This is a genomic window from Paraburkholderia megapolitana (assembly GCF_007556815.1).
Lineage (GTDB): Bacteria > Pseudomonadota > Gammaproteobacteria > Burkholderiales > Burkholderiaceae > Paraburkholderia > Paraburkholderia megapolitana.
This window is the reverse complement of record NZ_CP041743.1, coordinates 1548477-1605539: the sequence shown is the minus strand read 5'-3', so window position 1 is coordinate 1605539 and position 57063 is coordinate 1548477. Positions and strand designations below refer to the sequence as shown.

54 protein-coding genes, 1 tRNA gene and 1 riboswitch (2 of these 56 running past the window's edge) are annotated in these 57063 nt (G+C 61.0%); of the genes, 30 read left to right on the top strand and 25 right to left on the bottom strand.

Annotation, left to right across the window (positions count from 1 at the left end; all coding sequences use genetic code 11):
- Together FNZ07_RS06795 and FNZ07_RS06790 are read right to left on the bottom strand one after the other, a co-directional pair.
- Positions 1-17: the 5' end (the start) of a hypothetical protein gene (locus FNZ07_RS06795; RefSeq protein WP_170275677.1), read on the bottom strand. The gene continues 457 nt to the left of window position 1, outside the view; the window shows 17 of its 474 coding nt (coding positions 1-17); it begins with the start codon at positions 15-17; its stop codon lies off the left edge, out of view.
- 179 nt (positions 18-196) lie between these two features.
- Positions 197-1105, bottom strand: a complete 909-nt coding sequence (locus FNZ07_RS06790; RefSeq protein WP_091020639.1) for a LysR family transcriptional regulator — start codon at positions 1103-1105, stop codon at positions 197-199.
- 109 nt (positions 1106-1214) lie between these two features.
- On the opposite strand from FNZ07_RS06790, the gene FNZ07_RS06785 reads away from it, so the two are divergent.
- The gene (locus tag FNZ07_RS06785; RefSeq protein WP_091020641.1) at positions 1215-2780 is read left to right on the top strand and encodes an MFS transporter; all 1566 of its coding nucleotides are present in this window, start codon (positions 1215-1217) and stop codon (positions 2778-2780) included.
- A gap of 27 nt (positions 2781-2807) precedes the next feature.
- Here the strand turns inward: FNZ07_RS06785 and FNZ07_RS06780 are convergent, their stop codons facing one another.
- Positions 2808-3731, bottom strand: coding sequence for a LysR family transcriptional regulator (locus FNZ07_RS06780; protein WP_091020643.1), 924 nt, complete (start codon positions 3729-3731; stop codon positions 2808-2810).
- Between the two features lie 164 nt (positions 3732-3895).
- On the opposite strand from FNZ07_RS06780, the gene FNZ07_RS06775 reads away from it, so the two are divergent.
- Positions 3896-4633 carry a class I SAM-dependent methyltransferase gene (locus FNZ07_RS06775; protein WP_091020661.1) on the top strand — a complete coding sequence of 246 codons (738 nt, stop codon included), beginning with the start codon at positions 3896-3898 and terminating at the stop codon, positions 4631-4633.
- A 69-nt stretch (positions 4634-4702) separates the two neighbouring features.
- Here FNZ07_RS06775 and FNZ07_RS06770 read toward each other — a convergent pair whose 3' ends face one another.
- Both FNZ07_RS06770 and FNZ07_RS06765 read right to left on the bottom strand, forming a co-directional pair.
- Complete coding sequence (locus tag FNZ07_RS06770; RefSeq protein WP_091020645.1) at positions 4703-5557, bottom strand: SDR family oxidoreductase; 855 nt, start codon at positions 5555-5557, stop codon at positions 4703-4705.
- A gap of 130 nt (positions 5558-5687) precedes the next feature.
- A complete protein-coding gene (locus FNZ07_RS06765; protein WP_245811762.1) occupies positions 5688-6221 on the bottom strand; it encodes a hypothetical protein in 534 nt (177 codons plus the stop codon).
- 280 nt (positions 6222-6501) lie between these two features.
- Here FNZ07_RS06765 and FNZ07_RS06760 point away from each other — a divergent pair, with 280 nt between their 5' ends.
- Positions 6502-7422: a LysR family transcriptional regulator gene (locus FNZ07_RS06760; RefSeq protein ID WP_091020647.1), complete on the top strand. Its 921-nt coding sequence runs from the start codon at positions 6502-6504 to the stop codon at positions 7420-7422.
- Between the two features lie 146 nt (positions 7423-7568).
- Here the strand turns inward: FNZ07_RS06760 and mctP are convergent, their stop codons facing one another.
- The 3 genes from mctP to FNZ07_RS06745 all read right to left on the bottom strand — a co-directional run bounded on the left by mctP (position 7569) and on the right by FNZ07_RS06745 (position 10342).
- Positions 7569-9044, bottom strand: coding sequence for a monocarboxylate uptake permease MctP (gene mctP / locus FNZ07_RS06755; protein WP_144269460.1), 1476 nt, complete (start codon positions 9042-9044; stop codon positions 7569-7571).
- Positions 9041-9238, bottom strand: a complete 198-nt coding sequence (locus FNZ07_RS06750) for a DUF3311 domain-containing protein (RefSeq protein ID WP_091012776.1) — start codon at positions 9236-9238, stop codon at positions 9041-9043. Before FNZ07_RS06750 ends, mctP begins: the two co-directional genes overlap by 4 nt.
- 177 nt (positions 9239-9415) lie before the next feature.
- Complete coding sequence (locus tag FNZ07_RS06745; RefSeq protein ID WP_211367799.1) at positions 9416-10342, bottom strand: LysR family transcriptional regulator; 927 nt, start codon at positions 10340-10342, stop codon at positions 9416-9418.
- 152 nt (positions 10343-10494) lie between these two features.
- On the opposite strand from FNZ07_RS06745, the gene FNZ07_RS06740 reads away from it, so the two are divergent.
- The 12 genes from FNZ07_RS06740 to FNZ07_RS06685 all read left to right on the top strand — a co-directional run bounded on the left by FNZ07_RS06740 (position 10495) and on the right by FNZ07_RS06685 (position 18737).
- Complete coding sequence (locus FNZ07_RS06740; RefSeq protein ID WP_091012913.1) at positions 10495-10887, top strand: tautomerase family protein; 393 nt, start codon at positions 10495-10497, stop codon at positions 10885-10887.
- Between the two features lie 188 nt (positions 10888-11075).
- Entirely contained in the window at positions 11076-12518 is a 1443-nt protein-coding gene (locus FNZ07_RS06735; protein ID WP_091012774.1) for an NAD-dependent succinate-semialdehyde dehydrogenase, read from the top strand.
- A gap of 151 nt (positions 12519-12669) precedes the next feature.
- A complete protein-coding gene (locus FNZ07_RS06730) occupies positions 12670-13410 on the top strand; it encodes an SDR family NAD(P)-dependent oxidoreductase (protein WP_091012773.1) in 741 nt (246 codons plus the stop codon).
- Positions 13411-13702: 292 nt separating this feature from the next.
- Positions 13703-13936 (top strand): hypothetical protein, encoded by a 234-nt coding sequence (locus tag FNZ07_RS06725; RefSeq protein WP_091012772.1) that lies wholly within the window; start codon positions 13703-13705, stop codon positions 13934-13936.
- 257 nt (positions 13937-14193) lie between these two features.
- On the top strand, positions 14194-14649 hold the full coding sequence (locus FNZ07_RS06720) for a MarR family transcriptional regulator (protein WP_091012771.1): 456 nt from the start codon (positions 14194-14196) through the stop codon (positions 14647-14649).
- A gap of 129 nt (positions 14650-14778) precedes the next feature.
- Complete coding sequence (locus FNZ07_RS06715) at positions 14779-15477, top strand: alpha/beta hydrolase (RefSeq protein ID WP_091012770.1); 699 nt, start codon at positions 14779-14781, stop codon at positions 15475-15477.
- 88 nt (positions 15478-15565) lie between these two features.
- Positions 15566-16210, top strand: coding sequence for an adenylyl-sulfate kinase (locus FNZ07_RS06710; RefSeq protein ID WP_170275676.1), 645 nt, complete (start codon positions 15566-15568; stop codon positions 16208-16210).
- A 203-nt stretch (positions 16211-16413) separates the two neighbouring features.
- A complete protein-coding gene (locus FNZ07_RS06705) occupies positions 16414-16716 on the top strand; it encodes a YXWGXW repeat-containing protein (RefSeq protein WP_091012768.1) in 303 nt (100 codons plus the stop codon).
- Positions 16717-16943: 227 nt separating this feature from the next.
- Positions 16944-17513: an RNA polymerase sigma factor gene (locus FNZ07_RS06700; RefSeq protein WP_322789489.1), complete on the top strand. Its 570-nt coding sequence runs from the start codon at positions 16944-16946 to the stop codon at positions 17511-17513.
- A complete protein-coding gene (locus FNZ07_RS06695; RefSeq protein WP_091012763.1) occupies positions 17510-17935 on the top strand; it encodes a hypothetical protein in 426 nt (141 codons plus the stop codon). The genes FNZ07_RS06700 and FNZ07_RS06695 overlap by 4 nt, the downstream gene beginning before the upstream one ends.
- Entirely contained in the window at positions 17932-18432 is a 501-nt protein-coding gene (locus FNZ07_RS06690; protein WP_091012761.1) for a periplasmic heavy metal sensor, read from the top strand. Before FNZ07_RS06695 ends, FNZ07_RS06690 begins: the two co-directional genes overlap by 4 nt.
- Before the next feature lie 83 nt (positions 18433-18515).
- Entirely contained in the window at positions 18516-18737 is a 222-nt protein-coding gene (locus FNZ07_RS06685; protein WP_091012759.1) for a hypothetical protein, read from the top strand.
- A 57-nt stretch (positions 18738-18794) separates the two neighbouring features.
- Here FNZ07_RS06685 and FNZ07_RS06680 read toward each other — a convergent pair whose 3' ends face one another.
- A complete protein-coding gene (locus tag FNZ07_RS06680) occupies positions 18795-19388 on the bottom strand; it encodes a TetR/AcrR family transcriptional regulator (RefSeq protein ID WP_091012756.1) in 594 nt (197 codons plus the stop codon).
- A 112-nt stretch (positions 19389-19500) separates the two neighbouring features.
- Here FNZ07_RS06680 and FNZ07_RS06675 point away from each other — a divergent pair, with 112 nt between their 5' ends.
- From FNZ07_RS06675 to FNZ07_RS06655, 5 genes are all read left to right on the top strand, one after another.
- On the top strand, positions 19501-19986 hold the full coding sequence (locus tag FNZ07_RS06675; protein WP_245811496.1) for a cupin domain-containing protein: 486 nt from the start codon (positions 19501-19503) through the stop codon (positions 19984-19986).
- A 111-nt stretch (positions 19987-20097) separates the two neighbouring features.
- Complete coding sequence (locus FNZ07_RS06670) at positions 20098-21264, top strand: lactonase family protein (protein WP_143098086.1); 1167 nt, start codon at positions 20098-20100, stop codon at positions 21262-21264.
- A gap of 38 nt (positions 21265-21302) precedes the next feature.
- The gene (locus FNZ07_RS06665; RefSeq protein ID WP_091012750.1) at positions 21303-22535 is read left to right on the top strand and encodes an NAD(P)/FAD-dependent oxidoreductase; all 1233 of its coding nucleotides are present in this window, start codon (positions 21303-21305) and stop codon (positions 22533-22535) included.
- A 109-nt stretch (positions 22536-22644) separates the two neighbouring features.
- Entirely contained in the window at positions 22645-23559 is a 915-nt protein-coding gene (locus tag FNZ07_RS06660; RefSeq protein WP_091012747.1) for a hypothetical protein, read from the top strand.
- A gap of 108 nt (positions 23560-23667) precedes the next feature.
- A complete protein-coding gene (locus FNZ07_RS06655; RefSeq protein ID WP_245811495.1) occupies positions 23668-24417 on the top strand; it encodes a GH12 family glycosyl hydrolase domain-containing protein in 750 nt (249 codons plus the stop codon).
- 39 nt (positions 24418-24456) lie between these two features.
- Here the strand turns inward: FNZ07_RS06655 and FNZ07_RS06650 are convergent, their stop codons facing one another.
- Complete coding sequence (locus tag FNZ07_RS06650; RefSeq protein WP_091012742.1) at positions 24457-25668, bottom strand: alpha/beta hydrolase family protein; 1212 nt, start codon at positions 25666-25668, stop codon at positions 24457-24459.
- 259 nt (positions 25669-25927) lie between these two features.
- Between FNZ07_RS06650 and FNZ07_RS06645 the strand changes: the two genes are divergently transcribed.
- On the top strand, positions 25928-26578 hold the full coding sequence (locus tag FNZ07_RS06645; RefSeq protein ID WP_091012740.1) for a helix-turn-helix domain-containing protein: 651 nt from the start codon (positions 25928-25930) through the stop codon (positions 26576-26578).
- Positions 26579-26623: 45 nt separating this feature from the next.
- Here the strand turns inward: FNZ07_RS06645 and FNZ07_RS06640 are convergent, their stop codons facing one another.
- On the bottom strand, positions 26624-27136 hold the full coding sequence (locus FNZ07_RS06640; protein ID WP_091012738.1) for a DUF1097 domain-containing protein: 513 nt from the start codon (positions 27134-27136) through the stop codon (positions 26624-26626).
- A 326-nt stretch (positions 27137-27462) separates the two neighbouring features.
- Positions 27463-27582, top strand: a riboswitch (guanidine-I (ykkC/yxkD leader).
- A 57-nt stretch (positions 27583-27639) separates the two neighbouring features.
- Here FNZ07_RS06640 and FNZ07_RS06635 point away from each other — a divergent pair.
- The 6 genes from FNZ07_RS06635 to uca all read left to right on the top strand — a co-directional run bounded on the left by FNZ07_RS06635 (position 27640) and on the right by uca (position 35597).
- Entirely contained in the window at positions 27640-28713 is a 1074-nt protein-coding gene (locus tag FNZ07_RS06635; protein WP_170275675.1) for a putative urea ABC transporter substrate-binding protein, read from the top strand.
- A 47-nt stretch (positions 28714-28760) separates the two neighbouring features.
- Entirely contained in the window at positions 28761-29573 is an 813-nt protein-coding gene (locus FNZ07_RS06630; RefSeq protein ID WP_091012732.1) for an ABC transporter permease, read from the top strand.
- Entirely contained in the window at positions 29573-30340 is a 768-nt protein-coding gene (locus FNZ07_RS06625; RefSeq protein WP_091012731.1) for an ABC transporter ATP-binding protein, read from the top strand. Before FNZ07_RS06630 ends, FNZ07_RS06625 begins: the two co-directional genes overlap by 1 nt.
- Before the next feature lie 31 nt (positions 30341-30371).
- Entirely contained in the window at positions 30372-31085 is a 714-nt protein-coding gene (locus FNZ07_RS06620) for an urea amidolyase associated protein UAAP1 (RefSeq protein WP_091012729.1), read from the top strand.
- A gap of 12 nt (positions 31086-31097) precedes the next feature.
- Positions 31098-31745 carry an urea amidolyase associated protein UAAP2 gene (locus FNZ07_RS06615; protein ID WP_091012728.1) on the top strand — a complete coding sequence of 216 codons (648 nt, stop codon included), beginning with the start codon at positions 31098-31100 and terminating at the stop codon, positions 31743-31745.
- A gap of 198 nt (positions 31746-31943) precedes the next feature.
- Positions 31944-35597, top strand: coding sequence for an urea carboxylase (gene uca / locus FNZ07_RS06610; RefSeq protein ID WP_091012726.1), 3654 nt, complete (start codon positions 31944-31946; stop codon positions 35595-35597).
- 59 nt (positions 35598-35656) lie between these two features.
- Here the strand turns inward: uca and araH are convergent, their stop codons facing one another.
- The 5 genes from araH to FNZ07_RS06585 all read right to left on the bottom strand — a co-directional run bounded on the left by araH (position 35657) and on the right by FNZ07_RS06585 (position 42137).
- A complete protein-coding gene (araH, locus tag FNZ07_RS06605; protein WP_245811494.1) occupies positions 35657-36607 on the bottom strand; it encodes an L-arabinose ABC transporter permease AraH in 951 nt (316 codons plus the stop codon).
- Positions 36608-36710: 103 nt separating this feature from the next.
- Complete coding sequence (gene araG / locus FNZ07_RS06600; RefSeq protein ID WP_091012722.1) at positions 36711-38225, bottom strand: L-arabinose ABC transporter ATP-binding protein AraG; 1515 nt, start codon at positions 38223-38225, stop codon at positions 36711-36713.
- 94 nt (positions 38226-38319) lie between these two features.
- Positions 38320-39333 (bottom strand): arabinose ABC transporter substrate-binding protein, encoded by a 1014-nt coding sequence (locus FNZ07_RS06595; protein ID WP_091012720.1) that lies wholly within the window; start codon positions 39331-39333, stop codon positions 38320-38322.
- A gap of 127 nt (positions 39334-39460) precedes the next feature.
- Complete coding sequence (locus FNZ07_RS06590; protein WP_091012718.1) at positions 39461-40390, bottom strand: dihydrodipicolinate synthase family protein; 930 nt, start codon at positions 40388-40390, stop codon at positions 39461-39463.
- A 13-nt stretch (positions 40391-40403) separates the two neighbouring features.
- Positions 40404-42137 carry an IlvD/Edd family dehydratase gene (locus FNZ07_RS06585; protein ID WP_091012715.1) on the bottom strand — a complete coding sequence of 578 codons (1734 nt, stop codon included), beginning with the start codon at positions 42135-42137 and terminating at the stop codon, positions 40404-40406.
- A gap of 123 nt (positions 42138-42260) precedes the next feature.
- On the opposite strand from FNZ07_RS06585, the gene FNZ07_RS06580 reads away from it, so the two are divergent.
- Positions 42261-43217, top strand: coding sequence for a LysR family transcriptional regulator (locus FNZ07_RS06580; protein WP_091012713.1), 957 nt, complete (start codon positions 42261-42263; stop codon positions 43215-43217).
- 15 nt (positions 43218-43232) lie between these two features.
- Here the strand turns inward: FNZ07_RS06580 and ald are convergent, their stop codons facing one another.
- From ald to FNZ07_RS06565, 3 genes are all read right to left on the bottom strand, one after another.
- Complete coding sequence (ald, locus tag FNZ07_RS06575; protein ID WP_091012710.1) at positions 43233-44351, bottom strand: alanine dehydrogenase; 1119 nt, start codon at positions 44349-44351, stop codon at positions 43233-43235.
- Between the two features lie 330 nt (positions 44352-44681).
- Positions 44682-45338 (bottom strand): hypothetical protein, encoded by a 657-nt coding sequence (locus FNZ07_RS06570; protein WP_091012707.1) that lies wholly within the window; start codon positions 45336-45338, stop codon positions 44682-44684.
- A 161-nt stretch (positions 45339-45499) separates the two neighbouring features.
- On the bottom strand, positions 45500-46213 hold the full coding sequence (locus tag FNZ07_RS06565; protein ID WP_211367797.1) for a TetR/AcrR family transcriptional regulator: 714 nt from the start codon (positions 46211-46213) through the stop codon (positions 45500-45502).
- A gap of 148 nt (positions 46214-46361) precedes the next feature.
- Between FNZ07_RS06565 and FNZ07_RS06560 the strand changes: the two genes are divergently transcribed.
- Both FNZ07_RS06560 and FNZ07_RS06555 read left to right on the top strand, forming a co-directional pair.
- A complete protein-coding gene (locus FNZ07_RS06560; RefSeq protein WP_091012704.1) occupies positions 46362-46931 on the top strand; it encodes a hydrolase in 570 nt (189 codons plus the stop codon).
- A gap of 139 nt (positions 46932-47070) precedes the next feature.
- Positions 47071-48390, top strand: coding sequence for a DHA2 family efflux MFS transporter permease subunit (locus tag FNZ07_RS06555; RefSeq protein WP_091012902.1), 1320 nt, complete (start codon positions 47071-47073; stop codon positions 48388-48390).
- 63 nt (positions 48391-48453) lie between these two features.
- On the opposite strand, the gene FNZ07_RS06550 is transcribed toward FNZ07_RS06555, so the two are convergent.
- The 6 genes from FNZ07_RS06550 to rpoD all read right to left on the bottom strand — a co-directional run.
- Positions 48454-49527, bottom strand: a complete 1074-nt coding sequence (locus FNZ07_RS06550) for a Leu/Phe/Val dehydrogenase (RefSeq protein WP_091012702.1) — start codon at positions 49525-49527, stop codon at positions 48454-48456.
- Positions 49528-49797: 270 nt separating this feature from the next.
- Complete coding sequence (locus tag FNZ07_RS06545; protein ID WP_245811493.1) at positions 49798-50475, bottom strand: hypothetical protein; 678 nt, start codon at positions 50473-50475, stop codon at positions 49798-49800.
- Between the two features lie 14 nt (positions 50476-50489).
- Positions 50490-51254, bottom strand: a complete 765-nt coding sequence (locus FNZ07_RS06540; protein ID WP_249040649.1) for a hypothetical protein — start codon at positions 51252-51254, stop codon at positions 50490-50492.
- A 961-nt stretch (positions 51255-52215) separates the two neighbouring features.
- The gene (locus FNZ07_RS06535; protein WP_091012698.1) at positions 52216-54420 is read right to left on the bottom strand and encodes an OsmC domain/YcaO domain-containing protein; all 2205 of its coding nucleotides are present in this window, start codon (positions 54418-54420) and stop codon (positions 52216-52218) included.
- 173 nt (positions 54421-54593) lie between these two features.
- Positions 54594-54681, bottom strand: a tRNA-Ile gene (locus FNZ07_RS06530).
- Between the two features lie 152 nt (positions 54682-54833).
- Positions 54834-57063 carry the 3' portion of an RNA polymerase sigma factor RpoD gene (gene rpoD / locus FNZ07_RS06525; RefSeq protein WP_091012696.1) on the bottom strand. Its footprint extends 179 nt past the window's final position, so the window shows 2230 of its 2409 coding nt (coding positions 180-2409); the start codon falls outside the window, past its right edge — the gene reads right to left on this strand; its stop codon occupies positions 54834-54836.

Below are 57063 nucleotides of genomic sequence, written 5' to 3'. Positions count from 1 at the left end.
ATCAGCGATTTCGACATCGATTGTCTCCGGGGATACCGACACGTCGCGCCGTGTCGCAACGATGCCGGCCGGGCAAACGCGCGAGCTTTCGCAGCGTGTGATTCCGGCGGCACGCGGTCATTCTGCCGCGTTCGTCGGCAGCGTGTCGTGACACGCGCAAACAGAGAGTTTCCGTGCGGCTCAGGTTCGAGCGTAGTTACACGAACGGACGGTAAGTTCTGGTCTGGGCTGGAGGCTTAGGTACCTGTGTCGGCACCGGTGCCGGTGCGGGCATATCGAGCACCATCTGCCCGAACTCGCGCACCGCGGGCGTGTCACTGCCGTTGGACAACAGCACGAAATCAGCGGTGGAGAGCGACGGCAAGCCATATTGCCCATCGACGATCCGCATGCCCGGTTCGAGGTCGTCGGTGGTCAGCACGGTAATCGCAAGCCCCGACAACACCGCCGCACGCAAACCCTGCTGGCTCGGCGACGTGAAGACGACATGCCATTTGATCTGGGTACTATCCAGCGCGTCCACACCGACCCGCCGGTTGATGCACGGCGCGGGAAAGAACGCGAGCGGCAGTGACGCGCCTTGCGGGACATCGAATGTATCGGCGGCAATCCATGCGAACTGCGCGGGCCGCAACACCGTTCCCGCCGTGCTACCCGGTGCCGTCATGACGACGGCTAGATCGAGTTCGTCAGCCTCGATCATCGCGCGCAGATCGAGGTTCATGCTGACGCTCACATCGAGCCGGACCTCGGGATACACGCGCGCGAACTGACATAGCAGCGACGGCAACCGGTCGCCCATGAAATTCTCCGGCACACCAAAACGCACGACTCCACATACCGGCGAAGACTGGAAGCGCCTCGCCAACGCATCGAGCGAATCGAGAATCTGCTGGGCGTGGCGCAGAAAATCCTGACCGTCTTCGGTCAAGGTCATGCTGCGCGTCGTGCGATGCAGGAGCGGCCGGCCCACCTGCTCTTCGAGGCGCCGGATCTGATGGCTGATCGCCGATTGCGTGAGGTGCAGCCGCTCGGCGGCGCGCGTGAAGCCGCCGGTTTCCTTGACGGCGACGAAAGCGCGCAACAGGGTGGGATCGAAGTCCATGGCGGCCGATAGATGATGAACGTTAATGGATTCTACAAAATTAAATCATTTCTATCATGAAGCCTGCGCGCCGAGAATGGTTTCTATCGCAGCTTTCGAAAGACGCCCTATGACGCTCTCTCACACCGGTAAAAACCATATCGCGCTCGCCGCCGTTTGCCTCGCGGCACTGATGTTCGGCCTGGAAATCTCCAGTGTTCCTGTGATCCTGCCCACGCTAGAGAAGGTGCTGCACAGCGATTTCAAGGACGCGCAATGGATCATGAACGCCTACACGATTGCCTGCACGACCGTGCTGATGGCCGTCGGCACGCTCGCCGACCGTTATGGACGCAAACGCGTACTGCTAGTCAGCCTGGTCGGCTTCAGCGTCACGTCGCTGATCTGCGGCCTCGCGCAAAGCGCGTCGGTGCTGATCGTCAGCCGGTTTTTGCAGGGCATGGGCGGCGGCGCAATGCTGATCTGCCTGATCGCCGTGCTGTCGCACCAGTTCCAGGAAGGTAAGGAGCGCTGCAATGCGTTCGCGATCTGGGGCATCGTGTTCGGTGTCGGCCTCGGTTTCGGTCCTATCATCGGCGGCGCGATCGTCGCGCTGTCGAACTGGCACTGGGTGTTCCTCGTCCATGTTCCGCTCGGCCTGCTGACGCTGGTACTCGCTTTGAGCAGCGTCGAAGAGTCGAGCGATCCGCATGCGAAGCGCCTCGATAGCGCGGGCATCGTCACGCTGTCGCTTGCCGTGTTCGGTTTCACCTACTTCATCACGCAGGGCCCGGACCTGGGCTTTACGAGCACGACGGCGCTATGCATCGTGGCGGCGGCAGCGGTCAGCTTCGTGGCCTTCATCGTCGTCGAACGCATGAATGCGCATCCGATGTTCGATTTCTCGGTGTTCAGGATCCGCAATTTTTCGGGAGCGATCTTCGGTTCGATCGGCATGAATTTCAGCTTCTGGCCGTTCATGATCTATCTGCCGATCTACTTCCAGAGCGGTCTCGGCTACGACACGGTCACCGCGGGGCTGTCGCTACTTGCCTACACGCTGCCTACTCTCGTCATTCCGCCGCTCGGCGAGCGGCTCGCATTGCGCTATCGGCCAGGCGCCGTGATTCCTGCCGGACTCTTCACGATCGGTCTCGGCTTCATCCTGATGCGCTACGGCAGCAGTGTCGCTCATGCAAGCTGGCTGACGATGCTGCCGGGCGCATTGATCGCTGGCACGGGACTCGGGCTCACCAACACGCCGGTGACCAACACCACCACCGGCTCGGTGCCGACCGCCCGTGCAGGGATGGCATCCGGCATCGACATGAGCGCCCGGTTGATTACGCTCGCCATCAATATCGCGCTGATGGGGTTCATCCTGGTGGAAGGCATCCTGTCGCATCTGCAGCGCGCGTTGCCTGGCGTCTCCGATGCGGCGCAGTTGCGCCTGCTGTCGGAAAAGATCGCGGCCGGCAATTTCGCGGGGCTCGCGCAAGTGGCTCCCGAATTTGCCACTGCGGATGCGTCGGGTACCGTCGTGCATGCCGCACTCGTACATGGCTTCGGCGCGGTGATGCTGTACGGTGGAATCGGCGTGTGGGTGCTGGCCGCGCTCAGCTTCACGACGTTCGGTGCGGCCAACCGCGTGGCGCGCGAAGCGAACGTGAAGGCCGGCGAATCTGTCTGCCCGTAACGTCAGCGCTATACACGGATGTAGCGCTCACGCTTCGCCGGCCAGCAGCTCGATCCCATCGAGCTGCGCCGCACACGTGTCGCGCACGATCGTCACGAAGTCCCGGAAGTAAGGCCGCGCCGCCTGCGGCTTGCCGGCTACCGCATAGAGTTCGCTCCATAGTCCGTGCGGGCCGACCCGCTTTGCCAGCACGTAGTCGTGATCGACGTAGTTTTTCACACCCCAGTTCGGCAGCGCGGCGATACCGCGGCGACTCGCCACGAGTTGCATGATCGCGATGGTCAGCTCGGCCGTGCGTCGTTCGAGCCGGATACCCGCCGGCTCGAGCACCTCGCGAATCAGATCGATGCGCACTTCGGGCACGGGGTAGGTGATCAGCGTTTCTTCGCGCAGGTCGTCGGCCACGACACGACGCTTGCTTCTCAGACGATGCTCGTTCGCCAGCACGACCAGAATCTCGAAGCGGAACAGCGGCGACACATGCAGGTTGCGTTTGCTGGGCGGTTTCGAACCGATCACGACATCGGCCTTGCCGTCGCTCAGCAGCCTGAGCGGGTCCGCATGAAACCCCGCGACGAGATCGACTTCCACCTCCGGCCAGCGACGCCGGAATTCGTCCATCACCGGCATCAACCAGTCGAAACACGTATGGCATTCGAGCACGATGCGCAGCTCGCCCTGGGCATCGCCCTTGAGTCGCGCGAGATCGCGCTCTGCTGCGCTCACCGCCGCGAGCGTCTCGCGTGCGAGCACGAGCAGCCGCTCGCCGGCAGCGGTGAAGCGCAGGCCCTGCTTGGTGCGCTCGAACAGCGACACGTCGTAGTGGCTTTCCATGTCCCTGATCTGATGGGACAGCGCGGACTGGCTTAGATGGACGCGCTCGGCGGCTGCGACGAGCTTGCCCGAATCGGCGATCGCGATCAGTGAGCGCAAATGGCGGATTTCAAGCACGGTGGGCTCCTGGCGCAGTTGCGGGACGCGATAACGGGATATGAGTCTGGTTCATGGAATGGTGAAAACATGTCGCGTGATGAATAATAGCGCGACTTCACCGAATCCGAGCCACTGGTATGCTTTCGGCACATCTTGCGCAAGCAACCCGGACACGCATCGACATGACCCAGAATATCTACGACCACCCGGCATTCTTCGAAAGCCATAGCCATCTCGAGCGTTCGGTCGGCGGGTTGAACGCGGCACCGGAATGGCCCGCGCTTCAGGCGATGCTGCCGGATCTCGGCGATCGCGATGTGGTGGATCTCGGTTGCGGTTACGGATGGTTCTGCCGCTGGGCGCGCGAACACGGTGCGCGCACCGCCCTCGGGCTCGACGTTTCGCAAAAGATGCTCGCGCGCGCCGCGGAGATGACCACCGATCCCGCGATTCGCTACGAGCACGCCGACCTCGAAACGCTCGAACTTCCCGAAGCGACATTCGCGCTTGCGTATAGCTCGCTTGCGTTGCACTACGTCGAGAATCTGGCCGGTTTGTTTCGCTCGATTCATCGTGCGTTGTTGCCCGACGGTCGTCTGGTGTTCTCGGTGGAGCATCCGATTTACATGGCGTCGCAGCGCCCCGGCTGGATTGTCGACGCGCACGGACACAAGACCTGGCCAGTCGACAGCTATCAGATGGAAGGCCGGCGTGTTACGCACTGGCTGACCGACAGCGTGATCAAGCAGCACCGCACGATCGGGACGCTGCTGAATCTGCTGATCGATACCGGCTTCGCGATTGCGCGTGTCGACGAATGGGGGCCCACCGCCGCGCAGATCGCCGCGCATCCCGCGCTTGCGGAAGAGCGCGAACGTCCGATGATGTTGCTCGTTTCCGCGCGACGCGAACGCGGTTAGCGCTCCACCAGGTCGATTCAATGTGCCGGATGTCGATAGCGTGCTCTATCGAGCAATCAGGCTGTCAGATCACGATTGCAGTGCGACCCTGATCGCTTCGGAAAAAGGCGTTGTGCTTCTGCCAAGAAGCTGGGACAGATCTCGCGAGGAACTATCCAGCTCCCCGTTCGAAGACTTTATATCCGCGTCGACGATGACATCGACAATCATCCTGGGTAACCCCAAGCCAAGCAACGTAGCCTCGTACTCGGCGGGCGGCAGATTCTTATAGACGATGGGCCGGCCAGCCTGCCTTGAGAGTTCCTCAGCAAATTCAACCATCGAGAAGGCGTGGTTTCCCGCAAGTTCATAGGTCTTGTTTGCATGGCCTGGCTGGGTAAGCACCGTCACAGCCGCACCTGCGTAATCGGCACGCGTAGCCGAGGCAAATCGCCCTTGTCCCGCACTGCCGATAATCGTGCCCTGGGCAAGCGCCGCAGCGATGACCGCCGTGGAATTTTCCAGGTACCAGCCGTTGCGCAGCAGCACGTAGTCGATGCCGGCGCTCTTCAGATACGCTTCGGTTGCCTGATGCTCACCCGCGAGATTCAGGCTGGAGGTGTCGGCGCGCAACATGCTCGTGTAGGCAATAAATTTCACACCGGCTTGCTTCGCGGCATCGATCACGGCCTGGTGTTGCCTGAGTCGTTCGCCCGGTACGACCGCCGAGATAAGCAGCAGCTTCTCAGCGCCTTTAAAAGCCTCGACTAGCGTTTCCGGTCGATCATAGTCAGCCTCGCGCACCTCGACGCCCAGGGCGCGCAAGTTGTCGGATTTTTCCGGATTGCGAACTGCCGCAACGATCTGATTTGCAGGGATCACCTGCAGTAGATTCTTGACAACCAGTTGACCGAGGTTTCCATTTGCTCCAGTAATGACGATCATTGTGTGTTTCCTTTTTGCGTAGAAAAGATTTTCGTTCGGCGTTCAGCGCGGACGGTAGTTGATGCCAGTGCAATGGTGTCTAGCGGTATCGGGAATACATTTCGGTGCTGATTTACCCGCGTGCTCGCAATCAGCGGCGGATATCATCCGATTTGGCCCATCCGCGCTGAATCAACAGTGCGATTGGCAGGCCGAGGCCGAACATGTGGATCAGGAGCGCAGGCAGATAGGGCATCGCCGTTACCGATGCGGGCGTGGTGAAAGCGCTGAGCGGCAACACGACAAGGCCCATGAAGAAGAACACGGCAATGCCGAGCACAGGACCGCCGATCCATGCCCAGCGGTTCACCGCTGGCAGACGCCACGCAATGAGCCCGTACGCGAGCGCCGGGAGGATCGATACGAAGAAGTGCAGCAGGATTCCCACGATCAATCCAGCAATGCCGTCATAGGCGGACATGCCCATCACGCTGCTGGCCGCCAGCTGCATCTCGGGAACGACGCCGACGCCACGCGCCAGCTGCAGGATTAAAACCGGAACGAGAACGATGAAACCGGCCGCGACGCCGGCGATCGTTCCAATGGTCACGGCGCGGGACAACCTGCTCCGCGAACTCGCCGGCCGCGTCGTCTTGTTGCCCGGAACTTCAAACGTGGTTTGCATAGTGTGACCCTCGTGGTCTTGATGAACTGTGGACGTCGGAACATCTTCTCCGTCGTTGAAAACAGTCTAGGGACCTGGGTCATCACGAGAAACTCGGAATCTATTAACAGATTGTTGTCGAATTCCCCTCGAATCGATAGTTATTCACATCAGACAGGCTGATCATGCCGGACAGCTCAGGCTCCGGTCATACGCCCGCGCGATTCGCCCGTCTTTATTCTGATTTTGTATGGCAGTATCCTGGTGAACGACGGCGCCCAACCATTGAGCAAAGGGATACATGGATAAGTTCGACGCGATGCGCGCATTTGTACGTGTGGTGGAATCGGGAAACTTCACCAAGGCCGCCGAAACCCTCAACGTTCAAAAGCCGACTGTGACGCGACTGGTTCAGTTGCTGGAAGACGATCTGGCAACGAAGCTGCTCAATCGCACAACCAGGCGCGTCACTGTCACGCCCGATGGCGCGGCCTATTACGATCGAGCCGTACGCTTGCTGACTGAACTGGAGGAACTGGAGAATGCCATGATCGGCGCCAGGTCCAATCCGAAAGGCAGGCTGCGCATCGATCTTCCGCGCCCGCTTGCCCATTCGGTTGTCGTTCCAGCTCTCCCGGATTTTCTCGAAAAATATCCAGACATCGATCTGGAGATTGGTGCCAGTGATAATCCAGTCGACCTGTTTGGAGACAACGTGGACTGCGCAATCCGTATCGGGAAATTGACCGATCAATCACTGGTGGCCCGACGAGTCGGCTTCAGCCATTTCGGGCTATGCGCATCGCCGGAATACTGGAAGAAATACGGTAAGCCGAAGCACCCGCGCGAGATCGATCTTCACCATACGGTGATTCGCATGATTTCAGCGAGCACGGCAAGACCATTTCCAATCGTCGCCAGTTACGGCGACGATACGGTCGACATTCAAGGCAAGAAAACTGTCCTTTGCAACGACGTGTCAACCTGTACCGATCTCGCCAGAGCGGGACTCGGAATTATCAGTGGCGGCACATTCATGACTGCACCACTGATCGCATCCGGTGAACTGGAGCCTTGCCTCGAACAATGGCATCTTCCGCCAATGCCTGTGTCGGTCGTGTATCCACCGAACCGGCACCTGAGTAATAAATTACGTGTGTTCGTGGACTGGGTCGTCGAGCTGTTTGCCAATCATCCGTCGCAGAAGAAATCGGGCGGCTAATCCATTTCAAAGAGACGTTGTCCGGATGCGGGGGGTTGAAAAGGTACTGCTGCTGGAGCGGTCCAATGATTCTGGACACCTCTACAGGGGATACCCCCCAGATGAACCGCTCCAGGTTTCTTTGTAACTGCAGCAACAACCACTCGCTATACGCTAGACCGCTTCGGCGTCACCATCGACACCACAAACGTCACAACGATATTCAGCACGAGCGCGATCAACCCGATATACAGCGGGTAAGTGGCTCCGCCCACATGCAGCGCGAACACCGGCTTGAGCCCCTGCACGATCGCGAGCCCCGTGCCGGTCACAATTCCCACCAGCCAGCCGAGGAACAGCCCCGGCGTATTCAGCCGCCGCGTGTACAGCGAGAACACGATCGCCGGGAAGATCTGCAGGATCCACACACCGCCCAGCAACTGCAGGTCGATCGCATACTGCGTCGGCAGCACGACGATAAACACCAGCGCACCGAACTTCACCGCGAGCGAAACGATCTTCGCCGTCGACGCTTCCGCCTGCGACGTCATATTTGGCGACACGAGCGGGCGCCACAGGTTACGCGTGAACAGATTAGCCGCGCCGATCGACATGATCGCCGCGGGCACCAGCGCGCTGATGGCAATCGCCGCCGCCGCGAAGCCGACGAACCACGACGGAAACAGCGTAGTGAACAGCGCCGGCACGACATCCGAGGCCGACTTCACGTGCACGCCCGCTGCAATCGCCATATAGCCGAGCAACGCAATGAGACCAAGCAGCAGCGTATAGGCCGGCAGGAAGATCGCGTTCTTGCGCACCGTCGCCGCGGATGATGACGACAACACCGCTGTCATCGTATGCGGATACATGAACGCTGCGAGCGCTGAACCGAGCGCCAGCGACGCATACGCCGTGAACTGCGTCGGCTTGAGCAGGATGCCGGTCGCACCGCCCTTCGCCTGGAAGTACTGGTCGGCGGCATCGAACACATGACCATAACCACCGAGCTTCACCGGAATCAGCCAGATCGCCGCGATCACGACGATATAGATCATGATGTCCTTGACGAACGCGATCATCGCCGGCGCGCGCAGGCCGCTCGTGTACGTGTAGAGCGCGAGGATCACGAAGGCGACGATCAGCGGCAGTTCACCGGTCACGCCAAGCCCCTTGATCACGACCTGCATGCCCACCAGCTGCAGCGCGATGTACGGCATCGTTGCGATGATGCCGGTCAGTGCAACGGCGGCGGGGAACCACTTGCCGCCGTATTCGCCCTGCACGTAGTCGGCCGCGGTGATGTGATCCTTCGCCTTCGAGATCTTCCACAGTCTCGGCATCACGGCAAACACGAACGGGTACACGATGATCGTGTACGGCAGCGCGAAGAAACCATAAGCGCCCACCGAATACACGAGTGCCGGCACGGCAATCACGGTGTACGCCGTATAGAAATCGCCACCGACGAGAAACCACGAGATGACGGTGCCGAACTGTCGTCCGCCGAGCCCCCATTCGTGCAATTGCGTCAGGTCGCCGCGTTTCCAGCGCGCGGCGAAGAAGCCGACCACGGTGACCAGCAGGAAGAACGCGATGAAAACGCTCATCGCCACCGGATTGATGGGATTCAGATCGCTCATTTGATCCTCCGGTAGACGACGTAGATCAGGAGCGACGTCAACGGCACCCAGAGGAACTGATACCAGTAGAAGAACGGAAAGCCCGCAAACGAAGGACGCGCGTCGTTATAGAACGGCAGCCACAACAGCGCGATGTACGGGATGAGCAAGATGAGCCATAGCCATGAACGGCCGGCCTGATCGGTGGGCTCCATGAATCCTCCTGATAGATCTGCGACGGAAAGTGCAATCTCCGGTACAGAACAGCGTGGTGGTAAGGGTCCTAATGGTTCGAACGGTCCGAACGATTCGAACTGAGCCGCTTCTGCGGCGGCTGCGCGCATTATCGTAGAAATCGTGGCGGCTTGTCTTCTGGCCAGACGCAGCCGGCATTAGACGCCTGGCCGCTTTCTCTTCACCGCGTCATGCTTGCGGAGGGTTTCCGTTGCGACATCGGCGAGCAGGTCCACCGCACGCCGAAGATTGCCCAGTTGCTGCGGATGCACGAGCCACACATCGAGCTGCAGCGCGAAATCATTGACGTTGACCACCACAAGATCCCGATACGGGCTACTGCGCTGCAGGACACTGCGTGGCACGAGCCCCAGGCCCAGCCCTGCGGCGACCAGACGCAACTGCATGTCGGTGCCGTGCGTATCGACGCCGACGCGCAGGCTGTGCCCCGCATCGTCCATGGCGCGTTCGAGTGCCGCGCGATAGCCACATCCGTGTGGATTCAGCACCCACGTATGCGCGGCAAGCGAGCGGATCGCAGTGCGCCCCTTGACGAGCGGCTTCTTGCGGCTTTGCACCACCACCACATCGAGCGTCGTGATCAGACGCCCGGCCGTGCCGGCAGCGGGCGGGCGTCCATGCGGCAACAGCAGTACCGCGGCATCGAGGCTGCCGGGCGCCAGTTGTTGCTGCAAGCCGCTGCTCCAGTCGGTATGCAGCCGGACGTCGAGCGCGGGGAAAGCGGACTTCAGTGCGATCACCGCATCGAACAGCACGATATCGGCCACTGCTTGCGTCATGCCGAGACGGAATGTTCCTGCGGGCGCTGCATGCTCGGCAGGGATGTCGAGCAAACGATCGAGGTCGCGCAGCAGCGGGACTGCGTATTCGTAGATGCGCTGGGCAAGCGCAGTCGCCTTCGGCGGCTTGCTGTTTCTGTCGAACAGCTCCGCGCCCAGCGATTCCTCGAGCCGCTGGATGCGGCGCGACACCGCCGACTGCGTGACACACAGCGTATTGGCTGCACGCGTGAGCGATGCTTCGTCGATGACAGTCACGAACGATCTGAGGTCTTCTGCAATCATGCTTATCTCTCATTATCTTGATGATAATTATGCGCTTGCCGCACTACATGATTGAAGTCTAATCTGATGGCTCAATGGTTGCCAGTGCAGATCAGACGCAGCGTACCGTCGCGTCCGCTGGCTACCGCTTCGACATCTTGCAGGAGTTCGCCATGCCACTCGTACGCATCAATCTTTCCAGCAGCGCCTCGGCGGAAGTCGTGCGCGGCGTCAGCGACGCGGTCTATGAAGCGATGATCCAGGTCGCCAGCGTGCCGCAGCACGACCGCTTCCAGATCGTTACCCGCCACGCCGCGGACGAATTGATCTATCCCGCCGAAGGCTATCTCGGCATTTCGTACACGCCAGGAATCGTCTTTATCCAGGTTACGTGGAACGCCGGGCGAACCGTCGACGTGAAGAAAGCGTTTTATCGCGCGGTCGCCGACGGCATTCATGCGAAGACCGGCCTGAGGAAAGCGGACGTCTGGATCAGCCTCGTCGACGTGAAACGCGAAGACTGGTCGTTTGGCAACGGCGAGATGCAGTACGCGCCGAAAGACTGATCGCAGGCTCGGTGCTCCTTACAGCCGCTTGCGGCCGTGGCAAACCGCCTTTCCGCTTTTGGAGGAAAATAGCGGCTTGTCGGCTCTTCCGGCCCTGTCCGCCGGGGGCCGGGCGCCCGACCCGCAGCCAGGCCGTTTTCACGCAGCAGCGGTAACATGCAGCGAACTATCCAAGGAGCGAAGCACCGATGAGCACCTCACAACCCTCTTATCCCGACACGCAGCTGTATATCGACGGCGCCTGGCATGCCGGCGCACGGCAGACCGACGTCATCAATCCGGCCAGCGAAGTCGCGATCGGCCGCCTCGCGCTAGCCAGCGAAGCGGAACTCGAACAGGCTGCCCAGGCCGCGCAACGCGGCTTCGCCGAATGGCGCAAAGTTTCAGCTTACGAGCGCAGCAAGCTGATGCGCCGCGCCGCCGACAATCTGCGTGCGCGCTTCGAAACCGTCGCCGCGATCATGACGATGGAACAGGGCAAGCCGCTCGCGGAAGCGCGGGTCGAAACGCTATCCGCCGCGGATACGATCGACTGGTTTGCCGAAGAAGCACGCCGCACGTATGGCCGCGTCATCCCGTCGCGCAGCGGCGCCGTGCAACAAGTCGTCACGCGCGAACCGGTCGGCCCTGTTGCTGCGTTCACGCCGTGGAACTTCCCGCTCAACCAGGCAGTGCGCAAAGTATCGGCGGCATTGGCCGCGGGTTGCTCGATCGTTCTGAAGGGACCGGAAGAAACGCCGGCCAGTTGCGCCGCGCTCGTCGCCGCGTTCCATGATGCAGGCCTGCCGGCCGGCGTGTTGAATCTCGTGTTCGGCGTTCCGGCGGATGTATCGCGGTTCTTCATCGAGCATCCGGTCATCCGCAAGATTTCGTTCACCGGTTCGACCGCTGTGGGCAAGCAGCTCGCGGCAATGGCCGGCCTGCACATGAAGCGCGCGACGATGGAACTGGGCGGTCATGCGCCGGCTATCGTGTTTGCCGACGCCGACATTCCGCGTGCAGCGAAATTGCTGGCCACCGCCAAGATCAGAAACGCGGGCCAGGTGTGCATTTCGCCGACACGCTTCCTCGTCGAAGACGCGGCCTACGATCAGTTCGTCGAGCATTTCGTCGCCACGATCAAGTCGATCAAGGTCGGCAACGGGCTGCAAGATGGCGTACAGATGGGGCCGCTCGCAAATGTCCGCCGCGTCGAAGCGATGGAACGGCTCGTCGCCGATGCACGCGAACACGGTGCGAAGGTGCTCGCCGGCGGTGAGCGGATTGGACGCGAAGGCTATTTCTTCCAGCCGACCGTACTCGTCGACACGCCGCTCTCAGCCCGCATCCTGACCGAAGAACCGTTCGGCCCGGTTGCGCCGGTCAATCGTTTCAGCAGCTACGATGAAGTGATCGCCGAAGCCAACCGTCTGCCGTATGGGCTTGCTGCTTACGCGTACACCCGTTCGACGTCGACGGCGGCCGCGCTTTCGGAAGACATCGAAAGCGGCATGATCTCGGTCAACCACCACGGTCTCGGCCTCGCCGAAACGCCGTTCGGCGGCGTCAAGGATTCGGGCTACGGCTCGGAAGGCGGTACCGAAGCCATGGAAGCGTATCTGGTTACCAAGTTCGTCAGCCAGCATCGCTAGACCTTCTGTGACATAACCGGTGCGGTGGTTTGCGCAGTGAACGCTGCGCGAGCCGCCGCACCGGCTCCCCTGGATATACCGCTGCAATGCTGACTAGCGCCTCACAGCGCAGGCCAGCAGGTAGCCCGCTCGCATGCGTGGAGCATTGAACATGAGTCGATCGAGTGCAATCGTCGTTGGTGTGGGTGCGGAAGTGGGCCTGGGTGCAGCGCTGTGCAAGCGCATCGCGCGCGAGGGATATCACGTGTATGTCGCAGGTCGAACGCTCGCGAAACTGACGCAGGTGGTTGAAGCGATCGTTGACGCGGGCGGCACCGCGGAAGCCGTCGTTGCCGACACGACCCAGGAAGCGGACGTGCTCGCGCTGTTCGACAAGGCGATGACGCCACGCGATGACATCGCGCCGCCCGATCTCGTCGTCTACAACGCCGGCAACAACCGATACGTCCCGTTCACCGAACTCAGCGCCGCCGATTTCGAAAGCTTCTGGCGCGTCGGACCGCTCGGTGCGTTTCTGGTTGGACGCGAAGTGGCGCGGCGTATCGCGCCGTCGGGCGGCGGCACGTTGATCTTCACCGGTGCGTCAGCAAGCCTGCGCGGCAAACCGGGCTTCGCGCACTTTGCATCGTCGAAAGCAGGCGTGCGCATGATCGCGCAAAGCATGGCGCGCGAGTTCGGTCCGCAGGGACTGCATGTGGCGCATGTCGTGGTGGACGGCGGCATCGACGGCGAGCGGCTCAGGCAGGCACGTCCCGGTGTGATCGCGGAGCGCGGCGAGAATGGTCTGCTGAACATCGATGCCATCGCCGACATGTACTGGACCCTGCATCGTCAGCATCCTTCTGCATGGACGCAGGAAGTCGATTTGCGGCCGTTCAAGGAAACGTTTTAGGTCTTGGTTCCTGCGTTCGCCTCAGCATGCGTGCACGGTTAACGTGACGATTTCGCGAAGGCGGATAAAGTTAACACAACGGCATTAAAGTTAACAGTGCCGTGTGAGAATTCGCAACATACTCCTGGCGGTTCCGCCAAGTTCCTGGCAAGCTACCGAAATACGACGCCCAACCCGATGTATGCTCGCGATTTGCAGGCATACGGGTGCGTCCCAGCGAGAGTGCAGGCAGACACGAGTTCCCGCCGCTGTCATCGACACTCTTCAGTATTCGAGCATTGGAGGTTCAGTCATGTCGGTCACTGCACGCTCACTTGAAGCCAGCGCTGCGGAGCGATTCGTCCGCGCGTCGAGAAAGGTCGACATGGCGTTTCGCATCGTTCGCGGCGAACCGGCACCGGAAAGCAGGGAGATCGAGCATTCGCTCGCAGTGCTGCAACTCGAGCAGGCACTCGATGAACTGGCCGAAGCCGAGGCGCAGTTCGATATGTCCGTGAACACGGGGACGCCGCGACGGACGAATTGATGCGAACCGTGCGGTTCATATAGGGCAGCGCCAGAACAAAAAAATCGGCACGGCTGCCCGTTCAGGTAGTTTTTCTATTCCCCTCCGAACGACCTCGAAGCACAACCCTCCGCGATGCCACACAGCGCGGCGGATTGTTCGCATTCGGGAAGCACTCTTTTCGCGTTCAGCCTCTTTATCCGTCGGTCCATCTTGACTACCGTGTGACGATGCGCCGATTGCGTTCGGCACGATGCACTCGAAATGGAATCCCACGTATGACACGCGCCCTATCGGCAGACAAAGCTGCGTTGCTTGCTCATGCCAGTCAGTCGAGCCTCGACTATCTGCTCGCCCAGCGCAGCATGCGCGAAATCGCGCGCAGGCGTAACGACGCGCTGCGTTCGCTACAGATCAGTGCCGCGCAATTCTGCCTGCTCGCGCTGCTGTATCGCGCCGAGCCGCCAACAGTCAGCGAACTCGCGCAAGAGATGCAGATGGAAACCGCACACGTATCCGCACAACTGAGCATTCTGATGCGCAGGGCACTGGTCGCGGCGCATGTAGGGCAAGGCGAGCGTCGACGCAGACGCCTCACGCTCACGCCATACGGTCAGTCCGTGCTGCTCGACGCGCTGCCGTTGTGGATCGCAGCCGCGGACGATGCTCAACCGTCGCCCTTGCGCCCGCAGCTTGCCGCTGCCGGCCGCAATGGCCTTGTTCTCGACAGTTGAGGTCCGCGAGCCAGGTCTCTCGCGCCGCGAAGTGAGGCGTACGGTACGCAGCATTTAACAAACGCCGCGAAGCGACACGGATCGTAGGTATGATCTGACAGGCAGTTCCCAACCTCAAAGGAGCATGCCATGAGTAACACACCCACCATCGTTCTGGTTCACGGTTTCTGGGGCGGCGCCGCGCACTGGAGCAAGGTCATCGTCGAATTGACACGCAAGGGGTATACGTCGATTCGCGCTGTCGAACTTCCGCTAACCTCGCTCGCCGAAGACGCCGGGCGCACCCGCAAGATGGTCGCGCAGCAGCAAGGCCCAGTGTTGCTGGTCGGTCATTCGTATGGCGGCGCGGTTATCACCGAAGCCGGCGATCTGCCGAACGTAGTTGGGCTCGTCTATATCGCCGCCTTCGCACCGGACGCGGGAGAAAGCCCCGGCGGCATTACCCAGCAGAACCTTCCGGCCGCGGCCGCCAATCTCGAACCCGACAGCGACGGCTACCTGTGGGTTAAAGCAGACAAATTCCATGAGAGCTTCTGCCAGGATCTGACGCCGGACGAAGGCCTCGTGATGGGCGTCACGCAGAAGGCGCCGCTCGCGAGCACCTTCGGCGACACCATCACTGCACCTGCGTGGAAGCAGAAATCATCGTGGTATCAGATCTCGAGCAAGGACCGCATGATCGCGCCGGAAAACCAGCAGATGATGTCGGCACGACTCCATGCTCGCAAGGTGATTACGCTCGATTCGAGCCACGCTTCGCTTGCGTCGCGGCCGGTCGAAGTCAGTGCGTTAATCGATGAGGCTGCGCGCGCAACAGCCAATGCGTAGTCGCGAAAGCATCAGCGACGGTTTTTTCGTCCCCACGCGTTAAATGCAATTCGCCATCGTGTCCGGCGGATCATCAGGGGCTCAAAACATGTCGCGTAGCGCACCTTACTGTCATACCCCTTCGGCGATTGCTCCCGTACTCTGGCTCACAGGCGTACGGGGCGCCGGCAAATCGCGCATTGCATCCGGTGTGCAGGTCCGGCTCGTCGCTTTCGGCGCGCAGGCCGTGGTTCTCGACGGGGATACGATCCGCTCGGGTTTGAGCGAAGACCTCGGATACGATCCAGACGCGCAGACCGAGAACATCCGCCGCATCGCGCATTGCGCCGATCTGCTGAGCAGACAGGCGGTCATTCCGATCGTGGTCGCGATCGCACCGCTTGCGTCGCACCGCAGGCTGGCGCGGGAAATCATCGGCGACGCGTACTTCGAGATCTTCGTCGACACGCCGCCGCCAGTCGATCCGACCAGCGCAAGAAGTCCGCACACGCAGGACGATCCCGGCCGCGTCGCGCAGCTTGCCGACGGCTTCGATCGCTACGAACGCCCGGGCCGTCCGGATCTCGTCGTCAGCCGGTTCGACCTGTCGACCATCGACGCAATCGAAACGATCATGCGCCGTGTGCCTCCGGTGCTCTGGATCAGCGAACCCGATGAAGCAGCCAGTACCGGCAAGGCGGCCGGTCTCGATCTCGGGCGCGATCCGATGCGCAAGCTGCCCCTGAGCAACTGAGCGCACGCCCTGCTCAAGCCTGCGGCCCCAGCGGCGCAACGTTTTCGCGCGCTCTCTCCGGGCTGCTGCGCAATGCGAATTCTTACGAAAACCTGTCGCCCACTCGCGCTTCCATACTTTTTTGCAATTGCGCGACGGATTCCCGCTAAGTCTCCGTTTAAGACTCGACGCCCCAATTTCTGGCGCCCGTACTTGGAACCCACATGAGACCAGTCAACCTCGCAAAATATCTCGTCGCCCCGCTAGCCGCGCTTGCCGCGTCCGCCACCTTCGCTCAGGCGATCATCGTTACCCCCACGGCGCCGCCCCCGCCGGTGCGCGTGGAAGTCGTTCCGACGCCGCGCGCGGGCTACGTCTGGGATCGCGGACACTGGCGCTGGATCAATGGCGCCTATGCGTGGGTGCCCGGACACTGGCAACTCGTGCGAGTCGGCTATCACTGGGTGCCCGGTCACTGGGCGCAGTTCGGACCGCGCTGGCGCTGGATCGAAGGTCACTGGGCTTGACGCGCGTGTTCTGGCCGGTCGTGTCGTCGTGCCACCACGACCAGCCTGCTATCGCGCTGTAGCCGTCATATATTGATCAGGTATGCCGCGGAGAAATGCTCCGGGCGCATCGAGCAGCAAGCGGACAACATCGATCTGAGCGGGGATGAACGGCACGTGAAGCAAGTCCGGATGAAGTGTCGGCGAGACCGGCGGACTGCGCACTCGACGCGCGAAGGCTGCGCGCGTTGAGTGAACAGGACCCCGACGCCGAATTGATTGAACGGGTGGGCCGACGCGATTCGGCGGCCGTCCGTACGCTGATGGAGCGCAAGCTGCCGCGGCTGCTTGCGCTCGCCACGCGTATGCTGGGAGATCGCATGGAAGCCGAGGATGTCACGCAGGAAGCCTTTATCCGCATCTGGAAACAGGCGCCGCACTGGCGCACCGGCGAGGCGCGCTTCGATACCTGGCTGCATCGCGTCGCGATGAATCTGTGTTACGACCGCCTGCGGGCCAACCGCGAGAAACCCACCGATGACGAAGACGGCCTGCCCGATCTCGTCGACCCCGCCATCGCGCCCGACGAAAGGCTCGAGCATCGCTCGCGCGACGAACAGATTCGCGCGGCGCTGGCGACACTGCCCGCGCGCCAACGGGAAGCACTGGTACTCAATTATTATCAGGAGCTATCCAACATCGAAGCGGCGGGCGTGATGGGCATTACGGTCGACGCGCTCGAAAGCCTGCTCTCGCGCGCACGCCGCAACCTGCGCGCGCAACTGACGAATAGCAGCCACAGCAAGGACACACGATGACCCCCGAACGATTCCGTGTACTTGTCGACGCCTACGGAAGCGACCCGCACCGCTGGCCCGAAGACGAACGCGCCGCATCGATGGCATGGGCGCAACAGCATCGCGACGAAGCCGATGCGATGCTCGCGAGCGCCAGCGAGCTCGACGACTGGCTGGAAAGCTATGTGGTCGCCGCGCCCGATCGCGAGCTGCGGCGGCGTATCGTCGGCGGAGCGCCGCGGGCACCTGAGGCACGCTCGGTGCCCGGACGGCGCACGTGGTGGCCAGGTCTGGCGCTTGCTGGCGCAGGGCTGACGGGCGGACTCGTCGGCGCATTGGCGGTATCGCTTTTCGTGCTGGCGGGTTCGTCCCATATCGGCACAGAAGCGGCTTATCAGAACACGACTTTCAGTAGTTCTGCTTTCGACTGGAGTAGTGAATGAGCGACGAAATACGGGCGCGGAACCCGAAGTGGCTGCTGATCGCGTCGCTGGGACTGAATATCTTCATGCTCGGCGCGCTCGCAGGCGGGGCCGGGCAATACCTTTACTCGCACTGGCACGAAACGGCAAAGCAGCCTGGCGCACCGCGTTTCGCCGCGGAGCAGTTGTCGGCCGCACAGCAACAGGAATTCGTCGAGACCTTGCGGGATGCGCGCCGTGAAGCGCGGCAGTACGGACAGGCAGCCGTGAACGGACGCAAGAATGTGCTCCGTCTGCTGGCAGCATCGCCCCTCGATCAGGCGGCGCTCGATGCGGCGATCACCAGTACTCGCGAAGCCGATGTCGCCTTCAGAACGCATGTGGAGCAACGTGTCGTCGAGTATGCGGCAGCGCTGACGCCGGAGGAGCGCGTCAAGTTCGCCGAAGGTCTGCAGAAATACGGGTCGTGGCACTTGCCGCCGGCGCAGCGGCCACTGCCCGACAACGAAGAAAAATAGCGTTCTTGCGACGGATTTTCGGGTTGCCACCGTTTAATGGAGCGGGGAATTCTCCCGCCTATGTCAAACGGTACTCACTCATCATGAAATCAAGAATCCTGCTCGCTCTATGTCCTGCGCTGCTCGTCGGTGCACTCTCGGGATGCGTGGTCGCCCCGGTCGAACCTGCTGGGCCGCCACCGGGCGTAGCGTACGTCGCACCGGTCGAGGTGGCGCCGGCGCCGGGTTATGTGTGGCGTTATCACGCGCGGTATGGCTGGGGGTGGTGGCATCCGCATCATGGGTGGTATAGGGGGTGGCGTTAAGCCAGGCGGCGGTTGCTGAGCGGGTACTGGTGCGTTTCGCTGCGACCCGGCGTCCAGTCACCCGCCAGGCTTCCCTTCCGCGAGCCCGAGAACAGCACGCTGGACTGCCTCCGCAATCTCTTCACTGGTCTCCTCGCCCGGGACCGCGCGCGCTAAAGTCGCGCCGCCCACCAGCACGGACAGCATGACCCATGCACGGGCCCGACGTTCAGCCTCGGTGCCGTTAACAAGCCCCGCGGCGACGGCCTCCATGACACGCCGCAGTTCGACTTCGTAAGCAGCGCGAGTGGTCGGATCGGTGCGCTCGATCTCTGCAGACAGACTCTGCAAGGTGCACGCGTCGCCGAGTTCGCACGTCCTTTTGAATCCCATGTAGCGCGCGGCAAACGCAGCAACCCAGCCCGCGCCATGCTCTTCGCGCGACCGCTCAACCCCTTGCCTGAGCCCGCTCAACCCAGCCGTCACCGCAGCGCCAAACGCTTCCGCCTTGGAGCGAAAGTGGCCATAGAACGCACCGTGCGTCACACCCGCCTCGCGAGCCAGTCCGTCGACACCGCTGCCACCATAACCCTGCCTGCGAAACCCACGGCCGATCGCGGCCACAATGCGGGCCCGGCTTTCTTCCTTATGCCCCTGCGCGTAGCGTCCCATGCTGCTCTCTCAAATAAGATGACGTCCGTCACATAATAAACATTGACAGCATTACGCTCGTAACTTAATGTCGCAACGCGGTACCGGTGGTCATTACTCCAGGGAGATGTACATGCCGATCGTCCGTATCCCCCGCCCGACTCCGACTCCCGATGGCGAAGCACTCGCCGGCTGGTCGCGGCGACACTTCACCCGTTCGGCGCTCGGCGTTGCCGCAGCCTCATTGCTTCTCACGCGCGGCACCAGCATCGCGCAGACCATTCCAGTTCAGATGAAGGGTATTACGCGTACCACGCTGGAACGCCATGCAATTCCCGATACAGACCAGGAACTGCGTATGGATCTGGTCACGCTCCTGCCCGGTGTTTCGGCGCCGCTCCACCATCATCCCGTCGCGGGTCTGAACTACATCATCGAGGGTACGGCCGAGTCGGCGTATGGCAACGATCCGCCTCGGCTCTACCACGCGGGCGAGAGCCTGCAGGACCAGGCGATGGTGCCGCATACCTTGTTCCGCAACGTGGACGACCACGCAGTGCTGCGCTTTCTGATTTTTTCCACCATCACGGTTGGGCAACCGTACACCGTCGTTCCGTAGGCACGACCAGGCACACTGGCCTTTCATACGCGAGCCGGACCATGAAGGTGGCCATCGGATCGAACTCGTCCAGGATGCGCCCTGCGCTTCCCTTGCCTCGGGAACTTGATCATGAAAACAAGAAGCCTTGTCGCAGCGATAATTCTTGCGGTCGGATTTTCGGGTGTTGCCGGTGCGCAAGTTATGGTGGTCGGCATCGATACGAAGCTGGTTTTCAACGACCAGGGCCAGCGTGTGAACAGGCAACCCGGTGAAGACCTGGTTCAGTTCTACGATCTGAAGGACCCTGCCCACCCTGAGCTGATCGGCGCGCTGCCACTCACCAATTCCGTGGTCGGACCGCCGACCAACCTCGCAGTGACACCCGATCAGAGTCTCGCGTTGATCGCCAACTCGCTCAACTGGCAACCGGTGGACGGCGGCACATGGAAGCCTGTGCCAGATGACAGGCTATTCGTAGTCGACCTGACAGCGCGGCCGCCGAAACTCATTTCGACGGTCAAGGTCGGATCGCAACCATCCGGTCTGGCAATCGATAGAACCGGGACATTGGCGCTGGTCGCCAACCGCGACGGCAAGTCGATATCCGTTCTGTCCATTCACGGCCAGGACGTGCAGGTCACCGACACAGTTCAGATGAACGACGAAGTAACTTCCGTCGCGATCACACCGGACGGCAAGCGCGCACTGGTTGCCAAATTCCTCGCGCACAAAGTAGCCGTGTTATCGATCGACGACGGCCATGTGCAACCGACTGGCTACGAGATGCCGGCCGGCCTCTTTCCCTATACGGTCACCATTACACCGGACGGATACACGGGCCTCGCTGGCAACACCGGCAAAGCCGATTCGAATGGCAACGTCGACCCCGTGACCGTGATGGACTTGCAGGCTTCGCCGCCCCGCGTGGTCGATTACGTGACGGCAGGAGATTCAGTTGAAGGGCTGGTCGTCAGTCCGCGCGGCGACTTCGCACTGGCGACCATCCTGAACGGAAGCTACGATGCGGCGATCGATTCATGGTTCCGCCACAAGACAGGTCTAGCCGTCTTACTGCGCATCAAGAACGGACGCATCAGCCGCGCCGACACGATCGAAGTTGGAGCGTTCCCCGAAGGGGCAGCGTTCTCGCCGGACGGACGCTATGCGTACACCGGCAACTACGCGAGCAACACGATCTCCGTGCTGCGGGTTCAGCGTGACGGTCATCTCGTCGATACGCACGCGGACATCGCACTGCCAGGTCCACCAGGATCGCTACGGGTCGGTTCGCAGTAAAGTAGCGTCTTCCAACAAAAAACTGGACCAGACACTCGATGAAATTCGACACCGTCGTGCTCGGCGCGGGCATTGTGGGCGTGTCCATCGCCGTGCATCTTCAGAAGCGCGGCCGCGCGGTTGCGCTCGTGGATCGCAAGCTCCCCGGCAACGAGACATCGTTTGGCAACGCCGGGCTGATCCAGCGCGAAGGCGTTTATCCCTATGCCTTTCCTCGCAACATTCTCAAGTTGCTGCAATACGCACGCAACGAATCGCTCGACGTTCGCTATCACGCTGACGCGATGTTGAAGGTTGCGCCTTTCCTGTGGCAGTACTGGCGCAATTCGCATCCAGTGAAACATGCGGCGATTGCGCGCTCCTATTCGACGTTGATCGAACATTGCGTCAACGAGCATCGCGCGCTTGCCGCCGAGGCCGGCGCCAGCGAATTAATACGTCCCACTGGATGGATCAAGGTCTTTCGCACCGCGGCAAAACAGGACGCGGAAACGAAGACCGTCGAGCAGTGGCAGCGGGAATTCGGCGTCACGTTCGAAGCGCTGGATCCGGCGCGCCTGCGACAGGTTGAACCCGACCTCGACACGTCGTTGTTAGGCGGACTGCGTTTCACCGCCTCCGATTCGGTCAGCGATCCCAATGCGCTCGTCACCGCGTATGCAAAATATTTCGAGCGCCTCGGCGGACGGTTTCTGATCGGCGACGCCGATACGCTTCGCGATGGCTGGCAGGTCGACACGGACGAAGGAACGATCGAGGCGGCGTCTACGGTGATTGCATTGGGACCATGGTCCGCACGCGCGACCGAGCGCCTCGGTTATCGCCTGCCGCTCGCTGTCAAACGCGGCTATCACATGCACTACGCACCTGAAGCGCAGGCACGTTTGAACCATCCGGTGCTCGACATCGAAAACGCTTATCTGCTCGCTCCGATGGCACGAGGCATCCGGTTGACGACAGGCGCGGAAATTGCGCGAGTCGATGCGCCGAAAACTCCGGCGCAATTAACCGCGGTCGAGCCGATCGCACGCAAGCTATTCCCGCTAGGCGCACGCCTCGACGATGAACCGTGGATGGGCCGACGCCCCTGCACCATCGACATGATGCCGATCATCGGACCCGCTCGACAGCACGAGAATTTGTGGTTTGCATTTGGCCATGCGCATCATGGCTTGACGCTTGGGCCCATCACCGGCCGGTTGGTCGCCGAGATGATGACCGGTGAACCCGTGACGGTGGATATGCATCCGTTCAGGGTCGAGCGGTTCTAGATATGCATGGTGGATGCGATCGTCACGTTGACGATCGCGACGCTATGGCACGCCTTGTCATACGTGGTAGCCTCGATCCGAATCCAACGCCCGTCGTCAGGAGTCGCAGATGAATGGCACCACGCTCGACGCATATCGCCAGTTGCAAAAGCAGATTCAATCCGATATCGATGCCTGCAAGAGCGAGCATAAGCGTCAGATGCAAAGCGCACGTAACAACGTGGCGAAGGCATCGATACAAGCGCTTAACCTGCTGGCGGACGGCGACTCCTGGTTCGACTATCCGTTGCCATCGCAAGGACATCTTCCCACCGACGTGATCGTGTCGCTCACGGACCTGCTGCACCTCGATCCCAAACCACTGAAGCTCGCTCACTACGGCGACGCCACAACCGCGTTGCTTGGCACCTCGAAACGCGAGCGGCTAATCGCTACGTTAAAAGACCCGGCACATGCGCCATTCGACGCGATTCTTTTCTCGGGTGGCGGCAACGATCTGGTCGGCGATGCATTCAGGTTCTGGCTACACGACGCAGCATCGGTCAACAAAGACTTCAAGCTCGCCACCAACGACGCCGCACTGCAGGACATCATCGATATCGTGCGCCGCGCGTATCGCGATCTGATCGCCGTTCGCGATGAATATGCCGACGGCGCTTATCTGTTCTTTCATCAGTACGATTACGCCACGCCGACGAACGCGTCCATCTGCGACGGACTCATCGGGCCGTGGCTGCAACCCTCGTTCATCGATCGTGGCTGGGCGCCGCCCGTCGATGCGCAATTCCTCGTGAACGGTCGCGGCGTCGTATCGGAAATACTGATCGAATTTGCGAACATGCTCAATGAATTGAGCACACCGACGAATAAGATCGTAGTAGTGAAAACGCAGGGCATCCTGAACCCCGATACCGACTGGGCCAACGAACTGCATCCGACGCATGACGGATTCGGCAAGATTGCCGCGGCGTTTCAGCAAGCATTGCAGGCGGTATTTGGCGAGCGTGCAGCGGTGCACCGGTAGTCGATGCCGTCGCGCCACTCCGATCATTCAGCGGCCACGCAGGAGAGAAGCATGAGAGCACAGCATCTTCGCTTCACATCGTTCTGGAAGAGAGTCCGGTCAACCCTGGTGTCATTGTTCGTTCTCGTGGCTGGGGCCTTCTGCGCATCGGCAGCTCATGCGCAAACCTGTCTCGATGGGCAGTACAGCAGCCTGTCTCAAGGTGCCTACACGTTGCAAAACGACGAATGGGGGTTGAACGGCGATTCGGGCGGATGGCAGCAGATCTGCAGCGGTAGCGCGAGCTCGGGTAGCTTCAGTTCCACCTGGTACTGGTCCAGCGGGACCGGTTCGATCAAGGCCTATCCAGGCATCTATCGCGGCTGGCAGGACGGCGGCAGCTGGTCGCCCGACGCCGGCGGTTTCCCGCAGCAAATTTCGGTGCAGGGATCGATGCCGACGAGCGTTTCGTTCAGTATGAGCGGCAACAATCAGTACGATGCTGCTTACGATCTGTTCTTCAGTCCGAGTACCAATCCCGGCTCTCCTTCTGCGGAGATGATGGTGTGGCTCAGCTATTCGGGCAATCAACCGGCGGGCAGCAAGGTTGCATCCGGAGTGAGCCTGGGTGGAATGAGCGGGACGTGGGATGTGTGGTCGGGGAATGTGGGCTGGCCTGTCTACACCTTCGTCCGCGATACGCAGGTGACGAGCTTTAGCGGGAATCTGCAGCCGTTTGTCTACTACCTGAGCTATACGAATTCGTGGTTGAACAGGAGCTGGTATGAGATGGACATCCAGTTCGGTGCGGAGATCATTCAGAGCAACGGTGCGAATGGGTCGATCAACGTGTCGAATTTTTCTGCATCGGCGAATTGAGCATCGACACGCCGTGTGTCGATGCCCTGACGGATCTGCTCAAGCGAGTGCCGACATACGTGCGCGCACGGCGCCCTGATCGATACCAAGATGCCCAGCGAGCCAGTCGCAGATAAATTCCTGACCCAGCGTCGGATTGTCGATCTGACAATGCGCGGCGCCTGTTTCAGCAGGATCGAACAGCCTCAGTTCAGCATCGACGCCATTCGCTCTGGCGTAATCGTAGGTGTCGGTTGCTGTTTTCAGTCCGAGCCAGTCTTCCGTGCCCTGCAACACCAGATAAGGCATGTCGATCCGGTTGATCACCCCTTCTAACCGGAACGCTTTGGCCTTTTCGACGACCTCTTCAGCGGTCGCACAACCGAACACCCATTTCAGGTGTCGCCAGATCAACCGTTCCGGCGTCGCGAGCCAGCCCTCGAACAACGACGACATATCGAACATGACGGAATCGGACACCGTCGCGACGAGTCGCTTCTCAAACGACGCCGCACGCGCCGCGTACACACCGCCGACGCTCGCACCATACAGCGCGATTTTCGCGGGATCGACATCGGAGCGCGTCAGCAGATAGTCGATGCACGCGCCGACCGGCACGTGCGTATCCGGACGATTGACGATCTTCTGGCGTCGCAGCGTGCCACCCTGGCCCGGCATGTCCACGAGCAACAGCGACATGCCGCGCGTCAACGCATGCTTTGGCATCTCGTGCAGCAGTTCGTCCTTGTACTCGTCCAGCCCGCCAAACGCGATCACGACAGGCGAGCGAACGCTGCTGTCCGCGCATGGCAGAAAGTAGGCGTCGAGGTGCGCGCCGTTTTCGTACGGAATGGCCACGACCTCTCCGGCCGGATGCAGCCCGGCCAGATAGCGATGCGAGCAACGTTCGACGCTGTCGAACGTGTCGACGCGGCGCGGATCGTCGTGCGCCAGGTAGAACTCGGACGACCGGTAGTAGTTCGACGCGCGTAGCCAGTTGCTCGAAGCCGTCCGAAAGCGTCCACGCGCGAACGCCTCTTCGGCGCGCCACTCGCTTTTCTGCGCGAACACCTGCCACTCGCGATACCAGCTCTCGGTGTCGCCAGGCGTCATGCGCGACGCCGCTGCGAAGCACTCGCTGATCAGGCTCGCCCCCTCCTGCGCGCCGCCGAGCGTCCGCGCGAACTGGAAACTCAGTTCAGGCTCGCCGGGCCACTGGACCCAACCTTCCTTCTGATAACGACCGGATGAAGCTTGCGATGGTGTCGACATGAGACCCTTCCATTTACATATATGTAAAAATACGGACGTGCGAAGACCCAACCAGTGCGAAGGTTGTGGTCATGAACGGCGCCCGAGCTCGAGCAGTCAATCTGCTCCTGCCGGCCAGTCTAGCCAACTTCTCGCACCTTTGCATGTAATTCACAATTTCTCTTATATACACTTGTTTTAAAACGGAATTATTGTTACATATACGTAAATTAAAAGTGCCTTGGCAGCCTGATCGAGCCACCATGCAAGGAAGCCCCCGATGAACAGAAAGTCACGTGCCACATCGATTCTTGCGGCCCTTCCCGCCCAGGTGGTGAAAAAACCGTCGTCGCGCATTCCGCCGGAAGCCATCGGCCAACGCCTGCGGCATTTGCGCAAATCCAGAGATCTCTCGCTCTCCGATGCCTCTCGCCTGACGGGCGTGCCGGAAGCCACGCTGTCGCGCATCGAAACGAGCAAGATGTCGCCGACGTTTGGAATGCTCTACAAGATCGTCGAAGGGCTTGGCTTCGACTGGCAGGACATGCTCGCTGCACCGTCGAAAGCGCCGTCGGCGGTTAGTGTGTCGCGCCTCGACGAGATTGCGTTCACGCGTCTCGCCGATATTCCCTACAGCTACGCACTGCTGCATCGGGGGAATACCGGAGGGCTCACGCCGCTGCGAATGCGCGTCCACGCGACGAGCGTCGAGGAAGCCGGTGGACTTGCCGGACATACCGGCTTGGAATTCTGCTACGTGCTCTCGGGCACGCTGACGTTGAGCTTCGACGGCAAAGAACCGGCCACGCTGGTGGCCGGCGAAAGCGCGCTGTTCAGCAGCGCTACACCGCATGCGTACACGACGTCGCAGCCCGACGACACGGAGATTCTCATCGTGCTGACGAATCGGGATTCCACGGTTCGTTTCTGATTTCCTGTGTCGATCGCGAGGGCACGCACCCATCCGGAATCCCGATCATGTCGTTTGCCGGACGCTGCCGGTCGCACGAAGTATCCAGCGCGGCGCGAAATGCGACACCCAGCCCGCAGCCGATCCGATTGCGCCGGCGGCCGCCAGTTGCACCACGTTCTCGATCGACGGCGCGAGCTCCGACGCAAACCAGGTGACGAGACCGAGGAAGTAGGCGAGCAGGTTGTTCATCACCGGCATGCCGCGAATCCCGACGACAACGATCGCCACCGCGAACACGACGATCGGCAACGCCACACCGACACCCAGCGCCGGCGCCAGCATGCCGATGCCCGTGGCAGCCAGGGTACCGATCGATATGCCCAGCCAGACACAGCCCAGGTTTTCGACCGTGGACCGGGTGGTCAACCCGCGCGAGAAAAATGCGATCCAGCCCATGAACATGGCCCAGACGGGTAGCGACAGCGCGAGGGCCGTAGCGGAGGCGATAGCAGCCGAGACAGCAGCGACTACGGTAATCAGGACGTAGCCCTGACGGGAAGTACGAGGGTGGTTCATAAGAGGCTCCGGTGAATGATGGAAGGCCGACGTCCGCAATCGGCTAAACGACGGTGAAAGCATTTTGTACGATTCATTTTCTACAATCATCGGCCAAATATTGCTTTTACTATTCCATTTACATTAACAAACAGCTGCTATTTCGAAGCTCCGACACGCACCCGAGGCGTGCAGTCGCGCACCGATTGAACGCGATACAAGCTTCATCCGCGTGCAACGCACTCCATACGATGACCGATCGCTACGCCATATCGCGCATGGCACGCTTATCGCTTGAACGCAGCGCAGGAGCCGGTAGCAGCATCCGGTTTAGTAGTCACAATCTGGCAATGGACGACTAGGGTTCCGGTTCGCATCGAGGTCATCGACATGACCGCCTGCGAATGCTGGTCCGAGAGTTGTCGACCTCAGGCGAGGTTACACGGCGGGATAAAAGCCCGGGAGAGAACGCGATGCGTCGCGCCGCTCCTGCCGTCGATAACCGCCCCTGCGAGGTCAACCTCATGCGCAAGCTCCGCCTGTTTGCTGTCGCCGCCTTACTCTGCGTTCTCTCTCTTTCCGCCGCCACTCCGTCGTTCGCCGCTGGACGCAAGGACTTCAAGGTCTGCTGGACCATCTACGCCGGCTGGATGCCGTGGGGTTATGCCAAGACCCAGGGCATCGTGTCGAAGTGGGCGAAGAAGTACGGCATCACCGTCGATGTCGTTCAGCTGAACGACTACATCGAATCGATCAACCAGTACACCGCCGGCAAGTTCGACGGCTGCGCGATGACCAACATGGACGCGCTGACCATTCCGGCAACCGGTGGCGTCGACACGACGGCGCTGATCGTCAGCGACTATTCGAACGGCAACGACGGCGTGCTCATCAAGGGCAACGGCAAGAAACTCACTGACCTGAAAGGCCAGTCGATCAATCTCGTCGAGCTGTCGGTCTCGCACTACCTGCTCGCACGCGGCCTTGAAACCGTCGGCATGAGCGAGCGCGACATCAAGGTGGTCAACACGTCCGACGCCGATATCTCCGCGGCGTTCGCTACGCCATCCGTTCACAACGCGGTGACGTGGAACCCGATGCTCGCGCAATTGAAGGCGCAACCCAACGTCACTGAAGTGTTCGATTCGAGCCGCATTCCCGGCGAGATCATGGACATGATGGCCGTCAACACGAAGACGCTGCAGGACAACCCCGCGCTTGGCAAAGCGCTCACGGGTGCCTGGTTCGAGATGATGCAACTGATGCACAGCGACAGCGCCGACAGCCGCGCAGCGTTGACCTCGATGGCGAAAGCGTCGGGCACCGATCTCGCGGGCTACAAGGCGCAACTCTCGACCACCGCGCTCTTCTACACGCCGCAACAGGCACTCGATTTCGCGACCAGCCCGAACCTGCCGAAGATCATGACGCGCGTCGCGCAGTTCTCTTTCGATCATGGCCTGCTCGGCCAGGGCGCGGCGGATGCCGGCGCGGTCGGCATGGCGTTCGACAAGGGCGTCGTGATCGGCAGTAAGGGCAATGTGAAGCTGCGCTTCGATCCGGCCTATGTGCGCATGGCCGCGGAAGGCAAGCTCTAGCAGCCGCCCGACCTGACCCAACTGCAATCCGTTCCAAGGAAAGTCCCATGCGACTCATCAACCGACACCCCAGCCGCAGCGGCGCGCTGATGCTGCTGTTGTTGCCGTTCGTGCTGCTGATCGCGGTGTACTTCACCGGTTCGGCATTGCGGCTGCAGGCCAACCCCGACGACAAGCTGTTGCCGGGCGCCACGCAGATGGGCACGGCGATACACGAGTTCGCGTTCACCGAGGACAAGCGTACCGGTGAGTACCTGCTCTGGCAGGACACCGCGTCGAGCATGCGGCGACTCGCGATCGGTCTCGTCGCGAGCGCGGCACTCGCACTCGTGTTCGGCATCTTTACCGGCACGCTGCCGCTCGCTGGCGCGACGCTCACGCCGTTCATCACTGTGATCTCGATGATTCCGCCGCTCGCTGTACTACCGATCCTGTTCATCGTGTTCGGTCTCGACGAGCTGTCGAAGGTCGTGCTGATCGTGATCGGCATCACACCGATGATGATTCGCGATCTCCAGCAGCGCACGCGCGAAATCCCTGAAGAGTTATGGGTGAAAGCGCAGACACTCGGCGCAACTAGCTGGACGCTGATCCTGCGCGTGATCGTGCCGCAATTGCTGCCGCGGCTCCTGGTCGCGGTGCGGCTTGCGTTGTGCTCAGCGTGGCTCTTTCTGATCGCCGCCGAAGCGATTGCGTCGACCGATGGCCTCGGCTACCGCATCTTCCTCGTGCGTCGCTACCTCGCGATGGATGTGATCCTGCCGTACGTCATGTGGATCACGCTGCTCGCGTGGCTGATCGACGAAGCGTTGCGCCGCGTCACGCAATGGGCGTTCCCCTGGTACGGCGAGGCCCGCTGATGATCGAAATCCGCAACGTCTGGAAAGAGTACGGCGACCAGGTCGTGCTTGAACGTGTGAACCTGCGTATCGAGGACGGCGAGTTCTGCTCGATGGTCGGTGCGTCGGGCTGCGGCAAATCGACCTTCCTGCGACTGCTGCTCGGTCAGGAACGGCCTACGCGCGGCACCATCCTGCTAGATGGCGCACCGTTGCCGGCGGAGCCCGACGCGCATCGCGGCGTCGTGTTTCAGCGCTACTCGGTGTTTCCACACCTGAGCGTGCTGCGCAACGTGCTGCTCGGTCTCGAACTGCCGCACGCGCGTTTCACCGGGAGACTGTTCGGCTCACGCCGATTGATCGCGCGCGACGAGGCTGTCGCAATGCTCACGCGCGTCGGTCTCGTTGATGCACTCGACAAATATCCGCATCAGTTGTCGGGCGGTATGCAGCAGCGCCTCGCACTCGCCCAGGCACTCGTGATGAAACCACGTGTGCTGTTACTCGACGAACCGTTCGGCGCGCTCGATCCAGGCATCCGCCGCGACATGCACGAACTGTTGCTGAAGCTGTGGCACGAAACCGGTCTGACAATCTTCATGGTCACACACGACCTGAAGGAAGGCTTCACGCTCGGCAGCCGGATGCTCGTCTTCGACAAGGTGCGCGTCGATCCGCAGGCGCCCGGCGCCTATGGCGCGCGCATCACCTACAACATTCCGTTAGAGCGCAACCGCGACGCGCAGCACGGCTCTGCCGCAGCGATGCCGCACGCCCTTGCGCTCTGACAGATTCACTCAAGAACCCGACATGAATGACATGAACACCTCTCCCATATTGCTCGAAGAGACCTTGCCTGGCGGCGGTCACACTTCGCTGATCGTCAAACGCGGACAACTACTGCGTATCACCGATCTGCGTGGCGGCGCAAACGTCAGCCTGCTGCTCTTCAACGCAGTGGAAAAAAGCGAACGCCTGAACCTCCCCGACACGCTCAAATGTCAGCACACGGCCAAACTCACGCAAGGCCATTGCCTGTACTCAGACATGGGCCGTGTACTCGCGGCGATCGTCGCCGATACCTGCGGCTGGCACGACAGTCTGGGCGGTGTCTCGGATGCGCGCGAAGTACACGAGCGCTATGGCACGGGTCGCTATCAGGAGTTGCGCAACGCGTTCTTTCGCAACGGCACCGATAACCTGCTCGTCGAACTCGGCAAATGGGGACTCGGCCTCGCCGATCTGTTGATGACGCTAAACCTGTTCAGCCGCGTCGATGCAAGTGAAACCGGTACGCTTAACTTCGTGCCCGGCAATTCGCACGCGGGCGACCATGTCGATCTGTATGCGCCTATGAACACGCTGGTCGTACTTACCGCGATCCAGCATCCGCTCGATCCTCATCCCGAGTACGCACCCAGGCCAGTCAAGCTGACGCTCGTCGCAGCGGACCCACAGGTCGCGGACATCTGCCGGACCTCGTGCGACGAGAACGCACGCGGCTTTGCCAACACCGAGCGGTTCTTTCTTTAAGCGGAGCGCGCCATGACGACCACCACCCTGCTTACCGCCAGCCCGCGCAACCCCGCGGATGCCGTGTATCGCGAAGTCCTCGCCGCCGGCGAGCCGTGGCTGAAGGAACTGAAGGCCGGTCAGACGCTGCGCATTCATGACCTCGAAGGCAATCAGGCTGTCGATACGCTGTTCTACAGCGCCACCGATCCGCGTGAGCGCTACGATCCGCAGCGCACGTTGCGCCGCCAGCAGAGCCTCTATCTGACCACCGGCACCGTGCTGTATTCGAATCTCGGCAATCCGCTGCTGACCATCGTCGCGGATACCTGCGGGCGGCACGACACACTCGGTGGCGCATGTGCGCAGGAGAGCAACACCGTGCGCTATGCACTCGAGAAGCGCTACATGCACAGCTGCCGCGATAACTACCTGCGTGCGTGCGCACACGACGGCCGTCTGTCGAAGCGCGATCTCGGCGCGAACATCAATTTCTTCATGAACGTCCCCGTCACCGCGACCGGCGGCCTCACGTTCGAGGACGGCATCTCCGCGCCCGGCAAATACGTCGAGCTGCGCGCGGAGCAGGACGTGATCGTGCTGATCTCGAACTGCCCGCAATTGAACAACCCGTGCAACGCCTATAACCCCACGCCCGCGGAGCTGTTGATATGGAATTGAAGACCTTGCGCCTCTGGCTCTTCGAGATGCTGCGCGTGCGTGCGGAGCGTTATGGGCTTGTGCGGCGCGGACCGCGTGAGCCGCATGTGCCGCCGCGACGCTGAACTGCTGCACTAGCTTCCGGATACGTGCCGCGGACGACCGCGGCTCGCAACCCCACGTGGCGGGACGGCCCGCCCACGCATTGAACACTCTCTCATGTTCGATACCGTTCTCATCGCTAACCGCGGCGCGATTGCTTGCCGCATCCTGCGCACACTGCGCGAACTCGACGTTACAGGCGTCGCTGTCTATAGCGAAGCCGACCGCGCAAGCCGTCACGTGAGTCTCGCCGATTCGGCTCACAGCCTCGGAGACGGCGCGGCCAGCGTCACCTATCTCGACGTCGAACGCATCCTGCAAATTGCACGTGCCGAACGCGTGCAGGCCATTCATCCCGGCTACGGCTTCCTGTCGGAAAACGCGGCGTTCGCGCAAGCGTGCGAAGCGGCCGGTATCGCGTTCATCGGGCCGACGCCCGAACAGCTTCGCGCGTTCGGTCTGAAGCACACCGCGCGCGCGATCGCTGCCGCCGAGCAGATTCCGATGCTCGAAGGCACGGGTCTGCTCGACGATCTCGACGCAGCCCTGACCGCGGCAGCACGCATCGGTTTTCCGGTCATGCTGAAGAGCACGGCGGGCGGCGGCGGTATCGGTATGCGCGTATGCCGGTCGGCGGAAGAACTCGCCGCGCAGTTCGACGTCGTCAAGCGACTCGGGCAGAACAACTTCAGCGACGCAGGCGTGTTCATCGAGAAATACATCGAGAAGGCCCGGCACCTCGAAGTGCAGATCTTCGGCGACGGCAAAGGCGCCGCGCTCGCGCTTGGCGTGCGCGACTGCTCGGTGCAGCGGCGCAACCAGAAGGTGCTCGAAGAAACACCTGCGCCGAATCTCCCTGACGCTATTGCCGACGCGCTATGTGCCGCTGCAATCCGTCTGGCGCAGGCGGTCAACTATCGCTCGGCCGGTACCGTCGAGTTCGTCTACGACAGCGACGCCGCGCGCTTCTATTTTCTCGAAGTGAACACGCGTCTGCAGGTCGAGCACGGTGTAACCGAACAGGTGTGGGGCGTCGACCTCGTGCGCTGGATGATCGAACTCGCGGCGGGCACGCTTGCGCCGCTTGATGAACTCGCAAAGCATCTGCGCCCGTCGGGCCACGCAATCCAGGCCCGGCTTTACGCGGAAGATCCGGGCCGCGATTTCAAGCCGTGCCCGGGTTTGCTTACCGAGGTCTCGTTCCCTTCCGCCGATGGCCGCGCGTTGCGTATCGACACGTGGATCGAAGCGGGCTGCGAGGTGCCGCCGTGGTTCGATCCGATGCTCGCGAAGTTGATTGCGTGGTCGCCGACTCGCGACGATGCGCGTGCTGCGCTGGATGACGCACTTGACGCTACACGCATCTATGGTGTCGAGACGAATCGCGCCTACTTGCGGCAGATTCTCGCCGACACGCCATTCGCGAGCGGTGCACCGTGGACCCGTTGTCTCGAAGGCTTGCGCTATCGGGCCACAACTGTCGAGGTACTTACTGGCGGTACGCAGACGACGGTGCAGGACCACCCAGGCCGGCTCGGCTACTGGGCGGTCGGCATCCCACCGTCGGGTCCGATGGACGATCGTTCGCTGCGCCTCGGCAACCGGCTGCTCGACAACGACAGCGATGCGGCCGCGCTCGAAATCACGATGAGCGGACCGACGCTGCGCTTTAACACCGACGCAGTCATCGCCGTGACCGGCGCCGCGCTCGCCGTGACACTCGACGACGTCGCACAACCGATGCACACCGCGCTCTTCGTCGCCGCCGGTTCGACACTGGCGCTCGGCGCGATCCGCGGTGCGGGCGCGCGAGCTTACCTGTGCGTGCGCGGCGGTCTCGACGTCGCGCGCTATCTCGGCAGCCGCAGCACGTTCACGCTCGGTCAGTTTGGTGGTCACGGCGGTCGGGCACTGCGCGCGGGCGATGTGCTGCATCTTCAGTCGCTCGCGGACCGCAGCACGGGTGCGGCACTGCCTCACGCGCTTACACCGCGACTCGAAGAGGTGCGCACTGTACGCGTGATCTACGGACCACACGGCGCCCCCGAATACTTCAGCGCGCGATACATCGAGCAGTTCCTCGCCACCGAATGGGAAATCCATTTCAATTCGAGCCGCACCGGCGTGCGATTGATCGGCCCGAAACCCGAATGGACCCGCGCGGACGGTGGCGAAGCCGGACTGCATCCGTCGAACATTCACGACAATCCGTATGCGGTCGGCGCGATCGATTTCACCGGCGACATGCCCGTGATCCTCGGTCCGGACGGCCCGAGCCTGGGCGGCTTCGTGTGCCCGGTGACGATCATCGAAGCCGACCTGTGGCAGATCGGCCAGTTGAAGGCCGGCGACAAGGTGCGCTTCGTGCCTGTCGATATCGCCGCGGCACGCGAGGCAGCACTAGCCCGCGCGCGCGAAGTGGCACAGCTCGACGCACAGGCATACACGTACGTATCTGAGCCTCCGCTGCTAGCGATAGCTTCCGGCAACCGGGCGCAGTCGGTCTCATCTCTCGCATCGCCGATCGTGCTCGACATCGGCCACGCAGACGAACGCCTCGTCGCGCGGCTGTCGGGCGACACGCATCTGTTGCTTGAAATCGGGCCCGCGGAACTCGACATCGCACTACGTTTTCGCGGCCACGCGCTGATGCAGGCACTCGAAGCGCTCGCCTTGCCGGGCGTGATCGATCTCACACCCGGCATCCGTTCATTGCAGGTTCACTACCAGCCGGAACAGCTTCCACTCGCGACGTTGCTCGTGCAAATAGAAGCACATTGGCAAGCAGTGCTGCAGCAACGCGATCTGCGTGTGCCGTCGCGAATCGTGCATCTGCCGCTGTCGTGGGACGACCCGGCCTGCCGTCTCGCGATCGACAAATACATGACCACCGTGCGCCCCGATGCGCCGTGGTGTCCGAGCAATCTCGAGTTCATCCGCCGGATCAACGATCTCGAATCGCTCGAAGCGGTGAAGCAGATCGTCTTCGATGCGCATTACCTGGTGATGGGGCTCGGCGATGTCTATCTCGGGGCGCCGGTCGCCACGCCGCTCGATCCGCGGCATCGCCTCGTCACGACGAAGTACAACCCGGCGCGCACATGGACTGCGGAGAATTCGGTGGGCATCGGCGGTGCATATCTGTGTGTGTACGGTATGGAAGGGCCTGGCGGCTACCAGTTCGTCGGCCGCACGCTGCAGATGTGGAACCGCTATCGCGAGATCGCGGATTTCGCGGGACGTCCGTACCTGCTGCGCTTTTTCGATCAGATCCGTTTCTACGAAGTCTCCGCCGACGAGCTACTGCGCATTCGCGCGGATTTTCCGCTCGGTCGTTATCCATTGAAAATCGAAACGGCCGAATTATCGCTTGCCGACTATCAGGCGTTTCTCGCGCGCGAAGCCGAGGGCATTGCGCGGTTCCGCACGCGTCAGCAGGCCGCGTTCGAAGCTGAACGTCAGCGCTGGCATGAAGCGGATGTTAGCGGCGCTACAACGGAAGCGTCGGAAGCGATCACTGTGGAGGTCGGCGATGCGCCGTTGCGTGACGACCAGATTGCCGTCGACAGCGAGATCGCCGGCAACCTGTGGCAGGTGCACGTGGCACCCGGCGCGACGGTCGCAGTGGGCGATGTACTGCTCGTGATCGAATCGATGAAGATGGAGATTTCCGTGGTTGCGCCGTGCGCGGGCACGATAGGCGAAATCCACGTTGCGCCCGGTTCACCGGTGCGGGCTGGACAGCGTGTGGTTGTGATCGACACGGTGTGACCTGCTTTTGTTCGGCTGCGACAGCAGCCGAACACCCACGCCCTGCGAACCGCCGACGGCTATCCCCCGCGCCGGTTCCGCCGAATCTGATCGAACAACACAGCCAGCAACAGGATGCCACCACGAATCAGATACTGATAGAACGTCGGCACGTTCAGCAGACTCATCGCGTCCTGCACGGAGCCCATAATCAGCACACCGACGATCACACCGGAAATCGTCGCCACCCCGCCCGTCAACGACACGCCACCGAGTACGCACGCGGAGATCACACCGAGTTCGAGCCCGACCGATGTCTTCGGATCGCCGAGACTCATCCGCGACGCGAGCATCACACCCGCAAACCCGGTGACGAGACCCTGCAGCACGAACACCGTGATCTTGATTCGTCGCACCGGTAGCCCCGCCAGCAGCGCGGCTTCGCTGTTGCCGCCCACCGCCAGCACGTTCTTGCCGAACACCGTCCGGTTCAGGATAAAACCGAACACGACGAAACCAATCACATTGCTCCAGATCGGATACGACACGCCGAGAAACGAGCCGCCGCCCAGATCGAAGAAGCGCTCTTCCGAAATCATCACCGCGTCGCCGTTCGACGTGATGAACGCGAGACCGCGCACGACTTCCATCATCGCGAGTGTCACGATCAGCGAATTGATCCGGTAACCCGCCACGAGCACACCGTTGACGAGTCCAACCGCGCCGCCCACCAGCACACCCACGGTCACGCCGAGCAGCACACTATGCGTCGCGGTGATCAGCGTCGACGCGACCACACCGGAAAACGCGACGATCGACGCCACCGACAGATCCACCTCGCCCAGCGCGAGCACGAACATCATCGTGACGGAGATCGAGCCGATCAACGTGACCGACAGCAGCAGTCCCTGAATGTTGCGCGCGCTGATGAAGTCCGGCACGGTGAACGACAGCACCGCAAACAGGATGATGAACACCATCACGATGCCCGACCGGTTAAGCAGATTTCCTATTCGTGTGGTGCGTGTCATCGATGCGCTGCTGCTCGTTGTAGTGGGAACGTCGCTGTCCCGGCCTGTCGATTGTGTTTGCATGTTTCCGCTTCCTGTTGCTCGATTACGGTCGCGCGCACGGTCAGCGCGGCAGCGCGAGCTTGATCAATGCATCGGGCGTGGCCTGCGCACGCGTCAAATCACCGACGATGCGGCCTTCGCGCATCACCAGTACCCGGTCGGCTACGCCGATTACCTCCGCCATATCGCTCGATACCACGAGTACTGTGCGGCCTTCATCGGCGAGACCGTAGAGCAGGCCATAAATCTCGCTGCGCGCACCGACGTCGATACCGCGTGTGGGTTCGTCCATCAGAAACACGTCGATCTCTTCGGCGAGCCAGCGCGACAGGATCACCTTCTGCTGGTTGCCGCCGGACAACGTGCCGATCTGTGTATTGCCATCGCGCGTCTTGATGGCGAGGCGGTTTACGTACTGCGACGTGACGCGCGCTTCGCGGCGCTGGTTCAGGATATTGAAACGACTGAAGTGACGCCGGCAGCTCAGATTCAGATTGTCCGAAACCGAAGCGATCGCGACGATCCCCTCCTGCTTGCGGTCTTCGGGACAGAGCGCGATGCCGGCGCGCACCGCATCACGCGGCGAACGAAAGCGGCGGCGTTCGCCCTTCAGCACGATCTCGCCGGCTGTCGGTTTGACCGCGCCATAGATCAGCTTCATCAACTCCGAGCGCCCCGCGCCGACGAGCCCAAAGAAGCCGACAATCTCCCCCTTACGCGCAGCGAACGACACGGGCTCCGCGAGGCCGGGGCCAAGCAATCCTGTCACTTCGATCTGCACTTCGCCGCTCGGACGCGGCCGGTAGCCGTACACGTCGTTGATGGAGCGACCGACCATGCAGCTGATCAGCCGGTCGCGGTCGAGGCCGCCGCGCGCTTCGAGCGTATCGATGCGGCGGCCGTCGCGAAACACCGTCACGCGATCGCACAGTTCGTAGACTTCCTCCATACGGTGCGTGACGTAGATAATCGCGTGCCCTTCCGCCTTCAATGCGCGAATGATCCGGAACAGTTGCACGGTTTCGCGCGACGACAACGAACTGGTGGGTTCATCGAAAGCGATCACGCGTGCGTTGCGCATCAACGCCTTGCCGATCTCGATCATCTGCCGCTGACCGATCGGCAGCTCGCGCACCTTGCGAGCCGGATCGATCTTCTCGCCGAGCTGTTCGAGTACCTCGATGGCGCGCTGTAGCATCGCTTTCGCGTCGAGCACCCCGAGGCGATGCGGCAACGCGCCCAGCAGCAGGTTCTCTGCAACCGTCAGTTCCGGCACCAGATGCAGTTCCTGATAGATGATCGCGATACCGGCATCGATTGCCTCGCGCGGCGACGTAAAACGTTGCTCGACACCGTTCAACACCAGCGTGCCTTCGTCTGGATGATTCACACCGGACAACACCTTCAGCAAGGTTGATTTACCGGCGCCGTTTTCGCCCATCAAGCCGTGTACTTCGCCGCCGTGTACGTCGAGCGATACCTTGTCGAGCGCCAGCACGCCGGGAAAACGCACCGTGATTCCGTCGAGCCGAATCGATAGGCGCTCGGTCTGCTCCAAGCCTGGCTGGGCGTTCATCTCTCACCTGTGAAATGCACGACACCTCGCGGTGCCATTCTCGCGATCGGGTTGGCGGACCTGCACGTGTCCGCCTTCGTCGCTTTAACGAGGCTCAAATACCCAGTTCCTTGCGCACGTCCTGCCAATTGCCGCGAACCATGAGCTTGCCCGTGGTCTGCGTGTCGGCCGGCGGCTGCTTACCGTTCTTGATCCAGTCGACGAGGTTCTGCGTGCTCTCCTTCCCGTGGTTCGTCGAGCTGACCGCGATCGTGCCGTAGAAGCCCGTCGGCTCTTTCTTCTGGAACTCGGCGAACGCTTCGCCCGCACCGTTGATGCCGACACCGATCACGTCGGCGGACGGAATATGCAACTGCTCGGTTACGCGGACGGCGCCCAGCACGGTCTCTTCGTTCAGTGCGTAGATCACCCAGCGCTTGATGTTCGGATGCTGCGCGAGCACCGGCGATGCCGCGTTGAAACCACCCTCGTCGTCGGTTGTTTTTTGCGGCGCATCGAAGATGTTCTCTTTCTTGAAGCCGCTCGCGAGCAGGCTTTGCGTCGCGCCGTCGGTGCGTGCCTTCGCGGTCGGGAGTTCGTAGTCGGTAATGCGCAACGCGCCGACTTCCTCGGGCTTCCAGCCGCGTTGCTTCATCTCGTCGGCGATCGCCTGGCCAACCTGATTGCCGATCTTGGATGCCGACATACCGAGGTGCGGCACGTCGGCGAGCGGTTTGCCCGATGAATCGACCAGTTGATCGTCGACCGTGACGAACTTCATGTTGTAGGTCTTCGCACGCGCGCGAATTGCAGGTCCGAGACGGACATCGGGCGCGCAGATGACGAAGCCTTTAGCACCCTGCGCCGCGAGGTTGTCGATCGCGGCCAGTACCTTCTCTCCATCGGGCGTGCCGATGTTGATGACCGAGAAGCCGTCCTGCTTGCCGAGTGCCGTGGCGGCCTTCTGCTCGTTGATGAACCAGGCCTGCTCCGGCATCTTCACGAGAAAGCCGATCTTGAGCGGTTCGTCCGCCTGCACGGACAACGAGGCGCCGAACGGAATCGCGAGTGAAACAGCAGTCAGGGCGGTCAGAGCCGACAGGGTCAAGCGGCGCAGCTTCGGGTTCATCTGAGTCTCCTTGGATCGAGGTTTTTTTAGTGCGGTCGGTGTGCGGTACAGCGCGGGTGAAACAGGGACTTCGTCGCGATTCGAAGGATCGCGTTGTGTGCTCGGCGTCCACAAGGACGTGCGTCTCTCAGGCAGCCCATCGGAGTACGAGCGGATCGAGACGCCGCGCGATATCGATCAGTTCGCGGCGCGTCTCCGGATGAAGCACCGGCAGCGGATGCCGCGGCAGGTCGCACGCGATCACGCCACCCTCCTGCATCAGTGCTTTCGCGGCGAGCAGTCCGGCCTGGCGGTTCTCGTGATTGATCAACGGTAGCCACTGCTGATAGCGCTCGAACGCGAGATCGCGGTTGCCGCTGCGATACGCATCGATGATCGGACGGATACCGTCGGGATAGCCGCCGCCGGTCATCGAACCGGTCGCGCCCGCCGCCAGATCGGCCAGCAGTGTGATCGCTTCCTCGCCGTCCCACGGTCCTTCGACCGCCTCGCCGCCTAGCCGGATCAACTCGCGCAGCTTCGTCGCCGCGCCGGGCGTCTCGATCTTGAAGTACGCGACGTGTTCGATCTCGCGCGCCATCCGCGCGAGGAACGCGGCCGACAGAACGGTGCCGCTCGCGGGCGCGTCCTGCACCATGAGCGGAATAGCGACGGCGTCCGATACGCGCGCATAGAACTCGTAGATCTGTGCCTCCGGTACACGGAACGTTGCGCCGTGATACGGTGGCATCAACATCAACATCGATGCACCCATCTCCTGCGCGAGGCGGCTGCGTTCCGCACAGGTACGGCTGCTGTAGTGCGTCGTCGTGACTATCACCGGTACGCGGCCCGCCACGTGTTCGAGGATCGTACGTGTGAGGAGGTCGCGCTCGTCGTCGGATAGCGCGAACTGCTCGGAGAAATTTGCGAGGATGCACAAACCGTCCGAGCCCGCGTCGATCATGAAATCGACCGCGCGCTTCTGGCTGGCCAGATCGAGCGCACCGGACTCGGTGAAGGTCGTCGGCACGACCGGAAAAATGCCCTGATAGCGCGGGGAATGGTGTGCGGTCATGGAGGTCATCGGATCAATGCGAGTGGCGCGGCACGGCGGCGCCGCGCATGCCTACGAGGAAGTCGAGATCGCAGCCTTCATCGGCCTGCAGCACGTGGTCGACGTAGAGCTTCTGGTAGCCGCCCAGGCTCTGCGGTGCGGAAGGCGCGAGCGATTTCATGCGGCGGTCCACCTCGTCGCTATCGACATCGAGATGCAGCAATCCCTTCTCACAGTCGAGTTCGATCCAGTCGCCGTCGCGCACCGCGGCAAGCGGTCCACCCGCCGCGGCTTCGGGGGCGACATGCAGCACGACGGTGCCGTACGCGGTTCCGCTCATGCGCGCGTCGGAGATGCGCACCATGTCCTTCACGCCCTGGCGCAACAGCTTCGGCGGCAGCCCCATGTTGCCGACCTCGGCCATGCCCGGATAACCCTTCGGGCCGCAGTTCTTCATCACGAGTACCGAATTCGCGTCGACGTCGAGCGTTTCGTCGACGATGCGCTCCTTGTAGTGCTCCAGGTTCTCGAACACCACCGCGCGACCGCGATGCTTGAGCAACGCGGGCGTCGCCGCCGATGGCTTCAGCACCGCGCCACGCGGCGCAAGATTGCCGCGCAGCACGCGGATGCCACCGTCGGCGATCAGCGGCCGGTCTAGCGGACGGATCACTTCGTCGTTGAAGCTGGGGGCATCCTTCACGTTGTCCCATAGCGTCTGGCCGTTCACCGTGAGCGCATCCGGATGCGGCAGCAGCTTCGCCTCGCCGAGCCGGCGCAACACAGCAGGCAGGCCGCCCGCGTAATAGAACTCTTCCATCAGGTAACGGCCGGACGGCATCAGGTCGACGATGGTCGGCGTATCGCGGCCGAGGTGAGTCCAGTCCTCGAGTTCGAGCGGCACACCGATGCGACCGGCAATCGCCTTCAGATGAATCACCGCATTCGTCGAACCGCCGATGGCCGCGTTCGTGCGGATCGCATTCTCGAACGCGGCGCGCGTCAGCACCTTCGACAACGTGAGCCCGTCCTTCGCCATCTGCACGATGCGCAGCCCCGACATGTGCGCGAGCACATAGCGTCGTGCATCCACGGCGGGAATCGCAGCGTTGTGCGGCAACGTCGTGCCGAGCGCTTCCGCCATGCAGGCCATCGTCGATGCGGTGCCCATCGTGTTGCAGGTGCCGGCCGAACGCGACATGCCGGCCTCGGCCGACAGAAAGTGATGTAGATCGATCTCGCCGGCCTTCAGCGACTCATGCAGTTGCCACACTGCCGTGCCCGAACCGATGTCCTTGCCGTCGAGCTTGCCGTTCAGCATCGGACCGCCGCTCACGACGATCGCCGGTACATCGCAGCTCGCCGCGCCCATCAGCAGTGCAGGTGTGGTCTTGTCGCAACCGGCGAGCAGCACCACGGCATCGACTGGATTGCCGCGTATTGCTTCCTCCACGTCCATCGATGCGAGATTGCGCGTAAGCATCGCGGTCGGCCGCAGGTTCGATTCGCCACTAGAGAAAACGGGGAACTCCACGGGGAAGCCTCCCGCTTCGTAAATACCGCGTTTGACGTGCTCGGCAAGCTTGCGGAAATGCGCGTTACACGGCGTCAACTCCGACCACGTATTGCAGATTCCGACGATCGGGCGGCCATCGAATTCATGATCGGGAATGCCCTGGTTTTTCATCCAGCTTCGATACATGAAGCCGTTTTTGTCCGCGGTTCCGAACCATTGGGTGGACCGCAGTTTGGGTTTCGATTCCGGCATGGGTTCTTTTTGAATGAGCGTCCGGCGGGGGCAAGGACGCAAGCAGTGTAGGAGTTGCCTCGATACCAATCCAATGAAAATTCCGGCAGTATCGATATCCATTCCGGCATTGATATAAACCCTATGAGCACCCCGCCACCGTGGTACATCCGCACGAGACTCAAGCCTCGTCAGTTGCTGCTGCTTGTCGAGATCGCGGAACTTGGCAACGTTCATCGCGCCGCCGACGCGCTCAACATGACGCAGCCCGCCGCCTCAAAACTGCTGCGCGAACTCGAAGAAACGCTGGGGGTGGAATTGTTCGAACGGCTGCCGCGCGACATGCGGCCGACCGTCTATGGCGAGGTGATGATTCGACACGCGCGAGCGGTGTTGAACAGCCTCGACCAGGCTCACGAGGAAGTGCTGGCGGTGCGCACCGGCGACCTCGGCCACGTTGCAGTGGGGGCGATCACATCGCCGGCGACGCGCGTGCTGCCGTCCGCCGTCGCGCAGTTAAAGCGCAAGCATCCTGGCCTGCGAATCGCGCTGGAAGTCGAAAACAGCAACGTGATGCTCGAGCGGCTCGCGCAGGACAAGCTCGATCTGGTGGTGGGCCGGTTATCCGCGGAACACGACAAGCTGGCACTGCACTACGAGCCGCTCGCAAGCGAGCCGGTTTGTGCGGTGGCGCGGCCGGATCATCCGCTTGTTAGTGCGCGCGGTTTGACGTTGCGGGATGTCGAGCCGGCCACGTGGATCGTGCCGCCCGCCGGCACGGTGTTGCGCCACCGGTTTGAGCTTATGTTCCAGCGGGACAGCCTCGTGCCGCCGACCAACATCGTGGAGACGAGCGCATTGCTGGTTCTCACGCGGTTGCTCGCGGAAAGCGACATGCTCGCGGTACTGGCCACCGACGTCGCGCAGTACTACGCCTCATACAACATGGTGGCGATCCTGCCGCTCGAGTTGCCATGCCACATGGACGACTTCGGCATCATCACGCGCACGGACCGGCCGCTGTCGCCGGCAGGTCTGCTGATGGCTGAGGCGCTGCGCACAGCAGGGAGTCTGCTGTATGCGCAGGGTCCGCGACGGTGATGGCCTACGCGCGCGCTATCCAGCGACGACCGCCGCGGCGTCCTCGCAGGTGTAGCCCAATGCTTCGGCAACCTCGGGACACGTCACCTTGCCGAACGCGACGTTCAGGCCACGACGCAGATGTTCGTCGTCGGTGAGCGCCTTGCGCCAGCCCTGGTCGGCAATGTGCAGCACAAACGGTAACGTTGCGTTATTCAGCGCATAGGTGGACGTGCGTGGCACACCGCCCGGCATGTTCGCGACACAGTAGTGCACGACCTCGCCGACTTTATATGTGGGATCCGCGTGAGTCGTAGGCTTCGCCGTTTCGCAGCATCCGCCCTGGTCGATTGCGACATCGACGATTACGGAGCCCGGGCTCATTGCATCGACCATCTTGCGCGTAACGAGTTTGGGCGCAGCCGCGCCGGGTACGAGCACACCGCCGATCACCAGGTCGGCATCGAGCACATGTTGCTCGATGTTGTCCTGATTCGAATACACCGTGATCACGCGTGCGCCGAGCAGCCGGTCCATGCGTCTCAGTGCATCGACATTGCGGTCGATCACGACGACCTGCGCACCCGTGCCCACCGCCATCTGCGCGGCATTGGTCCCCACCACGCCGGCACCGAGAATCACGATCTTCGCGGAGGGCACGCCCGCCACGCCGCCGAGCAAGACACCCTTGCCGCCGTGCGCGCGTTCCAGACAGAACGCACCCGCCTGAATCGACATACGCCCTGCGACCTCGGACATCGGCGCGAGCAGAGGCAATCCGCCGCCGCGTTGCGTGACGGTTTCGTACGCAATACAGACCGCGTTGCTTTTGATGAGATCGGCGCACTGTTCGGGGTCAGGCGCGAGGTGCAGATAGGTGAAGAGAATCTGTCCGCGACGTAGCAGCGCGCGCTCGGGCGCTTGCGGTTCTTTCACCTTGACGATCATGTCGGCAGCGGCAAACACCGCTTCAGCGTTCGGTACTACTCGTGCGCCCGCGGCCCGGTACGCGTCGTCGGTTGCACCGATGCCCGCGCCCGCGCCTGTCTCGACGTCCACGCTGTGTCCATGCGCGACGATCTCGCGCACGGAAGGTGGCGTCAGACCAACGCGATACTCGTGATTCTTGATCTCCTTCGGAACGCCTATATGCATATTGCCTCCTGGATGGGACTGCATCTCTGCCGCGAAATGAGCTGATGCGTCAGACGCTCAGCAAAATCGGCTAGCGTTGGCCAGGGAGGCAACAACGACGCTAACGCACGCAGGCGGGATCACAGGAAACGATCGGCACCGGAGGGAAATGCATGCGGAGAATCTAGCGTGACGTAGATGCCATGTCCGGCTTCTAGTAGTGGTTTGCACAATACTATCGACGGCATGGCAGTAGTTGTTAATGTAATTGTGGTTGGTTTTGGTTGAAACGCCTGAAGAAGGCGATATGCGTTTTTTACGTTGCGGCGCAATATCGCGGGTCGTCTGCGACTATGGCCCCACGCTATTCCCGATGTTGTCCTCGCAATCCTTCCAGAGCCGCAAAGGGTCACGATGCTGCGGATAGTGTGCGTCAAGCCATGTCGACAGTCTCGGTCGATCTGGATGGTTCGTGCCGGTTTGCGCAGACCAGGTCGACGACCGCTCAAGAATCTCTCCACTCTCGCGATCGCGTACCAGCACGCTGCCGAGTCCACTCGTACTGTTCGACTGTGACTCCACCGCGTAACGCGGCAGAATTCTCAGTTCGGCATCCTCCGCCCATCCGTATACGGCGCGCAGAACGCCGGCTGGATCGCGCAGTTCTATCGGACCGCTTGCGGGACGAACCGCCGTCCATCCCTCTGGAAAATCGACGACGATCTCGTTCTTGCCTTCCCTCATCCATTTGACGCGCCACGCGCGCTGCATCGCCTCGCGCACACTGGACACGGACGTGTAGCCTGAAGGCAGTTCGATCGCAGCAGGTAGCGTAATGAGGTTGTCTTTCCAGAGCTTCGATTCTTCATCGATGCGCCCCACTTTTTCGAACGCCCCGTCTTCGAACGGGTTCGCCGAACGGCTTTGTGGTGTGGTGCTCGTCTGCGGCAGTCCCTCGAAAAGACGCTCGGCGTCCTGACGAGTGCGTTTGGGTTTGGCGTTTTTCATTGAATGTTCCGCTGAAAAAGGCGCTCTCACGAACACCTGATGTACATCAAATTCCGGCTTTACTGGAGGGGCATTCGTTCAGGGCCGCCTAGTCGACAATCCGGACTTCGTGAATGAGGTGCCTGTGCCGCGGCTCGACAAAGCGCGTCGATGAAGTGTGATCACGACCGCCCTTTAGCGTCGCCGAGCGGTGACGCCCCGGCCTGCACCGCTGGCAGTTCATGACCAGCAAGCTTGCTTGCGAGATACAGCCGATTCATCAAACGCAGTTCGGCAGTGCTGCCCGGAGTGGTCGGGGCCGACTTGTCGAACGTCATCGCCACCATCGTTTTCATATTGTTGAGTATCACCACCGCCATGTCTTTGGCGGTCTCTTCCGGTAATGTTGGCGCCCTGAGCAGCAGCGTACCGACGATCCGCCTGATCGACTTCTCGCGATACTCGATGCGCTTGCCCGACCACTCCGAACGGGCGTCCAGCAATGCGACGAGTGCTTTGGCCTCGTCATGGATCTCTGCAAGCGAGTTGACCAGCAAATCCGCCAGCTCGTCGGTGGACACCTCGCGGGCACGGGCATCGATTGCGTCGCATTGAGTATCGCGCAGCTCAGTGAAGCGCTGCATCAGTGCGTCGGCCAGTACCTCTTTGTTCGGAAAGAAACGATAGAGTGAGCCGATTTTGGTGTCGGAGCGCGACGCTATCTCGGCCATGGTTGCCGCATCAAAGCCACGCTCCTCAATCACCTTCGATGCAGCAGCCAGCAGCATGGCGACACGCTCGCGGCCGACGCTGCGTTGCGGCACCAGCGCCGGCCGCTTGTGGTTGGGCTGCGAACCGGCGGCACCCGTTTTTTTCTCAGAGATGTTTGAAGACATGTCGCAAGTTTGCCAGCTAAGGCAGCAAGAGGCCACACGACGCTATTTGAGTTTATGCTCAAATAGAGCTATACTTAGGCATCGTTGATCGGCCAACCTACCGGCCACTGGCAAACGTTCCCTCAACAACACGTCACAAGGTTCGCCCATGCTCGCCCTCCCAGCCAGTACCACTGCGCTCGTTCTAATCGATCTCCAGCAAGGCATCACGTCCATGCCCGCGCTCGCACCGCGCTCAGGAGCTGAAGTTGCCGCCGTGGGTACCCGGCTCGCAGCGCGCTTCCGCACTGCCGGGGCACCGGTCGTACTGGTCAACGTCGCCTTCGCGGCGGACTTTGGCGATGCGTTGAAACAACCGGTAGATAAAGTTGCGCATCCACGAGGTGAGTTGCCTGCGAACTTCAGCACGCTTGTCGAAGGACTCGCTCATGCGTCCGACATCCTCGTAACGAAGCATCAATGGGGTGCGTTCTACGGCACCGATCTCGATGTGCAGTTGCGGCGCAGGAACGTGAAAACTGTGGTACTTGCCGGCATCGCCACCAATTTTGGCGTCGAATCCACCGCACGCCAGGCCTACGAACACGGCTACGAAGTTGTGATTGCCGAGAATGCAACGACCAGCGTGTCAGACGCCATGCATGCATTTGCGGTCAATAATATCCTCCCGCTACTGGCGCGCGTGGTGCAGGCCGATGACATCGATCTGAAGCAGTGAACTACGCCTATGTAAAAAATGCGGACCACGCCTGCGGCGCCGAGGTCGCGTGAAAGAAGCCCAGACATCTTCCGGCCAGAGCGCAAAGCTTGCCACGGAAACGCTTGATGCCTCGGTCTGGAAGATTGTTGTAGTAGCGATGCTCGGAGCACTCCTTGCGCAGCTGGACGCAACGATCGTCAACGTATCGCTGTCCAGTCTGGCTGCGGACCTGCATGCCCCCTTGGCGACCATCCAATGGGTGACCAGCGGGTATCTGCTCGCGCTCACACTCGCGTTGCCGCTGAACGGCTGGCTGATCGAACGCATCGGCGCAAAGGCGCTTTATCTATGGTGCTTCTCGGTCTTCACAATCAGCTCCGCGCTTTGCGGACTCGCATGGTCGGCAAACTCACTGATCGGCTTCCGTCTCCTGCAAGGAGCCAGCGGCGGTCTGCTCGCCCCGATGGCCCAGATGATGACGAAACGGGCCGCAGGACACCACTTCACGCGTATCGCAGGCTACGCCGCGCTGCCGGTAATGCTCGGGCCTGTACTAGGCCCAGTGATCGCCGGTGCGATACTGCATTACGGATCCTGGCGCTGGCTGTTTCTGGTGAATTTTCCAGTCGGCGTTCTTGCCTTCGTGCTCGCAGTGCGTTTCCTGCCGAACGATGGGGAGGAATACACCGCACGGAAGCTCGACTGGACAGGCCTTCTACTGCTTTCGCCGGGTTTGGCGCTCGTCCTGTTCGGGCCGGACCATATCGCCCGGCCGGTCGGCGTCATGGCGACTGTGGCGGGAGCACTGCTACTTCTGGCCTTCCTGTGGGTGGAAAAGCGCAAGGGAGATGACGCTCTGATTGACCTTCGCCTGTTTCGTCGGCGAGCGTTTTTCTCCGCCTCCGTTACCCAGTTTCTCTGGAATGGCGTCATGTTCGCGGGTCAGATGCTGGTTCCGCTGTTCCTGATCCAGGCCTGCGGCCAATCCCCAGCAATGATGGGCTGGATGCTGGCACCGCTGGGGCTCGGCATGATGATCACCACGCCGCTGCTCGGCTTCCTCACAGGGCGGTTTGACGAGCGCCCGGTAGCCATCGCGGGCGCCTTTTTTTCGCTCGTCTCGACGCTCGCTCTCGTGTGGCAGGCAACCCACGGCCTCGACGAAGTCGTCCTTGCAGCCATCCTGTTTGTCCGCGGCATGGGAATGGGGGCGGTTGGACTTCCGGTTGTCTCACTGGCGTATGCGTCCATCGAGAAAAACGCGCTTCCTATGGCCACCACCACGCTCAACATCGTGCAACGGATCGGTGGGCCTACGCTCACTACGCTTTGTGCCCTGTCTCTCTCCTGGGCCCTACAGGGGCACGTCAGTCATTTTGGATTGGACGCATGGGCCGAGGCGTTCCTGGGGCTCGCTGTACTTCACGCATTCATGGCGCTTGCTACCGTGACGCTACCGCATGCCCGCGAGGCGTGAGTTGCGACGGCCGCCTCGTCGAGGACCCTCCTCGCGGATGCGGAAGGGTCCGACGCATGATGACTACTGCGCAGTCATTTTCTGGCGTGCCCACGTCACTGCTGCACGCGCTGGCGCAATGCCGGTCGCTTTCACTCGATCGGCCAGTTCCAGCACGCGCGGACCGATCGCGGCGATTTCGGTCAGCACCGCCTGCTCATCTGCGGAACCCAGATATTCGCGCACACAACTGATGATGCCGCCTGCGTTCACAAGAAAATCCGGTGTATAGAAAATACCGCGCTGATGCAGCACATCGCCTTCGGCAAGTGACATCAACTGATTATTCGCACCTCCCGCGATCACCTTGAAGCGGCACTGCGCAGCGACCGCCCTGGTGATCGAACCACCGAGTGCGCACGGCGCGAAGACATCGGCCTCGATATCGACGATCTGTGCTGTTTCCACAACGCGGGCGTTGAACAACTCCCGCGCACGAGTGGTCCTGGTGGCGTCGATGTCCGCCACAATCAGCTGCGCGCCAGCCCGATGCAGGCGCTCGCACAAATCCCAACCGACCGAACCGAGCCCTTGTACGGCGACCGATACGCCATCGAGCGTCTTGCGTCCGAGGGCCACGTCAACTGCCGAAAGCAGTCCGACGAACACGCCATACGCTGTACGAGGCGACGGATTGCCGCCATACACTTCACCCGCGCGCGGAATGCCACTTACATACTGCGTTTCGCTTTGTACCGCGCGCATGTCGTCGGCAGTGGTGCCGACGTCCTCTGCGGTGATGTAGATACCGTTGAGCGATTGAACAAGCCGGCCGAATGCGCGGAATAGTGCAGCGCGATCAAGCGATTCACCGCTTCTGACAATGACGGCCTTACCGCCGCCGAATGGCAGGTCAGCGAGGGCGTTCTTGAAAGCCATACCCTGCGAAAGACGCAATGCATCATTAAGCGCCTCGTGGTCCCCTGCGTACTGCCAATAACGGCAACCGCCGAATGAGGGGCCGCGGGCCGTGCTGTAGACCGCAATGATGGCTTGCAAGCCGGAGGGTGCATCAGTGGCGAGCACGACGCGTTCGTGTGCGGATTCGCCATTGATACCGAAAAGTGTTTCGGCAGTTGTAGTGCTAAGACGGTCCATCAATATTCCTTCCTTTTGAGTAGGTGTGCGATTGTGTGCAAAGTGATTGCTTTGCAATCGGGTGCCTACTGGCCGGATCGCGGCAGTAGACGAAATCAGGTGAAACGCACGTCATCCTGATTGCGGGATTCTATTCTAGACACTACAAAAAACGAAAAACCCGCTGTAAGCGGGTTGGCGAGTCACTACCGGACTACCCCGGAAGCCAATGTGAATCCCATCGATGTGCCGGATGGGATTCACATTGATGCCGTACTGCGCGAAGCGGACCTACTTCGCTTCGTCCGATGCTTTCGGCAAACCGTCCGGCCCTGCGTAGGTGTAGCTGTCGACCCTCTCGCCCTTGCAGAGGGATTGCAGGTCGCGCGCAACGAACGGCAGTAGATTGTTCAGCGCATAGTTGAGCGTGTCGACGTACTCGGCCTTTGCGCCCCACATGTTGGTCTTATCGCCGTGGGAGCGATAGTATTTCTGTTGCAGTACGCCATTGTGGTCGTCGAATTCGACCTTGACTGCCACCATGCTGAAGAGCTTCATGCCAATCTGCCAGGTGTAGGCGCGCGTCACGCTGGTGCGGATCGTCACACCGTCTGCGGCAGGCGGAGCGTTGGCGGAGGCCGCGGAAACCGTGTAACCGAAGTCCTTCAGGTGTCCTAGACCCTCGGTCATCCAGGGGCCGATGTCGTCAACCAGCAGTGCGCCGCTAACAAACTGACCGATAGTCTCCTTGTTCTGTCGAGCGTCCGAGGTGGGCACAACGTGCACCGCGCACGCGCTGCTAGCGTGGAAGGAAGACATCGTGTCCACCTCGCTGTCGTCAACGTCGTACTTCATGGTGACCCGACCGCCCGATTCGGAGTCGGAGGCGCCGACCTCCGCGGAGAGGACGACGGTGTTACACAGCAGGGCGGCAGTGAGGCCGACGATCATCGTTGTAGTCTTGTACATATCTATGCACCGAGTCATTGCGAGGCCGTGGAAACGCTGCCCGGGTCAGGCAACGAATAGATCTTCTCGTCAGTACCCAGCAGGATTACCCGTCCGTTACCTGCCTTCAGCACGTTGCCCTTGATCTTGCCGTCGCCTGCACCCGTGTTGAACACGAAGGACTTAAGATCCTGGCGCTGCTCCGAGGTCATCGAACCAACGTCGATGTCGAGCATCACCATCCGGATATTTTCCGAGATCGACTCACGCATCGCGTCGCGGAAGGCGGTCGCGTTCTGTGCGCCCCATTGAGCAAGCGATTCCTTCCCGCCCGGACCTATGGGTGCCGACTGGTAGTGCAGCACGCCGCGCTGGCTAGGTATTCGCGAGTTCGAGGCATCGGACTTGAGCCAGACCGTCACTACCGACTCTGAATCGAAGCTGCGGAAGTCCATGCTCAGCGAGTATTGCGGGATGATGACCAGCAGTGCCTGGCCCGGCTGCAAGTCGTTGCGCAACTGGGCGAGCTTGTCGTCCGACAAGGCGCGCGGCGTCGTAGTGAACTTACCCACCTTGATCGGATAGGCCGCCAGTCCACGCTCGATTGAATCGTCGAACTCCTTTCGATAGTCTACGTCCTCGATCGCGGCGTAGAAGGGCCCGAGCGCCTCCTGCGATTCGTTCACGCGGTAGTTCGTCACGTTGACGTCGATGATGGCGCCGATAAGGCCCCCACCGAGCGCGGCGCTCACATTAGACGGATGCACGGCGGCGATCACTTCGTCCTGTACCACGACCACGTAAGCCGTGAGTTCCGTAATCTTGCCGCGCTGTTCGGGTGTGAGACTAGAACGCATCGGGGCGGCACAAGCGCCTAGCAGCAGCGCAATGGAAAGTATTGCGCCGAGTCGCAGTTGGTACATAACAGGTTTTCCCCTCGCTGATGTCTAAAAGTTCTTTGCTGCACGGTCCGCCGCCTGCTGCGCGACTATATTGCCCACTTGCCCATAGCGGTCTGACGCACTTCATTCGCAATGTCCTCAGCAATCGCATTGGCGGCAACTCCGTGCCAGTCGAAAGGCGTCACAGGTAGCCGACGGCCATGACCCAGGCGCGATATAGAGGGAACAGACTTTGGCTGGAACAATCGCAGTCAGAACATGAAAGGAATGTCAGACCGCGATCGGGTTGAATACTGCATAAGCTCACGCGAGATACTGACTAACCGGCCTATTAGCGTCGTCAATCCTAAAACTGGCGCGCAGACAATAAAACCCGTCCAGAGCAGGTTGCTCATTATTCTTGACGCCAGATCGAGATGCATGGAATTCCCCGGGATCGCGCGGTGTTTCTTTGATTGATTTCTTTTTTATGACGAACTCAGACGTGTGAATCGCTGCACGCGTGCTCTCACTCACTATTGCGGCGGAGTCTAGCAGTAATATTTAATCCCAATCAAGAAGACATTATCAAGATGTGCTAAAAATGAAATAGAGAGCCAGTAAGCGGAGGCGCTTGAGATGAGTAGTGTGAAGGATGTGTTCGTGAAGGCTGGTGCGTGGGTGAACAACCGCGCGGAAAGCTGGTATCGATGGAGCCCGGCGAAAATACAGTCCGCAGGCAAATCTCGTCTCTGCCGCTCTCACCTGTCGATAACCGGGCCGACACATCGGACCGGTCATTCGTATCTGGCCATCGACGCTGATGCACGCCGGGCTGGGGGATGAGCCGCATCATCCCATCCAGCCATGACTCGTCGACCTAACCCGCTGTAGCGGCCACATCGGCCCGCGCCTTATGCAGTTTCCTGTAACTGTCGATCAGGCGGTGGTGCCTGTCGAGACCTTCCAGTTTCATACTCGTTGGCGTGAGCCCATAGAAACGCACGCTGCCGTCCACTGATCCCATTGCCGCGTCCATCCGGGCGTTGCCAAACATACGACGGAAGTTGACCGCGTAGTCGTCCAGTTCCAGGTCGTCATTGAGCAGCACCTCCAGCACCACGTTCAAGGCCTGGTAAAACAATCCGCGCTCGACCGTGTTGCCGTTGTACTGCAGGAACGCACCCACCAGCTCTTGCGCCGCCTCAAATTGCTGCAAGGCGAGATGAATCAGCAACTTCAATTCGAGAACGGTTAGCTGCCCCCAGTTCGTATTCTCGTCAAATTCGATGCCGATCAAAGTGGCGATATCGGAGTGCTCATCGAGGTCACTGTTCTCCAGCCGCTCAAGCAATGCTGCCAGACCGGCATCGTCGAGGCGATGCAGGTTCAAGATATCGGCGCGGAACAACAACGCCTTGTTGGTGTTATCCCAGATCAAATCCTCTACCGGGTAAACTTCCGAATACCCGGGTACCAGAATCCGGCAGGCCACGGTACCCAGTTGGTCATACACCGCCATGTACACTTCTTTGCCCATGTCTTCGAGAATTCCGAACAACGTTGCGGCTTCCTCGGCATTGGAGTTTTCACCCTGGCCAGAAAAATCCCACTCGACAAACTCGTAATTCGCTTTGGCGCTGAAAAAGCGCCACGACACCACACCGCTGGAATCAATGAAGTGCTCAACAAAGTTATTGGGTTCAGTCACGGCGTTACTGACAAAGGTTGGCTGAGGCAAATCGTTCAGGCCTTCAAAACTGCGCCCCTGTAGCAATTCCGTCAGGCTTCGTTCCAGCGCCACCTCGAAGCTTGGGTGAGCGCCAAACGAGGCAAAGACACCGCCTGTCCGCGGGTTCATCAAGGTCACACACATCAGCGGATAAGTCCCACCCAGCGACGCATCCTTCACCAGCACCGGAAAGCCCTGCTCTTCCAACCCTCGAATCCCGGCCAGAATGCCAGGATATTTCGCCAGCACTTCGTGCGGCACATCAGGCAATGCGATTTCACCTTCCAGAATTTCACGCTTGACCGCCCGCTCAAAAATTTCGGACAGGCATTGCACCTGCGCTTCGGCCAGCGTATTACCCGCACTCATGCCATTGCTGACGAACAGGTTTTCGATCAGGTTGGACGGGAAATACACCACTTCCCCGTCCGACTGCCGCACAAACGGTAGCGAACAGATACCACGCTGCGTATTGCCGGAATTGGTGTCGTACAGATGCGAGCCACGCAACTCGCCATCGGGGTTATAAATTTCCAGGCTGTACGCATCCAGAATTTCGGCCGGCAGCGCATCCTTGCGGCCAGGCTTGAACCAGCGCTCGTTCGGGTAATGTACGAACGCCGCATTGGCAATGTCTTCGCCCCAGAACGCACCGCCATAGAAGTGATTGCAATTCAGGCGCTCGATAAACTCTCCCAGTGCCGAAGCCAACGCGCTTTCTTTGGTCGCTCCCTTGCCATTGGTGAAACACATCGGCGAATGCGCATCGCGGATATGCAGCGACCACACATTGGGAACGATATTGCGCCACGAAGCGATTTCAATCTTCATGCCGAGGTCCGCCAGCTTGCCCGACATGTTGGCGATGGTTTGCTCCAACGGCAGATCCTTGCCCACAATATAGGTGCTGACGTCGGAAGCCGGCTTCAACGTCAGCAAGGACTGAGCATCGGCATCGAGGCTCTCTACCTCTTCGATGACAAACTCGGGTCCGGCCTGCACCACTTTCTTCACCGTACAACGCTCAATGGAGCGCAAGATACCCCGGCGGTCTGCTTCCAGGATATCCGGCGGTAACTCAACCTGAATCTTGAAGATCTGTTGGTACCGATTTTCCGGATCGACAATATTGTTCTGCGACAGGCGGATATTTTCGGTTGGAATATTGCGGGTTACGCAGTACAGCTTCACAAAGTAAGCTGCACACAAGGCCGATGAGGCCAGAAAATAATCGAAGGGCCCCGGCGCCGAGCCATCGCCTTTGTAGCGGATAGGCTGGTCGGCCACCACCGTGAAGTCATCGAACTTGGCTTCAAGACGTAGCTTGTCGAGAAAGTTGACTTTAATTTCCATGGTGGAGCCCTAAAAATGGTGCAGCCGCTATTATCGGTCGCCAGGTGCAGTTCCATCGGTTGTGTTGCGATAGGGCGGCCGGGGCGAGCAAGTCAATCTTGAGTGTGAGGAATTGTCCAACAGAAACCTGGGAGATTCAGACAGAACGTCTGGGATCGTGCGGAAACTGTGTGTGGTGGGCCGGGTGGGATTCGAACCCACGGTGTCATTTCTGAGGCGGATTATGAGTCCGCTGCCTGCAACCAGCACGGCGTCCGGCCCGAAACGAAAAGACCCGGTTGAGTCCGGGTCTGTGTTCATAGACTGCGCGACATCTTACATGAAAAAGGGACCTCCGTGGATCGCTCTGCTTGCGCAAAACGACCGGGAGGTCCCTGGTGCGTGGCGTTATCGCTGATAGACGCCGCGTACGATCAATTGCCTTCGAGGAACGACTTCAGCTTGTCCGAACGGCTCGGGTGACGCAGCTTGCGCAGTGCCTTCGCCTCGATCTGGCGAATCCGCTCACGTGTCACGTCGAACTGCTTGCCGACTTCTTCAAGCGTATGGTCGGTGCTCATTTCGATACCGAAGCGCATCCGCAGCACCTTCGCTTCACGCGGCGTCAACGAATCGAGCACATCCTTCACGACATCGCGCATGCTGGCATGCAACGCGGCATCGGCCGGTGCGACCGTGTTCGTATCCTCGATGAAATCGCCCAGATGCGAATCGTCGTCGTCACCGATCGGCGTTTCCATCGAGATCGGTTCCTTCGCGATCTTCATGATCTTGCGGATCTTGTCTTCCGGCATCTCCATCTTTTCAGCCAGCGTTGCCGGATCCGGCTCAAGACCGGTTTCCTGCAGGATCTGCCGCGAAATACGGTTCATCTTGTTGATCGTTTCGATCATGTGAACCGGAATCCGGATCGTGCGCGCCTGGTCCGCAATCGAACGCGTAATGGCCTGACGGATCCACCACGTCGCGTACGTCGAGAACTTGTAGCCGCGGCGATATTCGAACTTGTCCACCGCCTTCATCAGGCCGATATTGCCTTCCTGGATCAGGTCGAGGAACTGCAAGCCGCGGTTCGTATACTTCTTTGCAATCGAGATCACGAGACGCAGGTTGGCCTCGGTCATCTCGCGCTTCGCCTGACGGGCCTTCAGTTCGCCAGCCGCCATCTGACGGTTGGTTTCCTTCAGGTCCTTCAGCGGCAGCACGACACGCGCCTGCAGATCCAGCAAACGTTGCTGCTGTTCGCGGATCGCGGGAATATTCCGCGTGAGGATCGCGCTATACGCATGTCCTTCGGCAACGATCTTTTCGGACCATTCGAGATCCGTTTCGCTACCGGGGAAACGCGCGATGAACTCGGCACGCGGCATGCCGCACTTGTCGACGACCGTATGCAGGATCTGACGTTCGACCTGACGCACTTCGTCCACCTGCGCACGCAACGTGTCGCACAGACGCTCGACGGTACGCGCGGTGAAGCGGATGGTCATCAGTTCGTTCTGGATCGTTTCCTGCGCCTTCAGATACGCCTTCGACTTGTAGCCTTCCTTCTCGAACGCGCGACGCATCTTGTCGAACCATTCGCTGATCGACGCGAATTTTTCGAGCGAGGCACGCTTCAACGCTTCGAGCTGGGCCGCGTTGGCCGTAGCCTGCGCAGTGCCGTCGTCGTCTTCCTCTTCCTCTTCGCTGGCTTCCTCTTCTTCAACCTCGTTCTCGATTTCTTCCGCTTCCTGCGCGGAGAAACCATCCGCGTCTGCAGCGTTGTCATCGATCAGGCCGTCGACGAGTTCGTCGATGCGAATCTCTTCGTTCGCGACGCGCTCGGCATTCGCGAGGATTTCCGCGATTGTCGTCGGGCATGCGGAGATCGCCATGACCATGTGCTTCAGGCCATCTTCGATACGCTTCGCGATCTCGATTTCGCCTTCGCGCGTCAGCAGCTCGACCGTGCCCATTTCGCGCATGTACATGCGGACCGGGTCGGTCGTGCGGCCGAATTCGGAGTCGACGGTGGAGAGCGCAACTTCTGCTTCTTCCTCGACTTCGTCGTCGGACGATGCGGCCGGCGCGTTGTCGTTCAGCAGCAGCGTTTCGGCATCGGGCGCCTGTTCATAAACGGCCACGCCCATGTCGTTAAACGTACTGATGATGCCTTCGATCGCCTCGGTCTCGGCAAAATTATCCGGGAGGTGGTCGTTGATTTCGGCGTACGTCAGGAAGCCGCGTTCCTTGCCGAGCTTGATCAGCGCGCGCAGTTTCGCGCGACGCTCTTCGAGTTCTTCGGCGGTGCCGGGTTGGGTGGACGCGAACGCATCCTTCAGCAGCGCTTTTTCCTTCGCGCGGCGGTCGCGTGCCTTGGCCTTTTCGACCTTGCCTGGAACCGCGGCGGGTTCCTCGGTTTGGGGTGCGTCATCGACGGATACTTCGTTCAGCTTTTTCGTCATGGAGTTCGCCGTACTGGCTATAGTCTCGACTCGCGGCTGCTGGACAACAGCCGGTTGAACCGTGGATACTGGAGTCTCGCGCGCTGCCGCATCGTCCTGCGCGGCAGCCGCTTCCCTTGCGCTTCTGGAACTCGGCCGCTTCGTAGCCGGTTGCGCGGCTTTCGCCGACGCTTTGGCCACCGGTTTCACAACGCTT

Excerpts from the sequence above, each read along its gene's own strand:
- FNZ07_RS06745 (WP_211367799.1), bottom strand. The coding sequence starts at position 10,342 with ATGATTGCAGAAGACCTCAGATCGTTCGTGACTGTCATCGACGAAGCA.
- FNZ07_RS06545 (WP_245811493.1), bottom strand. The coding sequence starts at position 50,475 with ATGTACAAGACTACAACGATGATCGTCGGCCTCACTGCCGCCCTGCTG.
- FNZ07_RS06730 (WP_091012773.1), top strand. The coding sequence starts at position 12,670 with ATGAGTCGATCGAGTGCAATCGTCGTTGGTGTGGGTGCGGAAGTGGGC.
- FNZ07_RS06630 (WP_091012732.1), top strand. The coding sequence starts at position 28,761 with ATGCGACTCATCAACCGACACCCCAGCCGCAGCGGCGCGCTGATGCTG.
- FNZ07_RS06580 (WP_091012713.1), top strand. The coding sequence starts at position 42,261 with ATGAGCACCCCGCCACCGTGGTACATCCGCACGAGACTCAAGCCTCGT.
- FNZ07_RS06720 (WP_091012771.1), top strand. The coding sequence starts at position 14,194 with ATGACACGCGCCCTATCGGCAGACAAAGCTGCGTTGCTTGCTCATGCC.
- FNZ07_RS06660 (WP_091012747.1), top strand. The coding sequence starts at position 22,645 with ATGAATGGCACCACGCTCGACGCATATCGCCAGTTGCAAAAGCAGATT.
- FNZ07_RS06590 (WP_091012718.1), bottom strand. The coding sequence starts at position 40,390 with ATGACCGCACACCATTCCCCGCGCTATCAGGGCATTTTTCCGGTCGTG.
- FNZ07_RS06740 (WP_091012913.1), top strand. The coding sequence starts at position 10,495 with ATGCCACTCGTACGCATCAATCTTTCCAGCAGCGCCTCGGCGGAAGTC.
- FNZ07_RS06670 (WP_143098086.1), top strand. The coding sequence starts at position 20,098 with ATGAAAACAAGAAGCCTTGTCGCAGCGATAATTCTTGCGGTCGGATTT.
- uca (WP_091012726.1), top strand. The coding sequence starts at position 31,944 with ATGTTCGATACCGTTCTCATCGCTAACCGCGGCGCGATTGCTTGCCGC.
- FNZ07_RS06570 (WP_091012707.1), bottom strand. The coding sequence starts at position 45,338 with ATGAAAAACGCCAAACCCAAACGCACTCGTCAGGACGCCGAGCGTCTT.
- FNZ07_RS06595 (WP_091012720.1), bottom strand. The coding sequence starts at position 39,333 with ATGAACCCGAAGCTGCGCCGCTTGACCCTGTCGGCTCTGACCGCCCTG.
- FNZ07_RS06680 (WP_091012756.1), bottom strand. The coding sequence starts at position 19,388 with ATGGGACGCTACGCGCAGGGGCATAAGGAAGAAAGCCGGGCCCGCATT.
- FNZ07_RS06650 (WP_091012742.1), bottom strand. The coding sequence starts at position 25,668 with ATGTCGACACCATCGCAAGCTTCATCCGGTCGTTATCAGAAGGAAGGT.
- FNZ07_RS06690 (WP_091012761.1), top strand. The coding sequence starts at position 17,932 with ATGAGCGACGAAATACGGGCGCGGAACCCGAAGTGGCTGCTGATCGCG.
- FNZ07_RS06760 (WP_091020647.1), top strand. The coding sequence starts at position 6,502 with ATGGATAAGTTCGACGCGATGCGCGCATTTGTACGTGTGGTGGAATCG.
- FNZ07_RS06705 (WP_091012768.1), top strand. The coding sequence starts at position 16,414 with ATGAGACCAGTCAACCTCGCAAAATATCTCGTCGCCCCGCTAGCCGCG.
- FNZ07_RS06550 (WP_091012702.1), bottom strand. The coding sequence starts at position 49,527 with ATGGACCGTCTTAGCACTACAACTGCCGAAACACTTTTCGGTATCAAT.
- FNZ07_RS06725 (WP_091012772.1), top strand. The coding sequence starts at position 13,703 with ATGTCGGTCACTGCACGCTCACTTGAAGCCAGCGCTGCGGAGCGATTC.
- FNZ07_RS06560 (WP_091012704.1), top strand. The coding sequence starts at position 46,362 with ATGCTCGCCCTCCCAGCCAGTACCACTGCGCTCGTTCTAATCGATCTC.
- FNZ07_RS06715 (WP_091012770.1), top strand. The coding sequence starts at position 14,779 with ATGAGTAACACACCCACCATCGTTCTGGTTCACGGTTTCTGGGGCGGC.
- FNZ07_RS06735 (WP_091012774.1), top strand. The coding sequence starts at position 11,076 with ATGAGCACCTCACAACCCTCTTATCCCGACACGCAGCTGTATATCGAC.
- FNZ07_RS06620 (WP_091012729.1), top strand. The coding sequence starts at position 30,372 with ATGAACACCTCTCCCATATTGCTCGAAGAGACCTTGCCTGGCGGCGGT.
- FNZ07_RS06770 (WP_091020645.1), bottom strand. The coding sequence starts at position 5,557 with ATGATCGTCATTACTGGAGCAAATGGAAACCTCGGTCAACTGGTTGTC.
- FNZ07_RS06640 (WP_091012738.1), bottom strand. The coding sequence starts at position 27,136 with ATGAACCACCCTCGTACTTCCCGTCAGGGCTACGTCCTGATTACCGTA.
- FNZ07_RS06665 (WP_091012750.1), top strand. The coding sequence starts at position 21,303 with ATGAAATTCGACACCGTCGTGCTCGGCGCGGGCATTGTGGGCGTGTCC.
- FNZ07_RS06645 (WP_091012740.1), top strand. The coding sequence starts at position 25,928 with ATGAACAGAAAGTCACGTGCCACATCGATTCTTGCGGCCCTTCCCGCC.
- FNZ07_RS06765 (WP_245811762.1), bottom strand. The coding sequence starts at position 6,221 with ATGCAAACCACGTTTGAAGTTCCGGGCAACAAGACGACGCGGCCGGCG.
- FNZ07_RS06625 (WP_091012731.1), top strand. The coding sequence starts at position 29,573 with ATGATCGAAATCCGCAACGTCTGGAAAGAGTACGGCGACCAGGTCGTG.
- FNZ07_RS06565 (WP_211367797.1), bottom strand. The coding sequence starts at position 46,213 with ATGTCTTCAAACATCTCTGAGAAAAAAACGGGTGCCGCCGGTTCGCAG.
- FNZ07_RS06675 (WP_245811496.1), top strand. The coding sequence starts at position 19,501 with ATGCCGATCGTCCGTATCCCCCGCCCGACTCCGACTCCCGATGGCGAA.
- FNZ07_RS06785 (WP_091020641.1), top strand. The coding sequence starts at position 1,215 with ATGACGCTCTCTCACACCGGTAAAAACCATATCGCGCTCGCCGCCGTT.
- FNZ07_RS06775 (WP_091020661.1), top strand. The coding sequence starts at position 3,896 with ATGACCCAGAATATCTACGACCACCCGGCATTCTTCGAAAGCCATAGC.
- ald (WP_091012710.1), bottom strand. The coding sequence starts at position 44,351 with ATGCATATAGGCGTTCCGAAGGAGATCAAGAATCACGAGTATCGCGTT.
- FNZ07_RS06615 (WP_091012728.1), top strand. The coding sequence starts at position 31,098 with ATGACGACCACCACCCTGCTTACCGCCAGCCCGCGCAACCCCGCGGAT.
- FNZ07_RS06695 (WP_091012763.1), top strand. The coding sequence starts at position 17,510 with ATGACCCCCGAACGATTCCGTGTACTTGTCGACGCCTACGGAAGCGAC.
- FNZ07_RS06685 (WP_091012759.1), top strand. The coding sequence starts at position 18,516 with ATGAAATCAAGAATCCTGCTCGCTCTATGTCCTGCGCTGCTCGTCGGT.
- araG (WP_091012722.1), bottom strand. The coding sequence starts at position 38,225 with ATGAACGCCCAGCCAGGCTTGGAGCAGACCGAGCGCCTATCGATTCGG.
- FNZ07_RS06585 (WP_091012715.1), bottom strand. The coding sequence starts at position 42,137 with ATGCCGGAATCGAAACCCAAACTGCGGTCCACCCAATGGTTCGGAACC.
- FNZ07_RS06790 (WP_091020639.1), bottom strand. The coding sequence starts at position 1,105 with ATGGACTTCGATCCCACCCTGTTGCGCGCTTTCGTCGCCGTCAAGGAA.
- FNZ07_RS06710 (WP_170275676.1), top strand. The coding sequence starts at position 15,566 with ATGTCGCGTAGCGCACCTTACTGTCATACCCCTTCGGCGATTGCTCCC.
- mctP (WP_144269460.1), bottom strand. The coding sequence starts at position 9,044 with ATGAGCGATCTGAATCCCATCAATCCGGTGGCGATGAGCGTTTTCATC.
- araH (WP_245811494.1), bottom strand. The coding sequence starts at position 36,607 with ATGACACGCACCACACGAATAGGAAATCTGCTTAACCGGTCGGGCATC.
- FNZ07_RS06535 (WP_091012698.1), bottom strand. The coding sequence starts at position 54,420 with ATGGAAATTAAAGTCAACTTTCTCGACAAGCTACGTCTTGAAGCCAAG.
- FNZ07_RS06555 (WP_091012902.1), top strand. The coding sequence starts at position 47,071 with ATGCTCGGAGCACTCCTTGCGCAGCTGGACGCAACGATCGTCAACGTA.
- FNZ07_RS06635 (WP_170275675.1), top strand. The coding sequence starts at position 27,640 with ATGCGCAAGCTCCGCCTGTTTGCTGTCGCCGCCTTACTCTGCGTTCTC.
- FNZ07_RS06750 (WP_091012776.1), bottom strand. The coding sequence starts at position 9,238 with ATGGAGCCCACCGATCAGGCCGGCCGTTCATGGCTATGGCTCATCTTG.